This window comes from Gordonia shandongensis DSM 45094 (assembly GCF_000423025.1).
GTDB lineage: Bacteria > Actinomycetota > Actinomycetes > Mycobacteriales > Mycobacteriaceae > Gordonia > Gordonia shandongensis.
The window spans coordinates 1-57,267 of the sequence record NZ_AUHE01000016.1 but is presented as its reverse complement, the minus strand read 5'-3'; the positions used below and the strand labels follow the sequence as shown (position 1 = coordinate 57,267).

Annotated in this window: 56 protein-coding genes and 2 pseudogenes (1 of these 58 only partly in view); 16 read left to right on the top strand and 42 right to left on the bottom strand. The window is 70.6% G+C overall.

What is annotated here, in order from left to right; genetic code table 11:
- The 10 genes from G528_RS0112560 to hrcA form a co-directional block, all read right to left on the bottom strand.
- Window positions 1–400: the 5' portion of an isoprenyl transferase gene (locus G528_RS0112560; protein WP_026919279.1), read on the bottom strand. 398 nt of this gene lie to the left of the window's left edge; 400 of the gene's 798 nt are visible here — the first part of the coding sequence; the start codon lies at window positions 398–400; the stop codon falls past the left edge of the window.
- Between the two features lie 13 nt (window positions 401–413).
- Window positions 414–1,217, bottom strand: a complete 804-nt coding sequence (gene recO / locus G528_RS17445) for a DNA repair protein RecO (protein ID WP_051198792.1) — start codon at window positions 1,215–1,217, stop codon at window positions 414–416.
- Window positions 1,218–1,275: 58 nt separating this feature from the next.
- A complete protein-coding gene (gene era / locus G528_RS0112550) occupies window positions 1,276–2,172 on the bottom strand; it encodes a GTPase Era (protein ID WP_026919278.1) in 897 nt (298 codons plus the stop codon).
- A gap of 3 nt (window positions 2,173–2,175) precedes the next feature.
- The gene (locus G528_RS0112545; RefSeq protein WP_026919277.1) at window positions 2,176–3,507 is read right to left on the bottom strand and encodes a hemolysin family protein; all 1,332 of its coding nucleotides are present in this window, start codon (window positions 3,505–3,507) and stop codon (window positions 2,176–2,178) included.
- Window positions 3,508–4,050: an rRNA maturation RNase YbeY gene (gene ybeY / locus G528_RS0112540; RefSeq protein WP_026919276.1), complete on the bottom strand. Its 543-nt coding sequence runs from the start codon at window positions 4,048–4,050 to the stop codon at window positions 3,508–3,510. It lies immediately after the preceding gene.
- Complete coding sequence (locus G528_RS0112535) at window positions 4,047–5,093, bottom strand: PhoH family protein (protein WP_026919275.1); 1,047 nt, start codon at window positions 5,091–5,093, stop codon at window positions 4,047–4,049. Before G528_RS0112535 ends, ybeY begins: the two co-directional genes overlap by 4 nt.
- Before the next feature lie 126 nt (window positions 5,094–5,219).
- Window positions 5,220–5,993 (bottom strand): alpha/beta hydrolase family protein, encoded by a 774-nt coding sequence (locus tag G528_RS0112530; RefSeq protein ID WP_051198803.1) that lies wholly within the window; start codon window positions 5,991–5,993, stop codon window positions 5,220–5,222.
- Window positions 5,994–6,064: 71 nt separating this feature from the next.
- Entirely contained in the window at window positions 6,065–6,823 is a 759-nt protein-coding gene (locus G528_RS0112525) for a 16S rRNA (uracil(1498)-N(3))-methyltransferase (RefSeq protein ID WP_026919273.1), read from the bottom strand.
- Window positions 6,820–7,974, bottom strand: coding sequence for a molecular chaperone DnaJ (gene dnaJ, locus G528_RS0112520; protein ID WP_026919272.1), 1,155 nt, complete (start codon window positions 7,972–7,974; stop codon window positions 6,820–6,822). Before dnaJ ends, G528_RS0112525 begins: the two co-directional genes overlap by 4 nt.
- 29 nt (window positions 7,975–8,003) lie before the next feature.
- On the bottom strand, window positions 8,004–9,041 hold the full coding sequence (gene hrcA, locus G528_RS0112515) for a heat-inducible transcriptional repressor HrcA (RefSeq protein WP_026919271.1): 1,038 nt from the start codon (window positions 9,039–9,041) through the stop codon (window positions 8,004–8,006).
- 79 nt (window positions 9,042–9,120) lie between these two features.
- Here hrcA and G528_RS17440 point away from each other — a divergent pair, with 79 nt between their 5' ends.
- Complete coding sequence (locus tag G528_RS17440) at window positions 9,121–9,570, top strand: type II toxin-antitoxin system VapB family antitoxin (RefSeq protein ID WP_035719969.1); 450 nt, start codon at window positions 9,121–9,123, stop codon at window positions 9,568–9,570.
- Between the two features lie 19 nt (window positions 9,571–9,589).
- Here the strand turns inward: G528_RS17440 and hemW are convergent, their stop codons facing one another.
- Entirely contained in the window at window positions 9,590–10,813 is a 1,224-nt protein-coding gene (gene hemW / locus G528_RS0112505) for a radical SAM family heme chaperone HemW (protein ID WP_026919270.1), read from the bottom strand.
- 384 nt (window positions 10,814–11,197) lie between these two features.
- Here hemW and G528_RS0112500 point away from each other — a divergent pair, with 384 nt between their 5' ends.
- From G528_RS0112500 to G528_RS17435, 5 genes are read left to right on the top strand one after another with little or no spacing between them, the layout of a single operon-like run.
- Window positions 11,198–12,913: a nitrite/sulfite reductase gene (locus tag G528_RS0112500; RefSeq protein ID WP_026919269.1), complete on the top strand. Its 1,716-nt coding sequence runs from the start codon at window positions 11,198–11,200 to the stop codon at window positions 12,911–12,913.
- Window positions 12,914–12,922: 9 nt separating this feature from the next.
- Window positions 12,923–13,654 carry a phosphoadenylyl-sulfate reductase gene (locus G528_RS0112495; protein ID WP_026919268.1) on the top strand — a complete coding sequence of 244 codons (732 nt, stop codon included), beginning with the start codon at window positions 12,923–12,925 and terminating at the stop codon, window positions 13,652–13,654.
- Window positions 13,651–14,589, top strand: coding sequence for a sulfate adenylyltransferase subunit CysD (gene cysD, locus G528_RS0112490; RefSeq protein ID WP_026919267.1), 939 nt, complete (start codon window positions 13,651–13,653; stop codon window positions 14,587–14,589). Before G528_RS0112495 ends, cysD begins: the two co-directional genes overlap by 4 nt.
- On the top strand, window positions 14,589–15,938 hold the full coding sequence (locus G528_RS0112485; protein ID WP_084638199.1) for a sulfate adenylyltransferase subunit 1: 1,350 nt from the start codon (window positions 14,589–14,591) through the stop codon (window positions 15,936–15,938). Before cysD ends, G528_RS0112485 begins: the two co-directional genes overlap by 1 nt.
- Window positions 15,938–16,753 (top strand): sirohydrochlorin chelatase, encoded by an 816-nt coding sequence (locus G528_RS17435; protein ID WP_084638198.1) that lies wholly within the window; start codon window positions 15,938–15,940, stop codon window positions 16,751–16,753. The genes G528_RS0112485 and G528_RS17435 overlap by 1 nt, the downstream gene beginning before the upstream one ends.
- Here the strand turns inward: G528_RS17435 and G528_RS0112475 are convergent.
- The 9 genes from G528_RS0112475 to lepA form a co-directional block, all read right to left on the bottom strand.
- Window positions 16,747–18,327 (bottom strand): FMN-binding glutamate synthase family protein, encoded by a 1,581-nt coding sequence (locus G528_RS0112475; protein ID WP_026919265.1) that lies wholly within the window; start codon window positions 18,325–18,327, stop codon window positions 16,747–16,749. The genes G528_RS17435 and G528_RS0112475 overlap by 7 nt on opposite strands.
- 56 nt (window positions 18,328–18,383) lie before the next feature.
- On the bottom strand, window positions 18,384–19,760 hold the full coding sequence (locus G528_RS0112470; protein ID WP_026919264.1) for an amidase family protein: 1,377 nt from the start codon (window positions 19,758–19,760) through the stop codon (window positions 18,384–18,386).
- A 51-nt stretch (window positions 19,761–19,811) separates the two neighbouring features.
- On the bottom strand, window positions 19,812–20,810 hold the full coding sequence (locus G528_RS0112465) for a sulfate/molybdate ABC transporter ATP-binding protein (protein ID WP_026919263.1): 999 nt from the start codon (window positions 20,808–20,810) through the stop codon (window positions 19,812–19,814).
- A 1-nt stretch (window position 20,811) separates the two neighbouring features.
- Window positions 20,812–21,666, bottom strand: a complete 855-nt coding sequence (gene cysW, locus G528_RS17430) for a sulfate ABC transporter permease subunit CysW (RefSeq protein WP_051198790.1) — start codon at window positions 21,664–21,666, stop codon at window positions 20,812–20,814.
- A complete protein-coding gene (gene cysT / locus G528_RS17425; protein ID WP_035719967.1) occupies window positions 21,663–22,490 on the bottom strand; it encodes a sulfate ABC transporter permease subunit CysT in 828 nt (275 codons plus the stop codon). Before cysT ends, cysW begins: the two co-directional genes overlap by 4 nt.
- On the bottom strand, window positions 22,487–23,554 hold the full coding sequence (locus tag G528_RS0112450) for a sulfate ABC transporter substrate-binding protein (protein WP_026919262.1): 1,068 nt from the start codon (window positions 23,552–23,554) through the stop codon (window positions 22,487–22,489). Before G528_RS0112450 ends, cysT begins: the two co-directional genes overlap by 4 nt.
- 169 nt (window positions 23,555–23,723) lie before the next feature.
- On the bottom strand, window positions 23,724–23,924 hold the full coding sequence (locus tag G528_RS0112440; RefSeq protein WP_026919261.1) for a hypothetical protein: 201 nt from the start codon (window positions 23,922–23,924) through the stop codon (window positions 23,724–23,726).
- A gap of 122 nt (window positions 23,925–24,046) precedes the next feature.
- Entirely contained in the window at window positions 24,047–26,137 is a 2,091-nt protein-coding gene (locus G528_RS0112435; RefSeq protein WP_084638197.1) for a M3 family metallopeptidase, read from the bottom strand.
- 3 nt (window positions 26,138–26,140) lie between these two features.
- Entirely contained in the window at window positions 26,141–28,027 is a 1,887-nt protein-coding gene (gene lepA, locus G528_RS0112430; RefSeq protein ID WP_026919259.1) for a translation elongation factor 4, read from the bottom strand.
- 75 nt (window positions 28,028–28,102) lie between these two features.
- Here lepA and G528_RS17420 point away from each other — a divergent pair.
- Together G528_RS17420 and G528_RS18725 are read left to right on the top strand one after the other, a co-directional pair.
- Window positions 28,103–28,693 (top strand): annotated as a pseudogene (locus tag G528_RS17420) (alpha/beta hydrolase family protein); the annotation flags it as partial.
- A gap of 54 nt (window positions 28,694–28,747) precedes the next feature.
- On the top strand, window positions 28,748–29,239 hold the full coding sequence (locus tag G528_RS18725; protein ID WP_211220635.1) for a type II toxin-antitoxin system PemK/MazF family toxin: 492 nt from the start codon (window positions 28,748–28,750) through the stop codon (window positions 29,237–29,239).
- A gap of 30 nt (window positions 29,240–29,269) precedes the next feature.
- Here the strand turns inward: G528_RS18725 and G528_RS0112415 are convergent, their stop codons facing one another.
- Window positions 29,270–30,364, bottom strand: a complete 1,095-nt coding sequence (locus G528_RS0112415) for a hypothetical protein (protein WP_026919258.1) — start codon at window positions 30,362–30,364, stop codon at window positions 29,270–29,272.
- A 162-nt stretch (window positions 30,365–30,526) separates the two neighbouring features.
- On the opposite strand from G528_RS0112415, the gene rpsT reads away from it, so the two are divergent.
- Window positions 30,527–30,787: a 30S ribosomal protein S20 gene (gene rpsT, locus G528_RS0112410; protein WP_026919257.1), complete on the top strand. Its 261-nt coding sequence runs from the start codon at window positions 30,527–30,529 to the stop codon at window positions 30,785–30,787.
- A gap of 417 nt (window positions 30,788–31,204) precedes the next feature.
- Window positions 31,205–32,368, top strand: coding sequence for a Cmx/CmrA family chloramphenicol efflux MFS transporter (locus G528_RS0112405; protein ID WP_026919256.1), 1,164 nt, complete (start codon window positions 31,205–31,207; stop codon window positions 32,366–32,368).
- Window positions 32,369–32,440: 72 nt separating this feature from the next.
- Here G528_RS0112405 and holA read toward each other — a convergent pair whose 3' ends face one another.
- From holA to G528_RS0112340, 13 genes are all read right to left on the bottom strand, one after another.
- On the bottom strand, window positions 32,441–33,400 hold the full coding sequence (gene holA, locus G528_RS0112400; protein ID WP_026919255.1) for a DNA polymerase III subunit delta: 960 nt from the start codon (window positions 33,398–33,400) through the stop codon (window positions 32,441–32,443).
- Window positions 33,401–33,450: 50 nt separating this feature from the next.
- Window positions 33,451–34,968, bottom strand: a complete 1,518-nt coding sequence (locus tag G528_RS0112395; RefSeq protein WP_026919254.1) for a ComEC/Rec2 family competence protein — start codon at window positions 34,966–34,968, stop codon at window positions 33,451–33,453.
- Window positions 34,965–35,987: a ComEA family DNA-binding protein gene (locus tag G528_RS0112390; RefSeq protein ID WP_035719965.1), complete on the bottom strand. Its 1,023-nt coding sequence runs from the start codon at window positions 35,985–35,987 to the stop codon at window positions 34,965–34,967. The genes G528_RS0112395 and G528_RS0112390 overlap by 4 nt, the downstream gene beginning before the upstream one ends.
- A 162-nt stretch (window positions 35,988–36,149) precedes the next feature.
- A complete protein-coding gene (locus G528_RS0112385) occupies window positions 36,150–37,004 on the bottom strand; it encodes a DegV family protein (protein WP_026919252.1) in 855 nt (284 codons plus the stop codon).
- Window positions 37,005–37,065: 61 nt separating this feature from the next.
- A complete protein-coding gene (gene octT, locus G528_RS0112380) occupies window positions 37,066–37,788 on the bottom strand; it encodes a diglucosylglycerate octanoyltransferase (protein ID WP_026919251.1) in 723 nt (240 codons plus the stop codon).
- Window positions 37,789–37,801: 13 nt separating this feature from the next.
- Window positions 37,802–38,515, bottom strand: coding sequence for a histidine phosphatase family protein (locus G528_RS0112375; RefSeq protein WP_026919250.1), 714 nt, complete (start codon window positions 38,513–38,515; stop codon window positions 37,802–37,804).
- A 6-nt stretch (window positions 38,516–38,521) separates the two neighbouring features.
- On the bottom strand, window positions 38,522–38,908 hold the full coding sequence (gene rsfS / locus G528_RS0112370; RefSeq protein ID WP_026919249.1) for a ribosome silencing factor: 387 nt from the start codon (window positions 38,906–38,908) through the stop codon (window positions 38,522–38,524).
- Window positions 38,905–39,558 carry a nicotinate-nucleotide adenylyltransferase gene (gene nadD, locus G528_RS0112365; protein ID WP_026919248.1) on the bottom strand — a complete coding sequence of 218 codons (654 nt, stop codon included), beginning with the start codon at window positions 39,556–39,558 and terminating at the stop codon, window positions 38,905–38,907. Before nadD ends, rsfS begins: the two co-directional genes overlap by 4 nt.
- 52 nt (window positions 39,559–39,610) lie before the next feature.
- Entirely contained in the window at window positions 39,611–41,014 is a 1,404-nt protein-coding gene (locus G528_RS0112360) for a vWA domain-containing protein (RefSeq protein WP_026919247.1), read from the bottom strand.
- A 7-nt stretch (window positions 41,015–41,021) separates the two neighbouring features.
- On the bottom strand, window positions 41,022–41,939 hold the full coding sequence (locus G528_RS0112355) for an AAA family ATPase (protein ID WP_026919246.1): 918 nt from the start codon (window positions 41,937–41,939) through the stop codon (window positions 41,022–41,024).
- Entirely contained in the window at window positions 41,936–43,213 is a 1,278-nt protein-coding gene (locus G528_RS0112350) for a glutamate-5-semialdehyde dehydrogenase (protein WP_026919245.1), read from the bottom strand. The genes G528_RS0112355 and G528_RS0112350 overlap by 4 nt, the downstream gene beginning before the upstream one ends.
- Complete coding sequence (locus G528_RS0112345) at window positions 43,210–44,322, bottom strand: sensor histidine kinase (protein WP_035719962.1); 1,113 nt, start codon at window positions 44,320–44,322, stop codon at window positions 43,210–43,212. The genes G528_RS0112350 and G528_RS0112345 overlap by 4 nt, the downstream gene beginning before the upstream one ends.
- A gap of 26 nt (window positions 44,323–44,348) precedes the next feature.
- Window positions 44,349–45,053: a response regulator transcription factor gene (locus tag G528_RS0112340; protein ID WP_245569760.1), complete on the bottom strand. Its 705-nt coding sequence runs from the start codon at window positions 45,051–45,053 to the stop codon at window positions 44,349–44,351.
- 148 nt (window positions 45,054–45,201) lie between these two features.
- Between G528_RS0112340 and G528_RS0112335 the strand changes: the two genes are divergently transcribed.
- Both G528_RS0112335 and G528_RS0112330 read left to right on the top strand, forming a co-directional pair.
- A complete protein-coding gene (locus G528_RS0112335; RefSeq protein ID WP_026919242.1) occupies window positions 45,202–45,813 on the top strand; it encodes a DUF305 domain-containing protein in 612 nt (203 codons plus the stop codon).
- Window positions 45,814–45,881: 68 nt separating this feature from the next.
- Window positions 45,882–46,322, top strand: coding sequence for a GNAT family N-acetyltransferase (locus G528_RS0112330; protein ID WP_245569759.1), 441 nt, complete (start codon window positions 45,882–45,884; stop codon window positions 46,320–46,322).
- 81 nt (window positions 46,323–46,403) lie between these two features.
- On the opposite strand, the gene G528_RS0112325 is transcribed toward G528_RS0112330, so the two are convergent.
- The 4 genes from G528_RS0112325 to G528_RS0112310 form a co-directional block, all read right to left on the bottom strand.
- Window positions 46,404–46,811, bottom strand: a complete 408-nt coding sequence (locus G528_RS0112325; RefSeq protein ID WP_026919240.1) for an NUDIX hydrolase — start codon at window positions 46,809–46,811, stop codon at window positions 46,404–46,406.
- A gap of 13 nt (window positions 46,812–46,824) precedes the next feature.
- Complete coding sequence (locus tag G528_RS0112320; RefSeq protein ID WP_245569758.1) at window positions 46,825–47,541, bottom strand: HNH endonuclease family protein; 717 nt, start codon at window positions 47,539–47,541, stop codon at window positions 46,825–46,827.
- A gap of 167 nt (window positions 47,542–47,708) precedes the next feature.
- Window positions 47,709–49,961 carry an ATP-dependent DNA helicase RecG gene (recG, locus tag G528_RS0112315; protein ID WP_026919238.1) on the bottom strand — a complete coding sequence of 751 codons (2,253 nt, stop codon included), beginning with the start codon at window positions 49,959–49,961 and terminating at the stop codon, window positions 47,709–47,711.
- A 2-nt stretch (window positions 49,962–49,963) separates the two neighbouring features.
- On the bottom strand, window positions 49,964–51,634 hold the full coding sequence (locus G528_RS0112310) for a DAK2 domain-containing protein (protein WP_156890438.1): 1,671 nt from the start codon (window positions 51,632–51,634) through the stop codon (window positions 49,964–49,966).
- Between the two features lie 282 nt (window positions 51,635–51,916).
- On the opposite strand from G528_RS0112310, the gene rpmB reads away from it, so the two are divergent.
- Window positions 51,917–52,108 (top strand): 50S ribosomal protein L28, encoded by a 192-nt coding sequence (gene rpmB / locus G528_RS0112305; protein ID WP_026919236.1) that lies wholly within the window; start codon window positions 51,917–51,919, stop codon window positions 52,106–52,108.
- A 97-nt stretch (window positions 52,109–52,205) separates the two neighbouring features.
- Window positions 52,206–52,991, top strand: a complete 786-nt coding sequence (locus tag G528_RS0112300; RefSeq protein WP_026919235.1) for an enoyl-CoA hydratase/isomerase family protein — start codon at window positions 52,206–52,208, stop codon at window positions 52,989–52,991.
- 4 nt (window positions 52,992–52,995) lie between these two features.
- Here the strand turns inward: G528_RS0112300 and G528_RS0112295 are convergent, their stop codons facing one another.
- The 3 genes from G528_RS0112295 to thiL all read right to left on the bottom strand — a co-directional run bounded on the left by G528_RS0112295 (window position 52,996) and on the right by thiL (window position 55,292).
- On the bottom strand, window positions 52,996–53,670 hold the full coding sequence (locus G528_RS0112295; RefSeq protein ID WP_026919234.1) for a uracil-DNA glycosylase: 675 nt from the start codon (window positions 53,668–53,670) through the stop codon (window positions 52,996–52,998).
- Between the two features lie 32 nt (window positions 53,671–53,702).
- Window positions 53,703–54,224, bottom strand: coding sequence for a gamma carbonic anhydrase family protein (locus tag G528_RS0112290; RefSeq protein ID WP_026919233.1), 522 nt, complete (start codon window positions 54,222–54,224; stop codon window positions 53,703–53,705).
- A gap of 81 nt (window positions 54,225–54,305) precedes the next feature.
- Window positions 54,306–55,292 (bottom strand): thiamine-phosphate kinase, encoded by a 987-nt coding sequence (gene thiL, locus G528_RS17415; protein WP_035719961.1) that lies wholly within the window; start codon window positions 55,290–55,292, stop codon window positions 54,306–54,308.
- A gap of 69 nt (window positions 55,293–55,361) precedes the next feature.
- Between thiL and G528_RS0112280 the strand changes: the two genes are divergently transcribed.
- On the top strand, window positions 55,362–55,904 hold the full coding sequence (locus G528_RS0112280; RefSeq protein WP_035719958.1) for a DUF3515 domain-containing protein: 543 nt from the start codon (window positions 55,362–55,364) through the stop codon (window positions 55,902–55,904).
- A gap of 33 nt (window positions 55,905–55,937) precedes the next feature.
- Here the strand turns inward: G528_RS0112280 and G528_RS0112275 are convergent, their stop codons facing one another.
- On the bottom strand, window positions 55,938–56,948 hold the full coding sequence (locus G528_RS0112275) for an NAD(P)H-dependent glycerol-3-phosphate dehydrogenase (RefSeq protein WP_026919232.1): 1,011 nt from the start codon (window positions 56,946–56,948) through the stop codon (window positions 55,938–55,940).
- 127 nt (window positions 56,949–57,075) lie between these two features.
- Here G528_RS0112275 and G528_RS17410 point away from each other — a divergent pair.
- Window positions 57,076–57,267: pseudogene (locus G528_RS17410) on the top strand (hypothetical protein); the annotation flags it as partial.

Genomic DNA, 57,267 nt, shown 5'->3' with positions numbered 1-57,267 from the left:
TCGGCCTGCGGCCGGCCCACCGGACGCGGACCCCCATCTCGTTCATCTCGTCCCGGCGGCGGCGGATGACGTCGCGGTTGAAACCCATGAGGAATTTGACCTCCTCCGGACTGCGCGACCAGTTCTCGGTGGAGAAGGCATACGCCGACAGATGCGTCACGCCCATCTCGATGCAGCCGCACACGGCGTCCATCAGGACCGCCTCCCCGCGCTTGTGGCCCTCGGTGCGCGGCAGGCCGCGCTCCTGCGCCCACCGGCCGTTGCCGTCCATGACGAGCGCGACGTGCCTGGGGACCAGCTCGGCGGGGATCTCCGGCGGGACGGCGCCCGAGGGATGCGGGTCGGGCGGCCGCACGGCCGGCGTCGGCGCCGACTTCGCGCGGCGGGTCAGTCGAGCCATCGGCGGCAACCTTTCATGCGAGATCGGGAACTGCGGGATCGGGAACTGCGGGGCCGGGACGGGAGGCCTCGATCAGACTATGCGGCGACCGACGCTCGATCAGCGGCAAGGTCCGCAACTGCCGCTCCAGATGCCATTGCAGATGCGCCGCGGTGAGCCCCGTCGCCTGGCGCCGCTGCGAATCGGTGGCCGACGCGACCAGGTCCCACTCACCCAAGGCCAGGGACTCCATCAGATCGAGGACCCCCACCGACGGTGTCGCGGCGCCGGGCGGACGACAGTGGACGCATACGGCCCCGCCCGCGGCGACGTGGAACGCCCGGTGCGGACCGGGTTGCGCACAACGCGCGCACACGGCGAGAGCCGGCATCCACCCCGCCGACGACATGGCGCGCAGCAGGAAGGCGTCGAGGATCAGCTGTCGGTCGCGGCGGTCCTCCGCCAGGGCCGTCAACGCGCCGACGGTGAGCCGGTGCAGATGCGGTGCGGGCGCTCGCTCCTCACCGGCGAGGCGTTCGGCGGTCTCGAGGACCGCGCACGCGGTGGTGTACCGGCCGTAGTCGGCGGCGATCGCATCACTCAGCGGCTGCAGACTGTGCACCTGGGTGATGATGTCGAGATTGCGACCGGGATAGAAATGCACGTCGACGTGCGCGAACGGCTCGAGCCGCGCACCGAACTTCGATCGCGTGCGACGCACGCCCTTCGCGACGCCGCGCACCAGACCGTGCTCGGCGGTGAGGAAGGTGATGATGCGGTCGGCCTCGCCCAGCTTGTGCCGGCGAAGCACCACTGCCTCATCCCGATAGAACCTCACCGCGTCATTGTCTCACCGCGCCCCGACAATGCGGGTATCGACGCGGCGCCCGACCGGTCTAGAACCCGAGGCGCCCGAGCTGCTTCGGATCGCGCTGCCAGTCCTTGGCGACCTTCACGTGCAGATCCAGATACACCCTGGTCCCCAACAGCTTCTCGATCTGCGCGCGGGCGACGGTCCCGACCTGCTTGAGCCGCGAACCGCGGTGCCCGATGATGATGCCCTTCTGCGACTCACGCTCCACGTACAGCAGCGCGTGCACATCGAGCAGCTCGGAGTCCTCGCGCGGGATCACCTCCTCGATGACGACGGCCAGCGAATGCGGCAACTCCTCGCGCACCCCCTCCAGCGCGGCCTCGCGGATGAACTCGGCCATGAGAACCTGCTCGGGCTCGTCGGTGAGCTCACCGTCCGGATAGAACGCCGGCCCCTCCTCGCAGAGGGACACCAGGACGTCGGCGAGGATGTCGAGCTGCCTGCCCGACTTCGCCGAACACGGCACCACCTCGGCGTCCGGCCCCATCGCCGACGACAGTTCGATGAGCTGCTCGGCGACCTTCTCCGGGCCGACGCGGTCGATCTTGGTGACGATGCCGACCTTGCGAGTCCGCCGCGGGGTCGCCATGATCTCCTCGATGATCCGCCGGTCGCCGGGACCGATCGCCTCGTCGGCGGGAATGCACACACCGATGACGTCGACCTCGGAATAGGTTTCGCGGACCAGATCGTTGAGCCGCTGACCGAGGAGAGTCCGCGGCCGATGCAGGCCGGGCGTGTCGACGAGGATCAGCTGGGCGTCCGGCCGGTTCACGATGCCGCGGATGGTGTGCCGCGTGGTCTGCGGCCGGTTCGACGTGATCGCGATCTTGTCGCCCACCAGCGCATTGGTGAGGGTCGACTTGCCGGTATTGGGTCGGCCGACGAAACACACGAAGCCGGAACGGAATTCGGTCACAGGTCAGTTCTCCTTCGAAACGTCGTCCGGGTCGTCGGGGTCGGCGGGCTCCGCCGACCGTCGGACGACGACGGAGGTGATGCGTTGCCGCCCCAACCGGTTGGGTCCGCCCTCGGCGATCATGCTGAGCCCGGCCACCTTCACCTTCGCGCCCGGCAGCGGCACCCGACCGAGTCGCAGTGCGAGCAGTCCGCCCACCGTGTCGACGTCGTCGGCACCCTCCAGGTACGGACCGATGTCGACGGAGAACAACTCCTCGAGGTCCTCCACCGGAAGCCGGGACGACACCCGGAAGTGCCCCGGCTCCAGTTCGTCGACGGGGGCGATCTCGTCGACGTCGTACTCGTCGGAGATCTCCCCGACGATCTCCTCGAGAACGTCCTCGATGGTGACGAGTCCGGCGATGCCGCCGTATTCGTCGACCAGCAGCGCCATGTGGTTGCGTCCGGCCTGCATGTCGGCCAGGACGTCGTCGAGCGGTTTGGAGTCCGGGACGAACACCGGCTCGCGCATCACCTGCTCGACGCCGACGCCGCGCGCCGCGCTGCTCAGCTGCGGCAGCAGTCGCTCCACGAGGTCCTTGAGGTAGACGACGCCCTGCACGTCGTCGGAGTTCTCGCCGATCACCGGGATCCGCGAATGCCCCGACCGGACCGCGAGACTCATCGCCTGCGCCGCCGTCTTGTCGTGCTCGATCCAGATCATCTCCGGGCGCGGCACCATCACGGTGCGCGCATCGGTGTCGCCGAACTCGAAGACCGACTGGATCATCCGCCGCTCGTCGGCGTCCACCACACCGTGCTCCTGCGCCATGTCGACGACCTCGCGGACCTCCATCTCGGTGGCGAACGGCCCGTTGCGGTACCCGCCGCCCGGGGTGAGGGCGTTACCGATGAGGATGAGCAGGCGGGTGACCGGGCGCAGCAGCACGCCGATGGCGGCCAGGACGGGCGCCGCGATCAGCGAGATCGAGTACGCGTTCTGTCGGCCCAGCGTGCGCGGCCCCACACCGACCGCGATGTACGAGATCACCGTCATCGCCAGCACGGCGACGGTGATCCCCCACGGCACCCCGAGACCGTCGACGGCGACCACCGCGACGAGCGCGGTCGCCGACACCTCACAGGCGACGCGCAGCAGGACGGCCAGACCGACGTAGGTGCCGCGCTGGTCGATGGCGACGCGCAGCCGCCGGGCGCCGGCCCGGCCCTGCGCCAACAGGTCGTCGGCGCGGGCGACGGAGACCGTCGCGAGCGCGGTGTCGGTGGCCGCGAACACTCCGGCGAGGACCGTCAGGAGCGCCGCGGCGACGAGGAAGATCATGTCGCCGAGCAATCAGCGTCCTTCGCGGCCGGAGAAACCGATGTCGTCGAACAGGCGGGCGTCGCGCTTCGCCTGCGCGAGGTAGTCGGCCCGATCCTTGCGCGCCGAGTACCAGTCGGTGAGGATCCGTCCCTGCAGACCGAACATCTCGCGTTCCTGGTCGGGTTCCGCGTGGTCGAAGCCCAGCAGGTGCAGCACCCCGTGCACCGTGAGGACGGCCAGCTCGTGCTCGAAACTGTGCCGTTGGGACCGCGCCTGCTCGGCGGCGAACTCGGGGCACAGGACGATGTCGCCGAGCATCGACGGTCCGGGCTCGTCGGCGTCGGGCCGTCCGCCGGGGGTCAGCTCATCCATCGGGAAGCTCATCACGTCGGTCGGCCCCGGCAGATCCATCCACTGAACATGCAGTTCGGCCATCGTCTCGGTGTCGACGAGCTGGACCGACAGCTCGGCGCCCGGATGCACCTCCATGCGCCGGATCGCGAAGCGGGCGACCTCGATGATCAGCCATTCGGGAACCTCGACACCCGACTCGTTGAACAGTTCGACGCTCATCGGCGATGCCCCCCGCCGCTCTCGGCGCGCCGGGCGGCGCGGTTGCCTCCGCGCGCACCGGTCTCCTCGGCGCGCCCGTAGGCGTCGACGATGTCGGCGACGAGCCGGTGGCGCACGACGTCGGCGCTGGTGAGGTTCGCGAAGTGGATGTCGTCGATACCGTCGAGGATCCGCGCCGCGGCCCGCAGCCCCGACTGTGCACCGCCGGGGAGGTCCACCTGGCTGGTGTCGCCGGTGACGACGATCTTGGCGCCGAAGCCGAGCCGGGTGAGGAACATCTTCATCTGCTCGCCGGTGGTGTTCTGGGCCTCGTCGAGGATGATGAACGCGTCGTTGAGCGTCCGGCCGCGCATGTAGGCCAGCGGCGCCACCTCGATGACTCCGGCCTCCATCAGTTTGGGGATCGCCTCGGGATCCATCATGTCGTGCAGGGCGTCGTACAACGGCCGCAGATAGGGGTCGATCTTCTGGTGCAGCGTGCCGGGGAGGAAGCCGAGCCGCTCCCCCGCCTCGACCGCCGGTCGGGTCAGGATGATGCGGCTGACCTGCTTGGACTGCAGGGCTTGAACGGCCTTCGCCATCGCCAGATAGGTCTTGCCGGTGCCGGCCGGGCCGAGACCGAAGACGATGGTGTTGGCGTCGATCGCGTCGACGTACCGCTTCTGGTTGAGCGTCTTGGGGCGGATGGTCTTGCCGCGGCGCGACAGGATGTCGAGCGTCAGGACCTCCGCCGGGGTCTCCGACTCGGCGGCCGACAGGATCGACAGCGCCTGCCGGACGAGGTCGGGGGTCAGGGTGGTTCCGGTCGTCACCACCCGCACCAGCTCGGCGACGACCCGCTCGGAGGCCGCGATGTCGGCCGACGCCCCGCTGAGGGTGATCCGGTTGCCGCGCACGTGGATGTCGGCGGGCAGTTGCGCCTCGAGGGTGCGCAGGTTGACGTCGGCCGCCCCCAGGAGCGCCACGGCGAGATCCTGCGGCACATCGATGGTCGAACTCGTCACCGCGGCCGACAGTCGGTGGTCGCGGTCGTCGTCACTCACTGAGTTCGTCTCCAAGATTCGGGTTCGGGGTCGGGATGCCGGGGTGTGAATTCGTCTCATCCTATCGTCGCCGCCGGAGCGGGGCCATCGCGTATGTCCATCCGCGCACGCCTCTGACCGTCGACGTCACAGGCCCAGGACGCGGAGCGTCTGCCGGTGGGCGGCGCTGCGCGGGTCGACGAAGGCGCTGTGTCCCTCGCCGGGAACCTCGTAGAGCGCTGCGCGCTGGCCGCGCCGCGCGGCGTCGCGCACGTACCGCCGACTCATCTCGACGGGCACCGACTCGTCGTCGACCGTGTGGATCGCCGCCACCAGCGCGTCGAACGGCTCCTGGTGCGCCGGGGAGGCCTGTTCGTAACGCGCGGGCATCGCCGCCGACGGCGCACCCATGAGGGCGACCACCGACGGCCGGTCGCCGCCGACGGTGAAGTCGAGGACCGCCGACTGCGCCACCACGGTGTCGATGACGCATCCGCGGGTCCGGGCCCCGAGCTGCGCCGCCGCCCACACCGCCAGCTGGCCGCCGGCCGAGTGACCGATCACCGAGACGCGCGTCCTGTCGACCGTGACGTCGCGCAGGGCGAGCTCGTCGGCGACCGGGCCGTCGAGTGCGCGGAGCGCGGCGACGACGTCGCGGCCGGTCGTCGGCCATCCGCCGCCGGTCTCCCCGACCCGGCGGTACTCGACGTTCCAGACGACGGCGCCGCGGGCCGCCAGATCGCGCGCGATCGCGGTGTAGACGACCAGCGAGTAATCGGTGGACCAGTAGCCGCCGTGCACCAGGACCACCAGCGGGGCCCGCGCGGCGGCGGTCTGCTCGGGGAGATACAGGTGTCCGAACCGACTGTCGCCGGGCACCCTCCCACAGGACCCGTTCCCGCCGGACCCGTTCCCGCCGATCGCGGCCCCGCCGGTCGCATCGTCGGTCGGCCCGTAGACCAGGCGGGTGCGCCGCACTCGCGCTCCGGCCGTCACTGCGGCCGCGCCCAGCGATCCGTGAGGACGCCGAGGGCACCGAGCGCGACGGCCCCGGCCACCGCTGTGCGCAGCACCTCCGGCCCGAGGAGCACGGCCTGACCGCCCAGTGCGGTGAGGTCGGCGATCTCGTCGTCGGACAGACCGCCCTCGGGCCCCACGACGAGCACCACCTCGCGTGCCGCACCGAAGTCGAGGCCGCCGAACTCGCGGCCCCCGTCCTCGTGGAGCAGCGCAACCACCCCGCCCTCGGCGGCCACGCGGGCGCACAGGTCGCGGACGTCGGTGGTTCCGGCGAGGTCGGCGACCTCCGGAATCCACGAGCGACGAGCCTGCTTGGCCGCCGTGGCCGCCGCGGTCCGCCACTTCTCGACGCCCTTGACCGCTTTCGGCCCGGCCCACCGTGCGACGCTCCGCGACGCCTGCCACGGCACGATCGCGTCCACACCGGCCTCGGTCATCAGATCGACGGCCAGTTCCGCGCGTTCGGCCTTCGGCAGCGCCTGCACCACCGTCACGCGCGGCGCCCGGCGGGCGCGGAACTCGACGCGCCCCGCACGGACGGTCAGCCGGTCTTTGCCGTGGACGGCGACGACCTCGCAGTCGGCGACGGTGCCGCGGCCGTCGCCGAGGAGCACCGACTCACCAGCGGTGAGCCGCACCACGGTCACCGCGTGCCTGCCCTCCCGGCCCGACACCGTCGTCTCCGCGCCTGCGCGCGGGACGTCGTCGACCCAGAAGAGCGGCGGTGTCATCGGCCGGCGAAGGCGTTGCGCAGTTTGGAGAACAGTCCGCCGCCGGCGGCCGCCGTCGACGACGCGGTGACGAGTTCGACCGTGTCCTCGCCGGCGTCGCGCAGCGATTCGAGCAGTTCGGTCTGCCGCTGGTCGACCTTCTTCGGGACCACCACCTCCAGGTGGGCGTGGAGGTCGCCGCGGATGCCGGAGTTCAGGTGCGGGAGGCCCTGACCGCGCACCCGCACCACGGTTCCCGGCTGCGTGCCGGGTTCCACGGCGACGGTCGCCGTGCCGCCGAGCACCGTGTCGACGGTGATCTCGGTGCCCAGCGCGGCGTCGACCATCGGAACGCGGACGGTGCAGTGCAGGTCGTCGCGGTCACGGACGAAGACGTCGTCGGCGGCTTCGGAGACCTCGACGTAGAGGTCGCCGGCGGGGCCGCCGCCGGGACCGACCTCGCCCTGACCGGACAGCCGCACGCGCATGCCGTCCTGCACGCCCGCCGGGATCTTGACGGTCATGCTGCGACGCGAGCGAACGCGGCCGTCGCCCCCGCATTTGAGGCAGGGGTCGGGGATCGTCTCGCCGACGCCGCGGCACTCCGGGCATTCGCGGACGGTCATCACCTGACCGAGGAAGGATCGCTGCACGGCCTGGATCTCGCCGGCACCGTGGCAGGTGGCGCAGGTGACGGGCTTCGAGTTGTCGCGGGTGCCGGAGCCGGTGCACGTGTCGCAGAGGACGGCGGTGTCGACCGTGATCTCCTTGCGGGCACCGGCGGCGATCTCCTCGAGGTCGAGGGTGACGCCCACGAGGGCGGGTTCACCGGGGCGGACGCGCCCGCGGGGGCCGCGACCGCCGCCGAAACCTCCGCCACCGCCGCCGAAGAACGTCTGGAAGATGTCGCCGAGGCCGCCTGCGCCGAAAGGGTCGCCGCCGAAACCTCCGCCGCCCGGTCCGGCCAGCGGGTCGCCGCCGGCGTCGACGATGCGCCGCTTCTCGGGGTCGGTCAGCACCTCGTACGCCGTCGTGACCTCCTTGAACTCGTCCTCGGCGTCCGGATTGACGTCGGGATGCAGTTCGCGGGCCTTCTTGCGGTAGGCACGCTTGATCTCCTGGTCCGACGCGCCTGCGGCTACGCCCAGGATTCCGTAGTAATCACGAGCCACGGTGAGAATGGTCCTCCACTTGACGACTTCTATCGGTCGGCGAGCACTTCGCCGACATATCTCGCAACGGCCGCCACCGACGCGATTGTTCCCGGATAGTCCATCCGGGTGGGGCCGACCACCCCGACGCTGCCGAAGACGGTGCCCGAAGCACCGTACCCGGTCGACACCACCGAGGTGCTCCGCAGGTTCTCGGTGTTCGTCTCCTCACCGATCTGGACGGTCACCTGGCCCGTCCGCTGCGTGTGGGCCAGGAGCCGGAGGACCACCACCTGCTCTTCGAGGGCTTCGAGGACCGTGTCCATCCCGCCGAGGCCCGGCGCGAAGTCGGCGGCCGACCGCGCGAGGTTCGACGTCCCGCCCAGCACGAGCCGGTCGTCGCCGTCCTCGACGAGGGTCTCGACGAGCACCGTCGCGACGGTGACGACGGCCTCGCGCAGGTCGTCGGGGGCGTGGGTGGCCAGTTCGGCGACCGCGACCGACGCGTCCTCGAGTCGCTGACCGTCGAGCGCCGTGGAGAACATCGTCCGGACACGGACCAGGTTCTCCTCGTCGATCCCCTCCGCCAGCGTCACCATCCGCTGTTCGACGCGGCCGGTGTCGGTGATGACGACCAGCAGCAGCCGCTGCGGGGAGAGCTGCACGACCTCGAGGTGGCGGACCCGCGCCGTCGAGAGCACCGGGTACTGGATGATCGCGACCTGCCGGGTGAGCTGGGCGAGGAGCTTCACCGAGCGGCGCAGCACGTCGTCGAGGTCGACGCCGCGGTCGAGCACCGACAGGATGGCCCGGCGTTCGGCGCTCGAGAGCGGTTTGATCTCGCTGATGCGGTCGACGAACATCCGGTAGCCCTTGTCGGTGGGCACCCGCCCGGAACTCGTGTGGGGTTGGGCGATGTAGCCCTCGGCCTCCAGCACCGCCATGTCGTTGCGCACCGTGGCACTCGAAACACCCAGCGCATGACGTTCGACGAGCGCTTTGGAACCGATCGGCTCCTGGGTGTCGACGTAGTCGGTGACGATGGCGCGCAGGATCTCGAACCGTCGATCATCTGTCGACGCCGCCATTCCGGCACCTCCGTTCGCCGTCCCGTCTAATACTGTGGATGAGACCAGTCTACGAAACGGCGGAAAGACCAGAGCGACGATGATCTTCAAGGGGGTAATGGACGGGAAGCCCTATCCCGACCATGGTCTCACTCCGCGTGAGTGGGCGCAGATCCCGCCCCGGCAGATCCGACTCGACGAACTGATCACGGTCACGACGGTGCTGGCCCTCGACAAGCTCCTCTCGGAGGACTCGACGTTCTACGGCGACCTGTTCGCGCATGTGATCGCCTACGAGGGCGACCTCTATCTGGAGGACGGTCTGCACCGCGCGGTCCGCTCCGCGCTGCGGAATCGGACGATCATCCACGCGCGGCTGCTCGACCTCGATGCGCGGATCGCCGCGGGCTTCTCGCCCGCGCCGCGGCCCGCGGCCGAGCCGGTGGGGCCCACCGCCCCCGCGCCCGGCCGCACCGAGACGACGTCGCCGACCCCGCCGGTCGTGCATCCGCGCCGCCGTTCCGGCGGCGCCCACCGGCTGCCCGACTGACGTTCGCGGGGCGCACGGCTCAGTCGACGAGGATGTCGCGGACGACGCCGTCCGCGAGCAGCCGCCCGCGGTCGGTGAGCACGTACCCGTCGCCCGACCGGATGAGGAGTCCGTCGGTGACCGCGGCGTCGGCCCGGTCGCGTTCGGCGGCCCCCAGATCGCTCGTCGGAAGACCCGACCGCATCCGCATCCGCAGCATCACCGCCTCGGTGTGCCGATCCTCCTCGGTGAGGATCTCGGCCCCGCCGATCGGGAGTTCGCCGTCGGCCAGCGATGCGGAGTAGGTGGCCGGGTGCTTCTGGTTCCACCAGCGCACACCGCCCACGTGCGAGTGCGCGCCGGGACCGATGCCCCACCAGTCGTCACTGCGCCAATACGCCTCGTTGTGGCGGCACACGGACTCGGCCGCCGGGAGGCCGTCGGCCCCCGCGGTCGCCCAGTTCGACACCTCGTACCAGGTCATTCCAGCGGCGCCGAGGCGCTCGTCGATGAGCTCGTAGCGAGCCGCGAGCACGTCGTCGTCGGGCATGGGGACCTCGCCGCGCCGCACCTTGCGCGCGAACGCGGTCCCGTCCTCGACGATGAGCGCATACGCCGACACGTGATCCACGGGCACCGACAGGACCGCGTCGAGGGATGCCCGCAGGTCATCGTCGCGCTCGCCCGGGGTGCCGTAGATGAGGTCGAGGTTGAGGTGCGCGAAGCCGGCCGCGGCGGCCTCGCGGGCGGCGTCGAGCGCGCGCCCGGGCGTGTGCGTGCGCTCGAGGACCGCCAGCACGTGCGGCGCCGCCGACTGCATGCCCAGCGAGACGCGGGTGAATCCGCGGCGCGCGATGGTCTCGAAGAACTCCGGCGACGTCGACTCCGGATTCGACTCGGTGGTGATCTCGGCGTCGGGAGCCAGCGTGAAGGACGCCCGGACGGCGTCGAGGACGTCGCCGAGACCGTCGCCGCCGAGCAGCGAGGGCGTCCCGCCGCCGACGAAGACCGTCGACACGCTCCGTCCCGCGGACAGGGCGGCGGCCGCGGCGTCGAGTTCGGAGCGCACCCCCTCCAGCCACGACTGCGGTGAGGACGACGATCCGAGCTCACCGGCCGTATAGGTGTTGAAGTCGCAGTACCCGCACCGGGTCGCGCAGAACGGGACATGGATGTACAGGCTCAGCGGCCGGTCGGGTCCGGCGGTCTTCACCGCTGTCCGCGCGGCGGCGCTGAGGGCTTCGGGGGCCCGTCGATCACTCACTCATCCATCATCCCGCACTTCCTGTCAAGGGTATTACTCTCACAGTGATGAAAAATAACCCCAAGTAGACGGCTCGCCATTCGCATGCCACTATGAGTGACGTGACTTCTTCAGGAGTGTGGCTCGCCCAACGGCGACACATCGATCTCAAGCGCGTCTGCAGCGCCTTCTGTCGGCGCTAGCCGAGGCGCGCCCCGCCAGCGACCGGGCCGGGCACGCCGCGAAGTCCGTCACCGTTCGGTGACATCCCCCCAGGACGACATCCCCAGCAGTACCCGGCCCCCTGCGGAATCCCTCCGCAGTGCCCGCAGCGGTGCACGTCCCACCGCATCCAGCCCCATCGTCGCGCCGCGCGGATCAGCCGGCGCCCACAGGAGTTTCCGAATGACGCTCACACCACCCCAGACCACCGCGGACGGCGAGCCCGCACCGGCCCGGCGCGCGCGTCCCAAGAAGCGCAAGACCGAGGCCCAGTGGGCGCTCGGACTGCGCGAGCCGCAGAACCCCGTCGAGCAGTTCAAGAAGGACGACCACCCGCTGAACGTCCGTCAGCGGATCATCGACCTCTACGCCGAGCTCGGTCACGACGCCATCGACAAGAACGACCTCCGCGGCCGTTTCCGCTGGATGGGCCTCTACACGCAACGCGCCGAGGGATACGACGGGACCTACACCGGCGACGAGAACGGCGACCTCCTGGAATCCCCGTACTTCATGATGCGCGTGCGCGCCGACGGTCAGGTCCTCGACCTCGAACGGCTGCGGACCATCGCCGGCATCTCCAAGGATTTCGCCCGCGACACCCTCGACATCACCAACCGTCAGAACTTCCAGTACCACTGGATCGACATCGAGAACGTGCCCGAGATCTGGCGCAGGCTCGAAGCCGTCGGCATGCAGACCACCTCGGCCTGCGGCGACTGCCCCCGCGGCATGCTCGGCTCCCCGCTCGCCGGCCTGGCCGTCGACGAGGTCCTCGACGCGACGCCCGCACTCGACGAGATCGTCCGCCGCTACATCGGCGACCCCGAGTACGCCAACCTGCCGCGCAAGTACAAGACGTCGGTGTCGGGTCTGCAGGACCTCCCCCACGAGATCAACGACATCGCGTTCGTCGGCGTCGTCCATCCCGAGCACGGTCCCGGCCTCGACCTCTGGGTCGGCGGCGGACTGTCGACCGTGCCGCACTTCTCGCAGCGTCTCGGTGCCTGGGTGCCGCTCGACGAGGTGCCCGACGTGTGGGAGGCCGTCACCCGCCTGTTCCGCGACTACGGCTACCGGCGACTGCGGAGCAAGAACCGTTTCAAGTTCCTCGTCAAGGACTGGGGCCCGGAGAAGGTCCGCGAGGTCCTCGAGACCGAGTACCTGCACCGCAAGCTCATCGACGGTCCCGCGCCGGAACCGGTCACGAAGGTCCGCGACCACGTCGGCGTCCAGAAGCTGAAGAACGGTCTGTACGCCGTCGGCGCCGCCCCGGTGTCGGGCCGCGTGTCGGGCACCCTCCTCGAGCAGTTCGCGGACGCCGCGGAGCGGGCCGGCGCCACCGAGGTGCGCACCACCCCGTACCAGAAGCTCATCGTCCTCAACGTCGCCGAGGAGAACGTCGACCAGCTCGTCGCCGACCTCGACGCGATGGGGCTGCCGACCAATCCGACGCCGTGGCGGCGCGGGATCATGACGTGCACGGGGCTCGAATACTGCAAGCTCGCCTTCGTCGAGACCCGACGCCGCGCGATCGAGCTGCTGCCCGAGCTCGAGGAGCGGCTCGCGGACCTCAACTCCCAGCTCGACGTCCCGGTGACCGTGCACCTCAACGGCTGCCCCAACTCGTGCGCCCGCATCCAGACCGCCGACATCGGCTTCAAGGGTCAGCTCATCGAGCAGCCCGACGGCACCAAGGCCGAGGGCTTCCAGGTGCACCTGGGCGGCAGTCTGGGGGCCGACCTCGGTCTCGGCCGCAAGGTGCGGCAGCACAAGGTCCTGTCGTCGGAACTCGGCGACTACATCGAACGCGTCGTTCGGAACTACATCGCGGCACGCGAGGAGAACGAACGATTCGCACAGTGGGTGGCCCGCGCCGACGACGCGGACCTGCAGTGAGGAGTTGCGATGACCGTCATCACCCATGACACCGATCGGCTGCGAGCCGTCGCCGAGCAGGGCGCCGCGGATCTCGGGCCCGACGCCGGGGCGCGCGACCTGCTCCGGTGGACGGCCGAGACGTTCGGTCCGCATTTCGTGATCGCCGCCAACATGCAGGACGCGGTCCTCATCGACGTGGCCGACTCGGTGATCACCGACAAGGAGGCCGTGGGCGGCAAGCTCAAGGCGCTCTTCCTCGACACCGGATATCACTTCGCCGAGACCCTCGGCACCCGGGACGCGATCACCGACGTCTACGACCTCGAGCTGATCAACGTGACCCCGGAGCACAGCGTCGCCGATCAGGACCGGCTCCTGGGCAAGGACCTGTTCTCCCGCGAGCCCGGCGAATGCTGCCGACTCCGGAAGGTGGTCCCGCTGCGCGGTGCGCTGGCGCCCTTTCAGGCGTGGGTCACCGGGATCCGTCGCGTCGAGTCGCCGACCCGCGCCGACGCGCCGCTGATCTCGTTCGACGACGCGTTCGGGCTGGTGAAGATCAATCCCCTCGCGGCGTGGACCGACGAGGAGTTCAACGAGTACATCGACGCCCACGGCGTCCTGGTGAATCCGCTGGTCGACGAGGGATATCCCTCCATCGGGTGCGCACCCTGCACCGTCAAACCAGCTCCCGGAGCAGATCCGCGCAGCGGCCGTTGGGCCGGCAGCGCCAAGACAGAATGCGGGTTGCACGCCTCATGAGCATCACTAACACCACCCCGATCGCGACCGACCGCTCGGCGCGGGAGTTCACGACCCTCGACGCCCTCGAGTCGGAGGCCATCCACATCTTCCGCGAGGTCGCCGGCGAGTTCGAGCGTCCCGTCATCCTCTTCTCCGGCGGCAAGGACTCCACGCTCCTGCTGCACCTGGCGCTCAAGGCCTTCTGGCCCGCACCGCTGCCGTTCGCGCTCATGCACGTCGACACCGGACACAACCTGCCGGAGATCATCGCGTTCCGCGACGAGATCGTCGAACGGCACAACCTGCGCCTCCACGTGGCGAGCGTCGAGGAGTACCTGGCCGACGGACGCCTCACCGAGCGTCCCGACGGCATCCGGAATCCCCTGCAGACCATCCCGCTGCTCGACGGCATCGGCGAGAACCGCTTCGACGCCGTCTTCGGCGGCGCCCGCCGCGACGAGGAGCGAGCCCGCGCCAAGGAACGGATCTTCTCCCTGCGCAACGCCTTCGGCCAATGGGACCCCAAGCGTCAGCGGCCCGAACTGTGGAACCTCTACAACGGTCGGCACGCTCCCGGCGAGCATGTCCGGGTGTTCCCGCTGAGCAACTGGACCGAACTGGACGTGTGGCGCTACATCGCCCGCGAACAGGTCCTGCTGGCCCCCCTGTACTACGCCCACGAGCGCGAGGTGTACCAGCGCGACGGCATGTGGATGACCGCCGGACCGTGGGGCGGCCCCCGGGAGGACGAGACCGTCGAGACCCGGATGGTGCGGTACCGCACCGTCGGCGACGGCTCCACCACCGGCGCCGTCCTCTCCGAGGCCACCGACAACGAGGCGGTCCTGGCCGAGGTCGCCGCCTCCCGCCTCACCGAACGCGGCGCCACCCGCGGCGACGACCGCGTCTCGGAGGCCGCGATGGAAGACCGCAAACGCGAAGGATACTTCTGATGACCGCTCCCCTCCCCTCCGCAACCCCGGCAGACTCCGATCCCGCGGCGCCGGCGCTCGACACGGGATCCGACCTGTTGCGGATCGCGACCGCCGGGTCGGTCGACGACGGCAAGTCGACCCTCGTGGGCCGGCTGCTGTTCGACACCAAGTCGGTGCTCGCCGACCAGATCGACGCCGTCACCAAGGCGTCCGTCGACCGCGGTATGGACACGCCCGACCTGTCGCTGCTCGTCGACGGTCTGCGCGCCGAACGCGAACAGGGCATCACGATCGACGTCGCCTACCGTTATTTCGCGACGCCGAACCGCTCGTTCGTCCTCGCCGACACCCCGGGACACGTCCAGTACACGCGGAACACCGTCTCCGGCGCATCGACGGCGCAGCTGGTGATCCTGCTGGTCGACGCCCGCAACGGCGTCGTCGCACAGACCCGGCGCCACGCGGCCGTGATGGCGCTGCTCGGGGTCCCCCGCCTGGTGCTCGCCGTCAACAAGATCGACCTCGTCGACGATCCGGCCGACGTCTTCGCCCGCATCTCCACCGAGTTCCGCGGGATCACCGGGTCGCTGGGCTACGCCCCCGACCAGGTGCAGGAGATCCCGGTGTCGGCGCTGCACGGCGACAACGTCGCCACGCGGTCGCAGCACACGCCGTACTACGACGGCCCCACCCTCATCGAGCACCTCGAGAGCGTGCCGAACTCCGTCGACCGCACCGGCGTCGGACTGCGCTTCCCGGTGCAGTACGTGATCCGCCCGCGCACCCCCGAGTACCCGGACTATCGCGGATACGCCGGACTCGTGACCGCGGGCAGCGTCTCGGTGGGCGACGAGGTGGTCGTGGCGCCGTCCGGTCAGCGGTCCCGCATCGCCACGATCGACACCCCCGACGGTGAGCTGGCGACCGCGCACGCCGGACGCAGCGTGACCCTGCTGCTCGCCGACGACGTCGACGTCTCCCGCGGCGACCTCATCGCCGCGGCCGACGACGCCCCCGAACCGGCCCAGGAGTTCACCACCACGGTGTGCTGGCTGTCCGACAAACCGCTGCGCGCCGGCGCCCGACTGCTGTTCAAGCACGGCGCCAAGACCACCCAGACCATCATCGGCTCACTCGACGTGCTGTTCGACGACCAGGAACTGGCCCTGGTCGACGCCCCCGACACGCTGGAGCTCAACCAGATCGGTCGGCTGTCGCTCATGACGGCGGAACCGGTCGCCGCCGACGACTATTCGCGCAACCGCGAGTCGGGCAGCTTCCTGCTCATCGACCCGCAGAGCGGCAACACCCTCGGCGCCGGTCTGGTCGGCGACGCCCTGGCACCGCTGACGCCGGCGACGCTGTGATGAGCACCCTGCTCCTGGCGGCGCACGGCAGCCGCGATCCGCGGTTCGCCGAGACCGCGCGCCGGGTCGCCGACGCGGTCCGCCGCGAACTGCCCGCCGTGCGGGTGGAGGTGGCCTACCTCGACCTCACCGAGCCGTTGATCGCCGACGTGCTGGCCGACCTCGACGGCGACGTGGTCGTGGTCCCGCTGCTGTTCGGCGACGGCTTCCACTCCAAGGTCGACCTGCCCGCGCTGATCGACGCGGCGATCGCCGCGGCACCGTCGCTGACGGTGACGCAGACCCCGATCGTCGGCCGATACTCCCCGGTGCCCGCCCTCATCGACCGGCTCGCCGAAGCGGGGGCCGGACCCGGCGACGGGATCCTGATGACCGCGGTGGGATCGTCCGACCGCGGCTCGGACGCGTCGACGGCCGAACGCGGCCGGGAGCTGTCGGGGGCTCTCGGCCGCCCGGTCCGCACCCTGTTCGCCACGCGCCTCGGGCCGCGCGGTGCCGCCGTCCGCGCCGCGGTCGACGACCTCCTCGCCGCCGGCGCGCAGCGGATCGCGGTGAGCCCGCTGTTCCTGTCGGCGGGCCTGCTGTCCGACCGCGTCGAGGAGCACCTCGACGCCCTCGGGGTGCCGCTCGTGGTCGCCGGTCCCGTCGCCGATCATCCCGCCCTGGTGCGGGCCGTGGTCCGGCTCCACCGTGCTGAATCCATCAGGGCCGAAACCATCAGGGCTGAAACCATCAGGGCTGAAACCATCGGGGCTGAATCCATCGGGGCCGCGTCCATCAGGGCTGAATCCCCGCAGGCCGCGACCGCTCAGTGAAACGCGTCGGGGTGCGCGGCCGTCCAGTCGGCGACCCACGACTCCGGCGGGTCGACGGTCAACTCGCCCGGCTCGAGCCACTCGTACAGGTCGGCATACGACGACGTCCTCGTCGCATCGACGCGCTTGTACAGCATGTGCGGCCCGAGCGCGGCGGGTGACTCGGCCCCCAGGGACGCCATGATCTGGACCGCCTGGGCGACGGTCGCCTCCTGGTAGCGCTGCACCCGCACCGTCTTGTCGCCGACGTGCAACGCCCGCGCCCGCCGCGGATCCTGCGTGGCGACACCGGTCGGACAGGTGTTGGTGTGGCAACGCTGGGCCTGGATGCAGCCGACGGCCATCATCATCGCGCGCGCGGCATTGGTGTAGTCGGCACCCTGGGTGAGGCGTTTGACGATGTCGGCACCCCCGGCGACCTTCCCGCTCGCCCCCACCCGGATGCGGTCGCGCAGTCCCGTGCCGACCAGCGCATTGTGCACGATCATCAGACCGTCGGTGAGGGGTTTGCCCATGTGGTCCTCGTACTCGAGCGGCGCCGCCGCCGTCCCGCCCTCGGCACCGTCGACGATGATGAAATCGGGCGTGATCTGCTCGGCCAGCATCGCCTTGCAGACCGCGAGGACATCGCGCCGGGTGCCGACGCACAGTTTGAAACCGACGGGTTTGCCGCCCGCGAGCTCGCGGAGACGTCCGATGAACCGGATCAGCTCCCGCGGGGTGGAGAACTCCGCGTGGCTCGCCGGGCTCACACACTTCTGGTGCGCGGGGACCCCGCGGTACGTCGCGATCTCGTCACTGACCTTCGCCGCGGGCAGGACCCCGCCGATCCCCGGTTTGGCGCCCTGACTGAGTTTCAGCGAGATGCACTTGACGTTCGGGTGGGCCGCCTTCTCGGCGAACTGATCCGGATCGAACCGGCCGTCGGCCCTCCGCGCGCCGAAGTACCCCGACCCCAACTCCCACACGAGATCGCCCCCGCCCTCGAGGTGATACGGCGTCAGTCCGCCCTCCCCGGTGTCGTGAGCGAAACCGCCTGCCGCCGCACCCCGGTTGAGCGCCCGGATCGCATTGGCCGACAGCGCGCCGAAACTCATCGCCGAGACGTTCAGCAGCGACATCGAATACGGCTGGGTGCAGTCGGGTCCACCGATGAGCACACGCGGAACCTCATCGGGTTCGGGCACCGGAGCCAGCGAGTGGACCAGATACTCGTAGCCGATCTCCTCGATGTCGCGTTCGGTGCCGAACGCCTGCTCCCCGTGAATCCCCTTGGCGCGCTCGTAGATGATCGACCGCCGCTCGCGGTCGTACGGGCGGCCATCGTAGTCGCGTTCGATGAAGTACTGCTGCAGTTCGGGGCGCAGCTTCTCCATCAGGTACCGCAGATGCCCGATGACCGGATAGTTCCGCAGGATCGTGTGCCGCGTCTGCAGCAGGTCGTAGACGCCGACGACGCAGAGCGCGCCGACCAGAACGGCCCCGACGACCCAGTACACCGAGCCGCCCCCGGCGGCCACGGCGAAACCGAGCGCGACGACGCCCAGGAGGATCACGGCGAGTTGACGAACCATGCCTCCACTAGATCACTCTCGGTGGAGCGCCGCCGGAGAATGCGCGGCCGATGTCGTCAGTCGACCGGCGGCGTCTGCGCGGTCCAGTCGATCCGCTCCTGCAGCTGTGCGGCCAGCGCGACCAGCGTCGGTTCCCCGCCGTGCGCCGCCACCAGCTGGACGGCCAGCGGGAGGCCGTCGCGCGACAATCCGGCCGGCACCGACATCGCGGGATGGCCGGTGACGTTGAAGATCGACGTGTACGCGATCGACGGCATGGACCGCAGCCCGGCGCGCACCACCCCCGCGGCGCCCAGGCCGTCGGCCCGCCGCGGCAGTTCGGCCATCGTCGGGGTCACCAGGACGTCGACGTCGTCGAAGATCCGCGAGACGCGCCGATCGACCCGCCGCGAATAACGGTGCGCGCCCCGCAGGACGGGTCCGCCGAGCACCGCGCCGACGGCGCCGAGCTGCCGGGTGCGGCGCTCGGCGCGGCGCCGGTGATCGGCGGCGCCGAGCTCGGCTCGGACACCGCCCGCCATCCGCGGGAGGAAGCCGGGCGTCGGGTTCGGCAGCCGCACCGGTTCGCCGTCGACCCGGTGACCGAGATCGTCGAGAACCCCCGTCACCCGATCGAGGGCGCCGACGAGTTCGGCGTCCGGCCGGATCCCGGGGAGCGCCGAGGACGCCGACACCCGGATCCGCAGCGAGCCGCCGTCGCCGCCGGCCGCGGCGGAGGCGAGCGTGTCGGTCCAGCGGCGTCCCACCAGCACGTCGTACACCAGGGCCGCGTCCTGCACGGTCCGCGTCAGCACCCCGAGGGAGGCCAGTCCGTTCCACATCTCACCGTGGGGCGCGGTGTTCACCAGCCCCGGACCGACCTTGAGGCCCACCAGCCCGCAGCATGCGGCCGGGATGCGGATCGACCCGCCGCCGTCGCCGCCGGTGGCGACCGGGACGATGCCCGCCGCCACCGCGGCCGCACTGCCGCCGCTGGAACCGCCCGGCGTCCGGTCGCGATCCCACGGATTGCGGGTGACGCCGAGCGCCGTCGACGCCGTGAACGGCCACTGCGCGTACTCCGGCAGCGCGGTCGTGCCGATCACGATCGCGCCCGCTTCACGGAGACGCGCGACGATCGCCGCGTCGGCGGGGGCCTCCCGCGTATAGCTCCGACTGCCGTTACCGGTCACGACGCCCGCGATGTCGGTGTCGCCCTTCACCGCGATGGGGATCCCGAGCAGGGGCCGCCGGTCGCCGGTCGCTCGGGCGTCGTCGGCCGCATCCGCCTCGGCGCGGGCCCGATCGGCGAACACCTGCGTGAACGCGCCCAGCCCCGGATCGAGCCGTGCCAGCCGCTCCAACGCGCGGTCGACCAGCTCTCGGGCCGTCACCGTGCCGGTGTCGAGCATCCGGCTCGCGCCGACCACTCCCGCATACGCGATGTCGTCCATCGAACTCCCTCTCCCCGTGCGCAACCGACTCTCCCCACGAGTCTGGCGCTCTCAGGAGTCCGCGGCAAGACGCGGGACGCGGGTCGCCCGGGCGAAGATCGGCTCGCCGGCCCGCAACTGCAGGGCGTTCTGATCACCGCGGGTGATCTGCGCGAGGAACTCCTCCCCGGTCGGCGCCGCGATCAGCTCTACGCGCGTCTCGAAACCGAGGTTGACCACCCGCTTCACGGTCGCCCGGATCACACCGGTGTCGAGTTCGGCGTCCGCCGGCGGGTACACCATCTCCGGTGAGCGCCCGAGCCGGATGTCGTGCGGCCGCACGAGCTCGCCGTTGAGCTTCGACACCGACCCGAGGAACGACGCCACGAACACGTTGTCGGGTCGGTCGTACAGGTCGTCCGGGGTGCCGATCTGCTCGATGCGCCCGCGGTTGAGGACCGCGATGCGGTCGGAGACGTCGAGCGCCTCCTGCTGGTCATGGGTGACGAGGACGGTCGTCACATGCACCTCGTCGTGCAGTTGGCGGAGCCACTTGCGCAGGTCCTCGCGGACCTTCGCGTCGAGGGCGCCGAACGGCTCGTCGAGCAGCAGCACCTGCGGGTCCACGGCCAAGGCCCGGGCCAGCGCCATACGCTGGCGCTGCCCGCCGGACAGCTGCGCCGGATACCGCTTCTGGAACACGGTGAGCCCGACGATGTCGAGGAGTTCGTCGACCTTGGCGTCGATCTCCGCGCGCGGGCGTTTGCGGATCTTGAGGCCGAACGCGATGTTGTCGCGCACCGTGAGGTGTTTGAAGGCCGCATAGTGCTGGAAGACGAAGCCGATGTCGCGCTGCTGCGGCGACGCCCCCGACACGTCCCGACCGTTGATCCGCACGGTCCCCGAATCGAGGCGGTCGAGTCCGGCGATCGCGCGCAGCAGCGTCGACTTCCCCGACCCCGACGGGCCGAGGAGCGAGGTCAGCGACCCCTGCGGGATGTCGATGGAGACATCGTCGAGGGCCGCGAAGTCGCCATAGCGGCGATTGGCGCCGATCACTGAGATGGACATGTCAACTCTTCTCCTCGAGGAGACGCTCGGTCTCCTCACTCGCCTGTGCCACCCGGTTCTTCGCGCGCCGCTCGATGAGCGTCATGACGACCAGCACCAGGATCGCGACCAGCATCAACAGGGTGGCTGCGGCATACGCACCGTACTCGTTGTAGTCGTCGGTGTAGCGCGAATGCACCAGCAGGGTCAGGGTCTGCGAGACCCCCGGGAAGTTCGACGACACCATGGTCACCGCGCCGTACTCGCCCAGCGACCGCGCCACCGTCAGCACCACGCCGTAGGTCAGCCCCCAACGGATCGCCGGCAGGGTGATCCGGGAGAACGTCTGCCACCCCGACGCCCCCAGGGTCGCGGCCGCCTCCTCCTGTTCGGTCCCGATCTCGCGGAGCACCGGCTCCACCTCCCGCACCACGAAGGGCAGGGTCACGAAGACCGTCGCCAACACCATGCCGGGGATCCCGAAGATCACCCGGAAGCCCAGCGACTCGATGCCGCCGAACCAGCCGTCGGCCCCCCACAAGGCGATGAGCGCGACACCGACGACCACCGGTGACACCGCGAACGGCAGGTCGACGACGGCCTGCAGCAGCCGTTTGCCGGGAAAGGAGCCGCGGGCGAGAGCCAGGGCGGTGAGGATGCCGAAGACCACGTTCAGCGGCACCACGATCACCACGATCAGCAGCGACAGCTGCAGGGCGGAGATCGCCGCGGGTGTGGTGATCCACTCCCAGAACTGGCCGACACCGTGCTCGAAGGACCGCCAGAAGATCAGCGCGACGGGCACGATCAGCAGGACCGCGACGTACAGCAGCGCGACGGCGCGCAACCCGTAGCGGGTCAGCGGCGACAGGATCACTCCGACCCCTCCCGCCGCGTCTGGATCCGGCCGACGGCCCGCAGCACCAGCAGCACCACGAACGCCACGGCCAACAGCGCCACCGAGACCGCCGCGGCGTTCACCGGGTGGTCGACCTCGATCTGCTGCTGGATGTACTGGGAGGCCACCTGCGTCTCCCCCGGAATGTTGCCGCCGATGAGCACCACCGACCCGAACTCCCCGATCGCCCGCGTGAACGCCAGCCCCGCCCCGGTGAGGATCGACGGCAGCAGGGCGGGCAGCACGATCTTCGACCAGATGACGCGATTGCTCGCGCCGAGGACCGCGGCGGCCTCCTCCACCGAGGTGTCGAGTTCCATGAGCACCGGCTGCACCTGGCGGACGACGAACGGCAGGGTCACGAACGTCAGCGCCAACAGCACGCCGGGCCGGGTCGCCGCCAGGTGGATGCCCACCGGGCTGCTCGGCCCGTACAGCGACAGCAGCACGAGGCTCGCCACGATGGTCGGGAGCGCGAACGGCAGGTCGATCACCGCGTTCACGATCCCCTTGCCGGGGAAGTCGTCGCGGACCAGCACCCAGGCGATGATCGTGCCGAAGACCACGTTGATCGCCGCGACGAGCAGGGAGATCACCACGGTGATCCCGAGCGTCTGCAACGCGGCGGTGTCGGTGATCCCGGCCCACAGCCCCGACGGGCCGTCGTCGAAGGCCTGCGCGGCGATCGCCGCGAGCGGCAGCAGGACGATGACGCTGAGCCAGAGCCCGGTGACGCCGAGCGACAGTGGACCGTCGGGCCGCCAGCCCCGCCGCGGGGTCGACGACGCGTGCACCGCGGTCATCGGCCCGCCTCCGACTCGTACACCCGGGTGATGGCCCCGTCGGTGCCGAACAGCCGTTCGTCGACCGTCGGCCAGCCGCCGAGGTCGGCGACGGTCCACAGGCGGCTGATCCGGCCCGGGAAGTCACCGGCGGTGCGGGCCGCGACCGTCGGGTCCGACGGCCGGAAACCGGCCCGCGCCCACAGTTCCTGGCCCCGCGCCGAGAAGAGGAAGTCGCGGAAGTCGCGCGCCGCGGCCGGATCACCGCCGACTGTGGTGACGGCGACGGGGTTCTCGATCTTGAACGTCGTCTCCGGGACCACGTAATCGATCCGGTCGCCCGCCGGCGCGTCCCGGGTCTTGCGGGCCAACATCTTCGCCTCGTTCTCGTAGCTGATCAGCACGTCCCCCTGCCCCTGCTGGAACGCGGAGGTGGCTTCGCGACCCGACTTCGGGAGGATGCGCACGTGGTCGCGGACCAGTCGTCGCACGTAGCCGAGTCCGGCGTCGGGGTCACGGCCGCCGTCGGAGGCCGCGGCATACGGCGCCAGCAGATTCCACTTGGCCGAGCCGGAGCTGCCGGGGTTCGGCGTGACCACCTCCACCCCGGGGCGCAGGAGGTCGTCCCACCCCCGGATGCCGAGCGGATTGCCCGTGCGGACCACGAACACCACCACGGAGCCGAAGGGCACCGAACCGTGGGGGGCCTGCCGCTTCCAGTCGGGGGCGACGACCCCGGCGCTCACCAGTCGGGTCACATCGGGTTCCACCGAGAGGGCGACGAGGTCGGCGGGCAGGCCACGCGCCACCTTGCGGGACTGGTCGCTGGATGCGCCGAACGACGACGAGAAGCCGATGTCGGATCCCGCGCGGGTCTCGCGGAACGCCGGGATCAGGGCGTCGAAACCGTTCTTGGCGATGGCGTAGGCGACCACGTTCAGATGCCGGGATCCCGACGAGATGTCGACACCGTCGGGAGTGTCCGTGGATCCGCCGCCGCATCCGGCGACCGACAGGACCACCGCGAGGACCGCTGCGAGGCAGACGGCACCGCGCGCGGGACGACGGGCGACTGGCGTGTTCACGCGATGAACCTAACCGGGCCGACGGGGTGCCTTCAACGCACGCACCGCGGCCGGCCGACACCGGCGGGCGTCACCGCGGAGCTGTGCTAGAGGAGGCTGATGAGCCAGGCGATCAACACCAGGACCAGGAGGGCCGCCAGAGCCAGGGTCACCTTGGAACGGAACACGGTCACACTCCCCATCCGTGGTCGTCATCGGCCTCACTGCGACCGATCCGGGAGAACAGTCGTCCCACCAGGTAGTTGATGCCCGCCGCCACCAGGGTGCAGAGCGGGACCAGCACGAGCGCGGTGACCACCAGCTGCGGGATGAACGGCAGGCCCGTCAGCCACTCCTCCACGCCGTCCCACCAGGACAGGAGTCCGTCCACCGCGCCGTCACCTCGTCTCGCCGGTCCGGGCGCGTTTACGCCCACACTGATTTCAAACCCTACTCGCCGGGGCGCCTGCGACCCCGCTCACCCACCCGGTCGGCCGGCCTCGCGGGCGGCCGTCAGCCGGCCAGCCCGAGGCGCGCCAGCAACGGTTCGATCCTCGCCGGTCGGCCGAGCATCGCGGCGTGCGCCGCCACCGGATCGACGCTGTCGCCCCGCGACAGGACGGCGTCGGCGAACGCGGCCCCGAGATCCGCGCGGAGCCCGCCCCCGGCCAGGAACCACTGTTCGGTCTCCGCGTCGAGGATCTCGGCCCAGATGTACGAGTAGTAGGCCGACGAGTATCCGCCGGCGAAGACGTGGTTGAAGTAGGTGCTGCGGTAGCGCGGCGGGATGAGGTCGGACGCCAACCCCGCCGACTGGAGGGCCCGCGTCTCGAACTCGATCACAGCCTCCGGGCCGTCGGGCACCTCGTCCTCGGTGAGCCGGTGCCACGCCAGGTCGAGCGCGGCCGCCGCCAGGTACTCGACGGTCGAGTGGGCGCTGGGCGCGTCGCTCGCGGCACGCACGGCGTCGATGAGCGCGGTCGGCGCCGGCTCCCCCGTCCGGTGATGGCGGGCATAGCGGCCCACCACATCGGGGTGCAGGGCCCACATCTCGTTGACCTGCGACGGGAACTCGACGAAGTCACGGGGGACCGACGTTCCCGACTGGGAGGCGTACTCCACCGCCGAGAGCAGTCCGTGCACCGCGTGCCCGAACTCGTGGAACACCGTGTCGAGCTGGTCGAGCGTCAGCAGACACGGCTCACCGGGTTCGGGTTCGGTGAGGTTCAGGACGTTCACCACGATCGGCGCCGTCCCGAGCCGATGCGACTGGTCGACGATGGTGTTCATCCACGCGCCGCCCCGTTTGGCGGGCCGCGCGTAGAAGTCGCCGAGGAACAGGCCGATGCCCTCGCCGTGGCGACTCACCTCCCAGATCCGCACGTCCGGGTGGTAGCCGTGCAGGTCGGTGCGTTCGGCGAACGTCAGCCCGTACAGCGCTTCGGCGGCGGCGAACACGCCGTCGGTGAGGACCGTGTCGAGTTCGCAGTAGTCGGCGAACGCCGTCAGATCGACGTCGGCGGCGTCGGCGGCCGCGCGGTCGCGGCGGTCGGCCTCCAGGTGGAAGGTCACATCGGAGGCGGCCAACGGTGCACCGGCACGCTCGGCGAGGCGGTCGAGTTCGATGTGCGCGGCACCCATCGCCGCCGTGGCGAGTTCGCCGAGCAGTTCGGCCACCGCGTCGGGCCCGGGCGCGGTCTCCTCGGCGATCACATAGTCGGCGTGACTCTCATACCCGAGCAGTCGGGCGCGGGCGGCCCGCAGGCGCACGATCTCCAGGAGCAGCTCCCTCGTGTCGTGCTCGCCGCCGCGGGCGCACCGGTTCACCGAGGCCTCGAAGACGCGGCGTCGCGCCTCCGGGTCGGTGAGCGAGGCGACCGACTCCTGGCTGGTCGGCAGCTCGAGGGTCACCAGATAGCCGTCCCGTCCGGCGTCGACGGCGGCCCGGCGCGCCGCCGCGATCTGCCCGTCGGTCAACCCGTCGAGTCGGCCGACGTCGTCGAAGTGCACCGCCGAGGCGTTCGTGTCGTCGAGCAGATGCTGGCCGAAGGCGGTGGTGAGCGTCGCGAGGCGTTCGGAGATCTCGCGCATCTGCGTCTGCCCCGCCTCGTCGAGCGCGGCGCCGGCCCGGATCGCGTCCCGATGCCGCTGCGCGAGCAGGCGTTCCTCGTCGGTCCGCAGCCCGAGCGATTCGCGGCGCGCCGCGAGCTCGTCGATCCGCGCGAACAGTCCACGATGCATGGCGATCGCGTTGGCGTGTTCGGTGAGCCGCACCGCAAGCTCGCGCGCGATCTCCACGCGCCGCGGGTTGCTGTCGGCGCCCTCGAGATTGAAGAAGATGCCGTTGGCGCGAGCCAGTTCCCGTCCCGACAGCTCCAGTGCGGCGATCGTGTTCTCGAACGTCGGCGGCTCCTGCGACGACGCGATCGCCTCCACCTCGGCGAGATGTTCGGTGAGCGCGATCTCGTACGCGGGCAGGAAGTCGTCGTCGCTGATGGCCGCGAAGTCGGGCAGTCCGTACGGGAGACCCGACTCGGTCAGCACCGACTCCGGGCCGGTCCCGCTCCGGTCGTCGGTTCCGCTCCGGTCGTCGGCACGGCCCATCGTCTACTTCCCCTTCGGTTTGTCGCCGAGTTCGTCGGTCGAGAGCGCCGCCACGAACGCCTCCTGGGGCACCTCCACGCGACCGATGGTCTTCATGCGCTTCTTGCCCTCCTTCTGCTTCTCGATGAGCTTGCGCTTCCGGCTGATGTCGCCGCCGTAGCATTTGGCGAGCACGTCCTTGCGGATGGCGCGGATGTTCTCGCGCGCGATCACCTTGGAACCGATCGCCGCCTGGACCGGCACCTCGAACTGCTGGCGTGGGATCAGCTCCTTGAGCTTGAGCGCCATCTTGTTGCCGTAGGTGTAGGCGGCGTCCTTGTGGACGATCGCGCTGAAGGCGTCGACGGCCTCCCCCTGCAGCAGGATGTCGACCTTCACCAGGTCGGCGCGTGCCTCGCCCGCCTCCTCGTAGTCGAGGCTCGCGTATCCGCGGGTGCGGGACTTCAGCGAGTCGAAGAAGTCGAAGATGATCTCCGCCATCGGCAGCTTGTACCGCAGTTCCACCCGCGTCTCGGACAGGTAGTCCATGCCGCCGAGCTCACCGCGCCGCGACTGGCACAGCTCCATGATCGCGCCCACGAATTCGCTGGGCGCGATGATCGTGGTGCGGACCATCGGCTCGAAGATGTCGCGGGTCTTACCGGTCGGCCAGTCCGAGGGGTTGGTGACGGTGACCTCGCTGCCGTCGTCCATCACCACGTGGTAGACGACGTTCGGTGCGGTGGAGATGAGGTTGAGATTGAACTCCCGCTCCAGGCGTTCGCGCGTGATCTCCATGTGCAGCAGTCCGAGGAAGCCGCAGCGGAAACCGAATCCGAGGGCCACCGACGTCTCCGGCTCGTAGGTGAGCGCAGCATCGTTGAGCTGCAGTTTCTCGAGAGCTTCACGGAGCACCGGGTAGTCCGAGCCGTCCACCGGATACAGACCCGAATAGACCATCGGCTGCGGTTCGCGGTATCCCGTCAGCGGCTCCGGGGCACCGTCCTTGGCGGTGGTCACGGTGTCGCCGACCTTCGACAGGCGCACGTCCTTGACACCCGTGATCAGGTAGCCGACCTCACCGACGCCCAACCCGGCGGTCGCCTTGGCCTCCGGGGAGACGATGCCGACCTCGAGCAGTTCGTGGTTGGTGCCGCTGGACATCATCTGAATCTTCTCGCGCGGCAGGATGCGTCCGTCGACGACGCGCACATAGGTGACCACGCCCCGGTAGGTGTCGTACACCGAGTCGAAGATCATCGCCCGCGCCGGCCCGTCGCCGTCGCCGACGGGCGCCGGGATCTGGCGGACGGCCTCGTCGAGCAGCTCGGGTACGCCCACACCGGTCTTGCCGGAGACGCGGAGGACCTCGTCGGGTTCGCAGCCGACGATGTGCGCGATCTCCGCCGCGTACCGGTCGGGGTCGGCGGCGGGCAGGTCGATCTTGTTGAGCACCGGGATGATCGTGAGATCGTTCTCCATCGCCAGGTACAGGTTCGCCAGCGTCTGCGCCTCGATCCCCTGGGCGGCGTCGACCAGCAGGATCGCACCCTCGCACGCCTCCAGCGCACGCGACACCTCGTAGGTGAAGTCCACGTGACCGGGCGTGTCGATGAGGTGCAGGACGAACTCGTCGTCGCCGACCTTCCACGGCAGGCGAACGTTCTGCGCCTTGATGGTGATGCCGCGCTCACGCTCGATGTCCATCCGGTCGAGGTACTGCGCCCGCATCAGCCGGTCCTCGACGACGCCGGTCAACTGCAGCATCCGGTCGGCAAGCGTCGACTTTCCGTGGTCGATGTGCGCGATGATGCAGAAGTTACGGATCCGGGCGGGATCCGTGAACGTCGTGTCGGCGAAACTGGGAATCTCACTCACTCCTTGCGCGGGACCGTCGGCGGTCCGAGACAGATCATCGTCCAGTTTCGCACGACGGCGGCGTCGGCGGCGATTCCCGGGCGCGCTCCGGCTAGGCTCACCGGCATCATGGCAGCTTCATCCGGCCCGGAGTCCATCGAGGTCCGCACCGACGACGTGGTCGCGGACGCGACCGTCGTCGCCGACGCCCGCGCCACGGTCGTTCTCGCGCACGGCGCGGGCAGCGACCGCACCGCCGCCGTCCTGACGGCCGTCGGCGACGCCCTCGTCGATCGCGGACTGAGCGTCGCCCGCATCGACCTGCCCTACCGGCAGCGGCGTCCGAAGGGCCCGCCGTCGCCGTCGACGGCGGCCGCCGACCGCGCCGGGATCCGTGCCGCACTCGACGAACTCCGCGGCCTGTCGCGCGGACCGGTGATCGTCGGCGGCCATTCGTACGGCGGCCGCCAGGCGTCGATGGCCGTCGCCGAGGACCCCACGCTGGCCGACGCCCTGCTGCTGACGTCCTACCCCCTGCATCCGCCGGGCAGACCGGAACGGATGCGCACCGAGCACTTTCCGAAGATCCACGTCCCGACCGTGATCGTCCACGGACGCAGTGACACCTTCGGTACGTCCGCGGAGTTCGCGGACGCCCTCGCGCTCATCCCCGGCCCGGTCCGGCTGGTGGAGGTCGATCGTGCCGACCACAGCCTGCGACCCGATCGCAGCGGTGTCGACATCCTCACCGCCGATGCCGTCGAGGAGTGGCTGCTGCCGCTCGTCACCGCGGGCCCGCGCCCGTCCGCGCGACGGTCGCCGGGGCACCCGACCGGGGATTTCGCCCGCACCATCGTCTACGCGCCGGATCTCGACGGTGCCGCCGATCCGGGCGAGATCGTCTGGACGTGGGTGCCCTTCGAGGACGACCCCGACCAGGGCAAGGACCGTCCGGTGCTCGTCGTCGGACGCGACGGCGGCCCCGGGGACCACACGGCCGGTGACGGTATGGCTGGAGACGACAGGGCCGGGGGCGACATGCTGCTCGGGTTGATGCTGTCGAGCAGGGACTACCACCGCGACGACCCGGACTGGGTGTCGATCGGTTCGGGGCCTTGGGATCGCGACCGGCGCGAGAGCTTCGTGCGCCTCGACCGCGTCCTGCAGGTCGCCGAACACGGGATCCGCCGGGAGGGCGCCGTGTGCGAGCGGGCACGGTTCGACGCCGTCGCCGACCGGCTCAGAGCACGGTTCGGCTGGACGTGACCGTGCGGCCGGACGTGACCGTGCGGGCGGTCACCGGCCCAATCGGCGTTTGGCGCGGCGGGCCAGGTTTCCGGCGCGCGTCCGCAGGCCCGGACGCTGATCGGGCACCGGCGCGGTCCTGACCCAGTGCGCGAGCGCGTCGAGGGCGGCGTCGAGCGCCTCCTGCGTCCCCGCCGGTTCGGCGTCGGCGTCCGCGTCCCGACTCACCCGCAGGTCGTCGAGGCTCCCCGAGACGGGGTGGCCGGCGGCGGCGATCGCGTCGATCATCTCCTCCGACCGGGTCGCGGCCCACGACCGCTGGTCGGCGGTGAGCCCCAGCGGTGCGCCGGCCTCCGTCTGGAACAGGACCTTGCCGATGAACTCGCCTTTGAGCAGCCGCTCGTACCGGTGCCACGGCACGTCCGCGGGCTGCAGCCTGTCGTTGACCCGTCGAATCAGTTCGGCCTGGCCCGCCGACAGTGAACTGTTGGTGCTCGGCACCGTCTCGGTGAGGACGGTCGGGTCGACGCCGAGCACACGGACGAAGCGTTCCCACAGGCCGTCACCGGGTGCGGCCGTCCCCGGTGCGGGGACCGTCACGAGGTGGACGCGGTCGGCACCGACGACGGCCGACCAGTCGGCGGCGATCCGTCGGTAGTCCTGGAACTCCCAGAACGGCTCGTCGCCACCGTCGTCGGGTCGGGAGATGTCGGTGACGAACTCGTCGAGCGTCGCCCGGCGCTGGTTCTTCACATTCTCCTGCCACACCGACGGGATCTGGCGGGCGAGGTCGCGGACGGTGACCACGGCGTGGACCTCGTCGGCGAAGTCGAGGTCGGCCACCAGCGCGGCGATGTGGTCGGGGCCGGCGTTGGCGAACAGTTCGTGAGAGACCAGTGAGGTCCCCCGCCAGGCGCGCATCGCCGCCACCATCGACGGCCACGCACCGGAGTGCGCCGGGTCGGCCCAGTCCAGATAGCGTTCGGGCTGCAGGTGGGCGGCCGCGTGGAAGTGGTCGTCGATCCGATTGCCGGGGTAGAGCAGGTTCGCGCGGGTCGAGGCGAGGTCGCGGTTGCGCCACAGACGATCCTGCAGGTGGGTGGTCCCGGTCTTGGGGAGGCCGACGTGCACATAGACAACAGACATGATGCGCTCACCCTAGTGCGGTGTCGATTTTGGTGCTCACCGAGCCGCTGGTATCGTTGACCGCTGTTGCACGGGACGCCGGCCGCCTTCATCGACCGCGCCGTGCCGACCGAATCACACCAGCAGGCCGACGAGGCCGCACAAGACGCCGAAGGACATCGCGTGGCAAACATCAAGTCGCAGATCAAGCGGAACAAGACCAACGAGAAGCGCCGCCTGCGCAACCAGTCGACCAAGTCGGCTCTGCGCACCTCGATCCGTCAGTTCCGCGAGACCGTCGACGCCGGCGACAAGGACAAGGCTTCCGAACTGCTGGTCACCACGAGCCGGCAGCTCGACAAGGCCGCCTCGAAGGGTGTCATCCACAAGAACCAGGCCGCCAACAAGAAGTCGGCCATGGCTGTCGCCGTCAACAAGCTCTGATGCGGCGCGGCCCGTCGGCCGCCGCCCCGCACCGATCGCGGTGCGACAACAGAACATGCACTTCAGGCAGTCACCCCGATGACGTACCACGCGGTCATCGGGGTGACTGCTGTCGGCGTGGGTGGGACCTGAAGCGGCGCCGACGAAGGGCATGGTCGGTCGCGCCGTACCTGCCCGGCAACGATGGATGGCGCACCGCCGCCCCGCAACGGACCGTCGTTGCTTCCCGTGTAATGTCCGTTGCATGTCGAGTCCCGAATCAGACAGGCCAGGGGCTGCCGGTCACACCGCCAGCCCCGTGAACCGCTGAAGGGTCTCGCCCGCAGTTTGTGGGCGATGACTGACACGTCCGGGCCGTTGGCCGTGGTGACGAGAAGAGCCAGTTTCTGACCTCACGCTCTCGCCTCGGAGTACTCGATGCCCTTCGCTCTCTACCTGCTTTCCCTGGCGGTTTTCGTCATGGGAACCTCAGAATTCATGCTTTCAGGCCTCCTGCCTGCGATCGCCGCCGATCTCGACGTCACCGTCGGCACTGCGGGCCTGCTGACTTCCGCTTTCGCCGGCGGAATGGTGATCGGGGCGCCTCTGATGGCAGCCTTCGCGCGCCGTTGGCCGCCGCGGCGGGCACTTCTCGCCTGCCTCCTGACCTTCACCGGATGCCACGTACTGGCCGCCATCACCCCGGACTTCTCGGTCCTCCTCGCCACCCGTGTACTCAGTGCACTCGCGAATGCCGGTTTCCTCGCCGTCGCGCTGAGCACGGCCACCGCCCTGGCTCCCGTCGACGGCAAGGGACGCGCCCTGGCGATCCTCTTGTCCGGCACGACCATCGCCATGGTCGCCGGCGTGCCCGCCGGAGCTCTGATCGGCGCCGTGGCCGGCTGGCGCGCCACATTCTGGGCAGTTGTGTTCTTGTGCCTTCCCGCAGCGATCGGCATCTCTCAACCCGTCACCGGGTCCCCAGGTCGAGTCGAGAAGGACGCGGAGACACCGGGACTCCGCGCCGAAGTCGCCGAACTGCGCTCCCCACGGCTGTTGATCGCACTGTCTCTCGGCGCGCTGATCAACGGCGGCACATTCGCATCGTTCACGTATCTCGCCCCCGTAGTGACCGGTGTCGCCGGGCTGCCCGAGTTGTGGATCTCCGTGGCACTCGTCGTGTTCGGCGTCGGTTCATTCCTGGGAATCACGGTTGCCGGCAGAATGGCCGACCATCGACCAGGTCTCGTTCTCGCGGCCTCCGGACCATGTCTGCTTTTCGGGTGGATCGCGTTGGCACTGCTCGCATCACATCCCGTCCTCATGCTCATGTTGGTATGCCTCCAGGGCACCCTGGCCTTTTGCGTGGGCAGCACTCTCATTGCGAGAGTTCTCTACGCCGCCGCGGGAGCGCCGACGATGGGCGGTTCCTATGCGACCTCGGCCCTGAACATCGGTGCCGCAGCGGGGCCCCTTCTCGGTGCGTGGGGCCTCGCGGCGGGGCTGGGTCCACTGGCGGCGACGTGGGTCGCTGCAACACTGACCGCGGTCGCCCTTGTGGTGATGCTGCTGTCGAGACGCATCCTCTTGACTCCCGGGTGAGCGTGACTCCCGGGTGAGTGCGCCACACCGAGCCGTGACCGATCCTGAGGGCGCTGATCCCGGGGCCGGCCGTCAGCGGCGGCGCGGTCGGAGCCCGGCGACGGTCGCGACCGCATGCTCCAACGCCCAGTCGGGATCGGCGGCCTGTCCTTTGACGTCGCCGTTGAGCTGGGCGACGACGAGCAGCGCCTCGCCGATCGAGGCGGAGTCCCACGCTCGGGCCTGCGTCTGGATCTTGCCGACACGTCCCGGCGGCATCCCCAGTTCGGAGGCCAGCGCGTATTTGTCGGTGCGGTCCATCGACCGCACGCGCGCGATCGCATGCACGGCTTCGGCGAGCGCATCGGCCAGCAGGACGCGCGCCGTGCCGTGGTGCTGCGCCCACGCCAGCGACTCCATCGCGCCGGCGAGATCACCGGTGACCGCCTTGTCGGCGACCTCGAACCCGGTCACCTCGGCGCGACCCGTGTAGTAGGTCCGCACGGCCTCGGCCGTCACCCTGTTGCCCGTGTCGGCCACGAGTTGGCGGCAGGCCGCCGACAGCTCACGCAGGTCGGAGCCGATCATCTCGGTCACCAGCTCCACCACCTCGGCGTTCACCCGCGCACCGAGGTCGCGGAACTCCGAGCGCACGAAGTCCATCCGATCTGACGGCCACTTGGGTGCGGCGCACGGGATCTCCTGCGCGCCCGCCTTCCGCAGGTGACCGACCATCGCCTTCTGGCGGCCGCCACCGGTGTGGATGATGATGAGCGTGATGCCCTCGGGGATCGCCGTCGCCGTCGCGGTGATGAGCGCCGCCGGTTCCTTGCCTGCCTCGGCCGCCGACTGGACGACGACGATCCGCTCTTCGGCGAACAGGGACGGGCTGAGCAGTTCGGCCATCTCCGGGCCGGTGACCTCACCGGCCCGCACACGCGTGACCGGCACGTCCTCGCCGGCGTCTCGACTGCGTTCGGCGACCACCCGGGAGATGACGCGACCGGTCAGGAAGTCGTCGTCGCCGAGAAGGAGGTACAGGCGGTCGCTCACACCGAACATCGTGCCAGACGGCGCCGACACGCCCCGGCGCTCGGGTCCCCTCATCGATGCACCGCCCCCATCAGCCACCGCCCGAGCAGCAGCAGGGCGACCACCACGGCCGCCGCCACCGGCCCGGGCACACGCACCGACGACCACGCCGCCCCGCCGAGACGATCGGCCACCCCGATGAGCCACTGGGTCGGCGGACCGGCCCCACGCACCAGCAGCTCGGAGAGCACCGCGCCCGGACCGTACCGTGATCCGAGCGCGCCGATCACGGCCGCCGCCGTCCCCAGGATCCCGATGATCCCGACCACCGGGACGGCGAGCACGTTGGCAGGCAACGACATCACCGTGACCCGTCCGCTGAACACGATCAACAGCGGTGTGGTGATCACCTGTGCGGCAACCGTCATCGCCACCAGCACCGCCAACCACTCGGGAAACCTCCAGCGCATGAGGGTCGCACGGATCGGCGCGGCCCACAGCACCAAACCGAGCGTCGCCGCCACCGACAGCGCGAATCCCGGCGCCAACGCCATCTGCGGCCACACGAGAACCACCACGATCACCGCCGTCCCCAACGCGGGCAACGCCTGCGCACGCCGCGAGCCCAGTCCGGCCGCCAACCCCACCGCGCCCATCACCGCGGCCCGCAGCACACTGTCGGTGGGCCGCACCAGGATGACGAAACCGACGATCGCCACCGCCCCGACCGCGACCACGATCCGCGGCGACGCCCCCGTCATCCGAACACACAGGATCACCGCACCGCAGATCAGCGTGAAATTGCTTCCCGAGACGGCGACGAGGTGCGTGAGCCCCGCGGCGCGGAACCGATCGGACGTCTGCTGGTCGAGTCCGCTGGTGTCCCCCAGGATCAGCCCCGGCAACAGTCCGGCGGCCCGCTCGCCCAGCGCCCTGGTCGCCGTCTCCCGCAATCGCTCGCGCACCCGTCCCGCCGCCCGCTGCCACCACGGGGCGCTGCGAATCCGCACCGGCTCGGCGACCGCCGACAGCTGCGCAGCCTGCAATCGGTCGGCGACCCCCTCGCGCGGCGGCCGGCCGCGCACGCGGACGCGGAAACGCTCACCGGGCAACGGGTCGGCGGCGGTGGACGTCGCGATGAGCACCGCGTCCACCGGGCGCACGCCCGCCCCGTCCACTGCGTGAACCGAGACCGGAACCAGCATCCTGTCGTTGACCAGCCGGTACGGGTCCCCGGTCACCTCCACCTCGACGACCGGCCGACCGTCGACAGCCGCGACCGGCGACGACTCCACCACCGCGATCCGCAACACCACCGACAGCGTCGCCGCCGCAGCGATCCCGCACACCGCGGCCACGGTGACCCACCGGGCCGCCCACGTGCCCGCGCCCCGCGACGGCGCACGCCGCGCCCCCGTCGGAGGTCCGCCCGTCGTCCGGACCCCGGCGGCCGCCCCGGCCACGAGGGCGCCGAGCCCCAACACGATGATCACGCCGACACCCGCCGTGACCGGTACCGCCAGAGCGAACGCCACGGCGCCCCAGCAGGCGGCGGCGGGTGCGACCAGCCGCAGGTCCGTGGACCTCACCCCACGGTGACCTGCCCGCGAAGCCGGGCCAGCCGCGCCGGGCCGATGCCGTCGACCTCGGCCAGCTGGTCGACAGACGTGAACCCGCCGTGCGCATCACGCCACGCGATGATGGCCGCCGCCGTCACCGGTCCCACTCCCGGCAGGGTGTCGAGGGTCGCGGCGTCCGCGGAGTTCAGATCGACCAGCCCCTCGGTCCCGCGCGAACCACCGGGCGTCGTCGTCGCCGACGCCCCGGCGTCTCCCGACGCACCGACCACCGCGCTCTTGACGCCGCCCCGACCACCGGTGTCCCTGCCGACGAGGATCTGGTCGCCGTCGCGGACGGGTTGGGCCATGTTGAGGCTGAGCAGGTCGGCCCCGTCGCGTGCCCCGCCCGCGCGGGCGATCGCGTCGGCGACCCGCGGGGTCCCCGTCAACCGGACCAGCCCCGGCCGATGGACCAGGCCGACGACGCTCACCACGACCTCTCCGGCCGGGGCCGTGGAGTCGGCGGGAGCGGGCGGCCGCGCCTGGGTCGACGGTCGCGGTCCGGCACTCGATTCGAACGCCACCACCGGGGCCGCGGGATCGTTCTGGCGCCACAGCGAGTACCCGGCGATCAGACAGGCCACGACCCCGACGAGGACCAGGCCGATCGCCGCGGGCGGCAGCATCGTCAGCCGTCGTCGCGGCGGCTCCCACTCGTCGTCGTCCAACACCTCGAACGCCCGCCCGTCAGCCCCGCCGTCGCGATCGTCATCGGGCCAGTCCTGGTCCCAGCCGCCGTCCTGCTGCCGGCCGCCGCGCTCCCCGCCCTCCGCGCCGTCCGCCTCCCCCTCGTCGGTGTTCCCGGCGTCGGTGTTCCCGGCGTCGACATCCCCGCCGGACTCCCACACCTCACGGCCCTGCGGAGTGTCGAGCCACGTCGGCATTCCGGTGACGCCCCACGGACTCCGCTCGGCGGCCGGTGCCGCGGCCAGCCGTGCCAATGCATCGGGCCCGGTGTCGCGGCGACCCACCCGCTTGCTGCTCCCCATGGCCCGACGCTAAGCCGCGGAATCGCCCCTCACCAGGACCCATCGACCACATCGGGAGATCTGTGGATGACTTCGCCGTCACCCACAGCCGCGATCGTCCCGCCGGCGACATCCACCGCCCCCGGGACCGACGCACCGAGACGATCCCCCGGACCCGACCGGTCAGTCGGTGCCGAACGGCTCCAACCCGTGGGCGATCGCGACGCCCACGGCCCCCGGCCCCACATGAGTGCCCAGCACGGCGCCGAGCTCCACGACCGGCGACGCCGTGACCGACGGAACCCGCCGCGTCACCTCCGCGAGCACCTCGGCGGCCTGCTCCGGCGCCTGGCAGTGCTGAACGCCGACCGTCACCGGCTCATCGGCCGCCAACTCCTCGACGGCGTCGAGCATCTTGCCCACCGCCTTGGTGAACGTGCGGTGCCGTTCGCGCAACGTGAGGATCCCGTCGGCGACGTGCAGGATCGGTTTGATCGACAACGCCGACCCGAGCAGACGGCCGGCCGCACTGATCCGTCCACTGGCGCGCAGATTGTCGAGGGCCTGCACGCACAGCAGCGACTCCGCGGTCGCCGCGGACCTCACCGCCGCCTCGTACACCGCGTCGCGGTCGGCACCGGCCTCGGCCGCCTGGACCGCGGCCATCGCCGTGAGACCCACCGACAGTCCGACCGAACGCGAATCGACCACCCGCACGCGGCCCTCCATCTCGTCGGCCGCGAGCCGTGCCGCACTCCACGTCCCGGACAGTCGACGCGACATGTGGACGGCGACCACCCCGTCGCCGTCGCTCGCGTCCCACGCACGGGCGTACGCGTCGGCGAGATCCTTCAGATTGGCACCGGAGGTCGTGACCCGCGGATCGGCGACGACATCGGCCGGGACCTCGTCGACCCCCTCCGCGTACTCGACGCCCTCCTCGGTGGTCACATGCAGCGGGACCTGCAGGATCGCATGCTCATCGAGCAGTGACGCAGGCAACCGCGACGACGAATCGGTGACGATGACGACAGGCACACCTACACGGTAGCCGGTCGGCCGGCGAACGAACCCGGCAGTCCGGGCGCCGTCGTGCCGGTCAGCGGAGCGCGGCGCGGACCGCCGGCGTCACCGCGGCCGCGATCCGTCGATGGGCCTCCAGCCCCCAATGGATCCCGTCGGGATTCATCTCCACGGTCTCGTCGGCGAACGCCTCCGCCGTGATCGGATAGAAGTCGACCGTCGGGAGTCCGTGCTCGGCAGCCCACCGCTCGATCGCGACAGCGGTCGCGATCCGCCCCGGATGCGCGTGCCCGTAGTACGGACTGTCGTGCGTCGGCGGCAGACACACCACCACCGGCAGATCCGGTCGGAGATGGGCCAGGGCGCCGCGGATCTTCTCGAAGTACCCCGCCGTCTGCGCCGGGGGCAACGCCATCGGCCACCCCAGCGGCGACAGCCGCGGCTGCAGCGCTCCGTACGCGGCGCGCACCGTCTGCCGCAGGCGCGACGGCCGCAGGTAACGGATCTGTTCACGCAGCGCGGTCGGCAACGGCGACGGCAGCGAATCCATCCCGCCGAACGCCAACACGAGGACCTCGGCGGTCGGCACCGCCGCCCACACGCGCGGATCCTGGGTGATCGCCCACCAGATGTCGCGGCTGGTCCACCCGATCCGCGCGAACAACTCCACATCGCGACCGAGCTCGGAACCGACGAGATTCGGCCAGATCGCCGGGTCGTCGGCCGCCAGCCCGCCGGTCTCGCCGTAGAACGCCAGGGAGTCGCCCAGCACGAGGATCGAACCGTCGCCCACTGTCACCGTCCTCCCCGGCCTACGCCGTCGCACTCTCGGCGGACTCCGCCGAGGCGTTCCACACGTCCAGACGCCACACCGGCGACTCGCCGGGCAGTCCGTGCCCCGACAGCCGCACCCAACTCGTGTTCGCCAACCCGCCGAAGATCGGCCAGTTCTCCACCGGCAACGCCAACAGGCCGGCGGTCAGTGCGGCGATCACCCCGCCGTGCGCCACGAGCACCACGGGCGCCTCCGGGTCGTCGCCGCGCCCCCACTCGGGCACCCGGTCCACCAGGTCGTCGACGACGGGCATCGCCCGCGCGGCGACCTCCACCCGCGACTCCCCGTTCGGCGGCGCCCACCGCGAATCGTCCCGCCAACGCCTGCGGGCGCCCGGCGCCGCCGCGTCGACCTCCGCGTGCGTCATCCCCTGCCAGTCGCCCAGATGCGTCTCCCGCAGCCGAGCATCGGTCGTCACCTCCTGTCCGGTGACGGCGGCCAGCGCGAGCGCGGTGTCGTGTGCGCGCCGCAGATCCGAGGCACGGATCAACCGCGGCGAGAGGGTGGCCAGGGCGTGTGCCGCGACCCGCGCCTGCTCCACACCGGTCGCCGACAGGTCGGTGTCGAGCTGCCCCTGCATGCGGCGGCCGGCGTTGTACTCGGTCTGTCCGTGCCGCAGCAGGATCAGCCGGCGGACCACCGGGGTGAGTCGCTCCACGCTGGTGTCGCCGGCGTCGGCCTCAGTCCTCACCGGGCCTCAGTCCTCACCGGGGTGCGCCGTCGGCGGGGCGCCGTCGACCTCGATCACCGGGCAGTCCTTCCACAGGCGTTCGAGCCCGTAGAAATCACGCTCGTCGTCGTGCTGCACGTGGATCACGATCTCGCCGTAGTCGAGCAGCGCCCACCGCCCCTCGCGGGTCCCCTCGCGGCGCAGCGGCTTGTGGCCGGCGTCGCGCAACCGGTCCTCCACCTCTTCGACGATCGCATTGACCTGGCGTTCGTTGTCGGCCGACGCGATCAGGAAGATGTCGGTGATCACGAGTTGCTCGGAGACGTCGATGGCCGTCACGTCCTTCGCCACCAGGTCGGCGGCGGCGCGGGCGGCGATCGACGCCATCTCCTTGGATTCGGCGGAGGCGGTCACGCGGGGTCCTTTCGGTACAGGCCGTGCTTGGCGATGTACTGCACCACCCCGTCGGGCACCAGGTACCAGACGGGACGGCCTGCGGCGGCACGCACACGGCAGTCGGTGGAGGAGATCGCCAGCGCCGGGATCTCCAACATCTGCAGGGCTTCGGCGGGTTTGGTCGCCAGATGTTCCAGCAGATGGGTTGCGTTGAGCTCGTATCCGGGCCGGGAGACTCCGATGAAGTTCGCCAGCTCGAACAGGTCCTCCCAATCATGCCAGGACAGGATGGTCTCGAGGGCGTCCGCACCGGTGATGAAGTACAGCTCGTCGTCGGGGTACGCGCTGCGCAGATCGCGCAGCGTGTCGACGGTGTAGGTGACGCCGCCGCGCTCCACGTCGACCCTGCTGACGGTGAACTGCGGATTCGACGCCGTGGCGATCACCGTCATCAGATAGCGGTGCTCGGCCGGACTCACGGTCCGTTCCGGATCGTCGGCGAGCCGTCCCTCCTTCTGCCAGGGGCGGCCGGTCGGCACGAAGATCACCACATCGAGTCCGATCCGGTGGGCGACCTCGCTGGCCGCCACCAGGTGCCCGTTGTGGATCGGGTCGAACGTCCCGCCCATCACCCCGATGCGGCGCGGTTCGCGTGCGGCCTGTGACATGCCCGTTGATGTTACGCGGGACGACGCGCGCAGCCGTCCCGGGGATCGCCCGTCAGACGGGCAGGAGATCGGCGATCACCGTCGCCAGCTGGTCCGCATTGCGGCATTCGAACATCTCGACCACGTCGCCGTACTTGCTCGCATCGGAGTCGCCCGAGTCCCAGGCCGTCCGCCGCTCCGGGTTGAGCCAGTAGGCGTTGCGGACGCGATCGCGCATCTGCGCGAGGGCCTCGACGTGCGTCGGGCGGAAGTTGTTGCGGGCGTCGCCGAGGATCAACAGTGCGCTGCGATGCGTCAGGGAGTCGCCGTAACGGTCGTTGAACCCCTTGAGCATGTGCCCGTAGTCGGAGTGTCCGTCGCGGGTGCTGATCGCCGCCTCCCCGAGCATCCGGGTCATCCGCTCACCGAACTGCTCGTCGCTGTTGCCGCGGTCGAAGTAGTCGGTCACCTCGTCGACCGTGTCGACGAATGCGAACACCCGCACATGCGAGAACTGCTGACGCAGCGCGTACACGAGTTGGAGGGTGAACTGGCTGAACCCCGCGACCGACCCGGACACGTCGCAGATCACGATGAGTTCGGGTTTTCCGGGGCGCGGACGGCGGCGCCGCAGTTCCACCGGCACGCCGCCGGTCGACATCGATGCGCGGAGCGTGGCGCGCACATCGACTGCGCCCCGCGAATTGCGTCTCCTGCGGAACTCGAGCTTGGCCGCCAGCAGCCGGGCGATCGGGTCGATCGTGCGCCGCAGTTTGATCATGTCCTGCGGGTTCGCCGAGAAGAAGTCGATCATCTCCGGGAGCTTCGGCACCGCGTAGCCGGCGACGGCGTCGCGCCCGCGGATCTCCGCCATCCGACGCTGCGTCTCGGTCTCCACCGCGTCCCGCAGCCGCGACGTCGCGTCACGGGCGGCGCGCCGATGCAGCGGATCGGTGCCCGGCCGACCGCCCTCACCGGTCTCGCGGCCACCGGCCATCGCCGCCGCGATCCGGGCGATGAGCGTCTGCGGCGACAGCGAGGACATCGCCTGGTACACCGAATACGATTCGCCCCGCGCCGACTCGTACTGTCCCATCTCGCCGACGATCATCGCCACCAGCTGGTCGAACCGACCGTCGCTCATCGCCTCGTCGTCGGCCAGCACGTCGACGGCCAGATCCCGCAACGCCTCGGCGTCGACGGTGCCGTCCTCGTCGCGCGGAAGCTCGACGGCCGACCGCCTGGCGGCCGACCCCAGCGGAAACCACAGTTCGAAACACAGGTCGAAGGTGTCTCGGTGGGTGTGGTCGTCGAGCAGCGTCGCCGCCAACCCCTCCCGCAACGACTCCCGGTCGAGGAGGTCGAGGACGCTCATCGCCTGACCGGCGTCGATCAACCCCGACGGGCCGACGGTGATGCCGCGGCCGCGGAGATCGTCCACGAGCCCGGTGAGGTTGTCGACGAGCTGGTCGGTCATCGGCCGGTTACGCCTTGCCGGTCAACGCCGCCGGACCGAGTTTGAGCTCCCGCAGCGCCGTCTTCACGTCGGGACGATGCTTGAGCACCACCCCCAGGGTCCGCGCGACCAGCGAATCGTCCAGCCCACCGGCCTTCGCCTGCTCGCCGGCGGTCATCGCCAGCAGCGTGTGCCCCCAGTCGATCGTCTCGGCCACCGACGGCTTCTTCCGGATGTCGAGAGTGCGCAGCACCCCGACGATCCGCACGATCTCCTCGGCGAGCCGGTCGGGCAGCTCCGGCACCCGCGACGCGAGGATCTCGCGTTCGAGCGCCGCATCCGGAAAGTCGATGTAGAGGTACAGGCAGCGCCGTTTGAGCGCCTCGGACAGCTCGCGGTTGGCGTTCGACGTCAGCAGGACGATCGGCCGACGCACCGCGGTGACGGTGCCCATCTCCGGAATCGTGATCGCGAAATCGCTGAGGACCTCCAGCAGGAGCCCCTCGATGTCGACGTCGGCCTTGTCGATCTCGTCGATGAGCAGCACCGTCGGCTCGGTCCGCGAGATCGCCGTCAGCAGTGGCCGGGCGAGGAGGAACTCCTCGGAGAAGATGTCGCCCTTCGTCGCATCCCAGTCGCGCTGTCCGGCCGACTGGATCGCCAGGATCTGCTTGGCGTGGTTCCACTCGTACAGGGCGCGCGCCTCGTCGATGCCCTCGTAGCACTGCAAACGCACCAGATCGGCCCCGGTGGCCTGCGCCAACGCCCGCGCGAGCTCCGTCTTCCCGACACCCGCCGGCCCTTCGACCAGCAGCGGCTTCCCCAACCGGTCGGCGAGGAACGCGGTGGTCGCGGTGGCCTCGTCGGCGAGATACCCGGTCCCGCGCAGCCGGTCGCGGACGTCGTCGACGTCGGCGAACTGCGGTTCGATGTTCGCCGCCGTCATGCCGGCCTGACCTGTCCGTCGCCCCACACGATCCACTTGGTCGACGTGAGTTCCGGCAGACCCATCGGGCCGCGGGCATGCAGCTTCTGCGTCGAGATGCCGATCTCGGCGCCGAAACCGAACTGCTCACCGTCGGTGAACGCGGTCGACGCGTTGACCATGACGGCCGCGGCGTCGACGCGGGCGGTGAACTCGCGCGCCGCCGCCAGGTCACCGGTGACGATGGCCTCCGTGTGGCCGGTACCGTACGCGGCGATGTGATCGATGGCGGCGTCCAAGCCGTCGACCACCTTGAGCGCGACGTCGAGCGACAGGTATTCGCGATGCCAGTCGTCCTCGGTGGCCGGTTCCATGCCGGGTTCCTCACCGTGGATCACGACGCCCTGCGACTGCAGCGCCGACACGATCGACGGGAGCGCGGTGTCGGCGACCGCCGCGTCGATGAGGACGGTCTCGACGGTGTTGCACACGCTCGGCCGGCGGGTCTTCGCGTTGAGCACGATCCGCGTGGCGACGTCGACGTCGGCGGCGCCGTGCACGTACACGTGGCAGTTGCCGGTCCCGGTCTCGATCGTCGGCACCGTCGCGTCGGCGACCACGGCCGCGATGAGTCCGGCACCGCCGCGCGGGACGACCACGTCCACCAGTCCGCGAGCCCGGATGAGGGCCGTGACGCTCTCGCGGCTCTCACTGGGCAGCAGGGCCACCGCGTCGGCGTCCACGCCGTGCGCCGACAGCACGTCGCGGAGCACCGCGACCAGCGCCGCGTTGGAGCTCGCCGCCGACGACGATCCGCGCAGCAGCACGGCGTTACCCGACTTGAACGAGATGCCGAAGCCGTCGACGGTCACATTGGGCCGGGCCTCGTACACGAAGCCGACGACGCCGAGCGGTACACGCAGCCGACGCAACTCGAGCCCGTTCGGCAGCGTCTTGCCCTCCATGACCTCGCCGATCGGGTCGGGCAGCGCCGCCACCTGGCGCAGGCCGCCGGTGATGCCCGCGACGCGGTCGGCCGTCAACCGCAGTCGGTCGACGAGGGCCGGTTCGGTGCCCGAGGCCTCGGCTCGGGCGACGTCCTCGGCGTTGGCCGCCAGAACGTCGTCCGACGCGGCGTCGATGGCGTCGGCGGCCGCGAGCAGCACGGTGTTCTTCTGCGCCGTGGTGAGCTGGCCGAGTGTTCGGGACGCCGCCTTGGCGGCGGTCGCGAGATCGGTGACGACGGCCGACACGTCGGCGGCCGCCCCGACCGGTTCAGCGGTGGGTGCACTCATGCATTCAGGGTAGCCGCGGCGGGAAGCAGGACCCGGAACCGGGCGCCGCGCCCCGGGCCGTCGCTCTCGGCGACGACGCCGCCGCCGTGCGCTTCGACGAGCGCCGCCACGATCGTCAGGCCGATCCCGCTGCCGCCGTGGTCGCGGTCGCGGGCCGTGTCCGCACGGTAGAACCGGTCGAACACATGCGGGAGGTGGTCGGCGGCGATCCCCTCGCCGGTGTCGACGACCGCGATCACCCGCCGGTCGCCCTCCATCCGCGACGACAGGGTCACGGTGCCGCCGGACGGCGTGTGCCGAAGCGCGTTGGTGAGCAGGTTCCCCATCACCTGGCGCATCCGAGCGGGGTCGACGCACACCTCGGCGTCCACCGGGCCCGCCGCCGCGTCGACGGTGACGACGAGGTCGACGCCCTTCTCGGCGTAGGCCGCCCGCACCTCTGCGGCCGCCGACTCGAGCAGGTCGCCGATCCCGATCGGTTCCGGGATCACCGAGAGGACCCGCTCCTGCGCCTGCGACACCGCGGTCACGTCCTCGGCGAGACGTCGGAGCCGGTCGGTCCCCGCATGCAGGATCGCCATCGTCTCGGCGTCGGGGTCGCGGACACCGTCGTCGATGGCCTCCAGATAGGAGTCGATGGTCGCCAGCGGCGTCCGCATCTCGTGCGCCAGGTCCGACAGCATCCGCCGACGGGTCTCCTCGGTGCTGCCCAGGCGTCCGGCGAGCCGGTTGACGGCGTCGGCGAGCTCGGTGAACTCCCGCCCCATCCCGCCGCCGTCGACCCGGGTGTCGTATCGGCCGTCGGCGATGAGGGCGGCCGACGCCGCCACGGCGGTCACCGTGCGCTGGACGCGGCGTGCCAGATACCAGCTGATCGCCAACGCCAGCAGCGTCGAGACGGCTGCGGCCAACCCCCACGAGAGTCCCACCGAGTCGGCGAACGCCCGCTCCACGTGCATGGCCTCGTCGGAGTCCTGGTCGATGCCCGCCTGGTGGAGGTGATCGTGGAAGATCCCGGGGGCCAGCGCCCACGCCACGACGAGGGCGCTGACGGCGCAGCCGATGACGACGATCGACATGGCGATCATCAACCCGGTCCCGACCGTCATCGGTCGGCGCACCCGCCGAGCCCCGATCACCGGCCGGTGCCCATCCGGTAGCCGACGCCGCGCACGGTCCGCACGTAGCGCGGATTCGACGCGTCGTCGCCGAGTTTGCGGCGAACGTGGGCGATGTGGACGTCCACCAGGTGGTCGTCGCCCACCCATTCCGGGCCCCACACGGTCTCGATGAGCAGCGCGCGGGAGAACACCGTCCCGGGCGCCGACGACAGCGCTTCGAGCACGTCGAACTCGGTGCGGGTGAGGTGCACCGGTTCGCCGCCGACCGTGACCTCACGGCCGGGGACGTCGATCGTCAGGTCGCCGATCACGCGGCCGCGTGTCTCCCGGCTCGGGTCGTCGCCGGTGAAACCGCTGCGGGGACGCCGCATCCGCGCGCCGATCCGCGCCGACAACTCCCGCGGGCTGAACGGTTTGGTCATGTAGTCGTCGGCGCCCACCGACAGCCCCACCAGGGTGTCGACCTCGTCGGCGCGCGCCGTCAACATCACCACGTAGGCGTCGGAGAAGGTCCGCAGCCGTCGGCAGACCTCGACGCCGTCGAGCCGCGGGAGACCGAGGTCGAGGACCACGACGTCGGGGTCGACGCTGCGGGCGAGGTCGACGGCTTCCAGTCCGTCGCCGCTCACCGTCACCTCGAATCCGTCGCGTTCCAGATACGACGCGACGAGCGACGCGAGCGCCGTCTCGTCCTCCACCACCATGGCCCGTGCAGACATTCCCCCATCATGGCCGGACGGGGTGGCCGACCGCCGTCGGGCCGTGTTCTCGGGGCCGCGATCTTGAGCAAACCTTCACACAACGACAACCGAATCCGGCGACCGCGTCGGGCAGACTGGCGGCGAATCGATCGGAAAGGGAGATCTGTTGAGAACTCGTACCGCGGCGGCCGCCGTCGCAGCAGCCGCCATCGCCGTCAGCGTCGCCGCCTGCAGCCCGTCGGAGGAGGCGTCGACCGAGACGCACGACATGTCGTCCATGTCGTCGTCGCAGCACGCGTCGGAGTCGGCGTCGCAGGACGCCGGTGAGCACAATGCGGCCGACGTGATGTTCGCGCAGATGATGCTGCCGCACCACGAGCAGGCGCTTGTGATGAGCGACATCATCTTGGGCAAGAAGGACATCCCCGAATCGGTGACGACGCTGGCCACGCAGATCAAGGACGCTCAGGGCCCCGAGATCGCGCAGTTGAAGGCCTGGTTGAAGGGCTGGGGCGAGCCGGAGCACCAGGAGATGGACCACGAGATGGACGGCATGCTGTCCGAGGAGGAGCTCGATGAGCTCCGCGCCGCCGAGGGCACCGAGGCCGCCAAGATGTTCCTGACCCAGATGATCGAGCATCACGAGGGCGCCGTGACCATGGCCGAGGACGAGATCGAGGACGGCCGCCACGCCGACTCGATCACCATGTCGAAGGCCATCGTCGAGTCCCAGCAGAAGGAGATCGACCAGATGAAGGCACTCCTCAAGGAGCTGTGACCCGAGTGGACCGTTTCCACATCCGAGCTGCACGGGCGTCTGATCTCCACGCTTTGCCGGAGATCGAGGTGGCCGCTGGGCGCGCATTCTCCGCTCTGGGGATGGACCTGGTCGCCGGCGACGACCCACTCGGCATCGACGACCTCCGCGCATACCTCGATGACGGTCGCGCGTGGGTCGTCGATGCTGATGCCCGTCCCGTCGGCTACCTACTCGTCGACGTCGTCGACGGGTGCGCGCACATCGAGCAGGTGTCCGTGAGGCCCGAGTACCGCGGACTCCGTCTCGGTCGCGCGCTCGTCGACCAGGCCGCCGACTGGGCTCGCGGCGAACGACTCGACGGGCTCACCCTGACGACGTACCGCGAGGTGCCGTGGAACGGGCCGTATTACGAGTCGTTGGGCTTCGTATACGTGACACCGTCACCCGGCCTCGCCCGGATTCGGTCCGACGAGGCGGCCGCGGGACTCGACGCGTGGCCCCGGGGATGCATGCGCCGCGCTCTCTGACGCCCCCCATTGCACATCGTCGTCGTGGGGTCATCGTCGTCGTGGGGTCATCGTCGTCGTGGGGTCACCGCCGTCGTGGGGTCACCGTCGGTCGGCGACGAGTGCGGGGAAGACGGCGTCGCGCAGCAGCGGGGCGAGATCGAGGTCGCTCGGGTCCGCCGGATCGACCCACGCGAGCTCGACGATCTCCGACCGTGGGGCCGGAGAACCGACGAGGGCGTGGGAGAACACCGTGGCGCGCACCGACCTGCCCGGTTCGTTGGCGGCGGGCGTGTGGAAGTCCCCGAGCCACGTCAAGCCGTCACGCTCCAGGTCCACGCCGAGTTCTTCGCGCACCTCGCGCACCGCGGCATCGGCGGCCGACTCGCCGGCATCGATCTTCCCGCCCGGGAACATGAACGACGAGGTCCCCCGCTTACGGACCGTCACCACCCGGCCGCGCTCGTCGCGCAGAACGACGGCGCTCACCACGATCGGTCCGGTCACCACGGGACTCCCCTCATCAACAGCCGGCCAAGACCCCGTCGAGGATAGTCCGCGACGGCGCGTCGACCGGCAACCCGTACGCTGCGAGGACCACGACGATCTGTACCGCGTACTGGCAGTGGAAGCCACGCAGCGGAGGCATCCACCGCGCCGGCTCCAGATCTGACTTCGCCTGATTGCTCGCCGCATCGACCGCGACGAGGTTCGCCGGATCGTTCGCGAACGACCACCGGCGGTCCGGCGACCACTCCCACGCACCCAGATCCCAGGCGTATGCGAGCGGAACGATGTGGTCGATCTGCACGGCCGCCGACTCGCGGCCACGCCGAAAACTCATCGAGCGCCCCGTGTACGGACTGGTGAGCGTGCCCGCCGCCACCGCTTCCGGACACGACGCGACCGCCGTCCGCGCCGTCACGGAGACATCCCGCTCCAAGATGTCGTTCCGCGTATCGCACCCGTTGCCACCACCGGCCACCGCCGCCGCATCGGTCCACGCCGGCCCGAACGCATCGCGCTCATAGTCCCGTCCCGCCGCGGGCCGCCGGTCGACGACCGTCAGAGCGCCGAGCCGGTCACGTGCCACAGCCACCACCTCGGCGGGCAGCGACGACCGCTCGCGCGGCCACCCGACACCCACCGCGACCGTCACCGTCAACGCCGCGAACACCACGAGTGCGACCCACTGGGTCGCGGTGATCCGGATACGGCCCGGAGCGCGATGCGAACGCATCCACCGCCACCGCATCGCGATGACCCGCCACCCGGTCGCCGTCCGCCCGAACCTCCGACGCCACTGCACTGTGTCCCACACACCGTTGGAGTCCCACACACCGTTGGACGCACCGCGGCGCCGCCCGGTTCCCGGACACGCCGACCCGTCCGGTCGCGTCCGGTCCGTCAGGTCTTATCGAGGTACTCCGCACGCGACGGGAGCAGGATCGAATGCACCAGATCCGCCAGCGGGCGGTGACCCGCGAGCTCCGGATCGTCGGCGACGATCGACGCCGCCAAGCCGCGGGCATCGGCGATCACCTCCGCATCGTCGAGCAACGACAGGAAGTGCAGCGACGACCTGCCGCCCGACTGCAGCGCCCCGAGGATGTCGCCCTCCCGCCGTTGCATGAGGTCGACGCGGGCCAGCGCGAAACCGTCGGTGCTGCCCTCGACGGCGCGCAACCGCTCCATCGACTGCCCCATCTCGCTCGCAGCGGTCATCAACAGGCACAGTCCCGCATGCTCGCCGCGACCGACGCGGCCGCGCAGCTGGTGGAGCTGGCTGACGCCGAACCGCTCGGCGTTGACGATCACCATCATCGTCGCGTTCGGGACGTCCACCCCCACCTCGATGACGGTGGTCGCGACGAGGACCTCCACGTCGCCGCGCGCGAAGGCGTCCATCACCTCGTTCTTCTCGTCGGCGGGCAGCCGCCCGTGCAGGATGCCGATGCTGCGGCCCGCGAGCGGGCCGGCGGCCAGCTGCTCCGCGAGATCGAGGACCGAGATCGTGTCGTCCTCCTCGGCGTTCTTCGCCGACGACTTGCGCCCGGCGGGCTCGTCGCCGATCCGCGTGCACACCACGTAGACCTGCCGTCCGGCGTCGATCTCCTCGCCGGCCCGCTGCCACGCGCGATCGACCCACGAACGCCTGCCCATCGGGACCACCGACGTCGTGATGGGCTGCCGACCACGCGGCAGTTCGGTCATCACCGACGTCTCGAGGTCGCCGAACGTGATCATCGCGACCGTCCGGGGAATCGGCGTCGCCGTCATCACCAGGAAGTGGGGGCGCAGGACCCGTCCCTTCGAGCGGAGGGTGTCGCGCTGCTCCACACCGAACCGGTGCTGCTCGTCGACGACGACCATCCCGAGATCGAAGAACTCCACGTGCTCCTCGAGGAGCGCGTGGGTGCCGATGATGATCCCGGCGTCGCCGGTGACGGCGTCGAGCAGCGTCTGACGTTTGGCCGCGGTCCCCATCGATCCGGTCAGCAGCCCCACCCGCGTGGCTCCGTCGGCGGCCCCCAACTCCCCGGCGCGGGCGAGGTCGCCGAGCATCGTCATCACGGTCCGGTGGTGCTGCGCGGCGAGCACCTCGGTGGGTGCCAGGATGGCGCACTGGTGGCCGTTGTCGACCACGCGGAGCATCGCCAGCAGTGAGACGAGGGTCTTACCGGAACCCACCTCGCCCTGGAGCAGTCGGTTCATCGGGTGCTCGTCGGCCAGGTCCTCGCCGATCTCGGCGAGCGCGTCCCGCTGCCCGCCGGTGAGTTCGAACGGCAACCGGGCCGTCAGCCGGTCCTCCAGTCCCCCGTCGACGTGTCGGCACGGGGCGGCGTGCTCGGCGACGGCCGTCGCCCGCCGCTGCGCCAAGGCCGTCTGGACCGCGAACGCCTCGTCGAACGTCAGCCGTGCCCGTGCCCGCTCGACGTCGTCGAGCGTGTCGGGCAGGTGGATCAGTCTGATCGCCTCGTCGGACGTGATCAGACCGCGGTCGGCACGCTGCTCATCGCTGAGCGGGTCGTCCGCGGGGGCGACGGCGGCCAGGACCTGCCGCACGGCCCGCCAGATCTCCCAGGTCTGCACCGTCTTGACGGCCGGGTAGATCGGGATGATGTCACGCGAGAAGCTCGCGACGTCCTCCGACGACGCCGTGGAGTCGCCGGTCGACGGAGCCGACTGGCGACCGGTGGTGGCGGCGAGTTCGTCGAACATCGCCGAGTTCCCGACCACGTCGACCCCGTCGTCGGGCAGCACGATCCAGCTCGGGTGGGTCAGTTGGATCTGGTCCTTGTAGAGCTTCACCGTTCCCGCCATCGCCACCCGCGTCCCGGGGACCATCGTGGTCTTGAGCCAGCGGGCGTTGAAGAAGGCGACCTCGTAGGTCACCCGACCGTCGTCGACGACGACTTTCAGGAACTGACCGTGTCGGCGCTTCATCGTGACCATCTGGGCCTTGTCGATGCGCCCGACGACCGTGATCCAGTCCCCCGGCTCCGGCCGCTCCGACTCCGACACCTGCCCCTGTCGGAGATAGCGGCGCGGTACGTACCGCAGGAGTTCGCCGACTGTCGTCAGCTCCAGCGACGCCAGTTTCGTCACGAGTGCGGCGTCGAGGGGCGCGTCGGTCAGCGGTGACGCCGAGGTCAACATCACTACTCCACGCCGATCTGGAGGAGGTGACTGGACTGGCCGGCCTCGTAGATCGCCAACTCGATGCCCTGGTGGCGGGTGCGGATGTGCTCGCTGACGGCCGTCCGCACCTCGTCGTCGAGATCGCGACCGGCGAGGACCGTCACCATCTCGCCGCCCGTCGCGAGCATCAGGTCGAGAAGGGCCGTCGCCGCCAGCGTCTGTTCGGGCCCGATCACCAGAACGTCGGACCCGATGAGGCCGAGGGTGTCGCCGACCTCGCAGGTGCCGGCGAGGGTCATCATCCGGTTATCGGAGAGGACGAGCGATCCCCACCGGGTGCCGGCCGCGGCCTCGGCCATCGCGAAGGCGTCGACGTCGGGGTCCTCACCCGGATCGTGGACCGCCAGCGCCGAGAGGCACTGCACCATCGAGAGCGTCGGGAGGAAGACCACCGAGCGTCTCGTCGACCGCGCCTGCGCACCGACCTGGACGAGATCCTGCGAGGACATCATGCCGTTGCCCATCACGATGACGTGAGCACTGTCGGTGGCCCGGATCGCCTCGGCGAGCGCGACCGGGTCGGCGCCGTCGTCGGCCCGGACCACGGTGGCGCCGGCGTCGCCGAAGAGCTCCTGGGCACCGTCGCCGGTCACCAGGGCGACGATGGCCCGTTTGAACCGCGGCGGCGGTTCGGTGGCGCCGGGGGCGGCGCGGATCGCGTCGAGCGCGAAGCAGCTGATCCGGATGTCCGACAGCGTCCCGAGCGCCACGCCGGCCTCGACCGCGGCGCCCGGCTCGTCGGTGTGCACGTGCACGGAGAAGCGCTCGGATCCCGCCGAGCTGTCGCCCACGATCACGATGGAGTCGCCGAGGTCGCCGAGACGGTCCCGCAGGGCGCCGATCTGCGAGCCGTCGGCCCCCTCCAGCAGGTACATCACCTCGAAGTCGGTGTCGCCGGCACCATCGCACTCGCCGTCGTCGGCCCCGCCGCCCGAGGGGCCGGCGGTGAGGATCCCCCGGTAGGCGCGCCGCTTGTTCGACACCCCCGTCACCACGAGGACCAGGGCGTCGGCCATCACGAGGAATCCGCGGGCCCCGGCGTCGACGACTCCCGCGCTGGCCAGTTCGGGCATCTGCTCCGGGGTGCGTTCCAGCGCCTCGGCGCAGTCGTCCGCGACGGCGCGAGCCAGGTCGGCGGGTGATCCGGTCACCGCCGCCGACGCCGTTTCGGCGGCGACCCGCAACAAGGTGAGCACCGTGCCCTCACGCGGTTCGCTGACGGCGCGCATCGCCGCCAGCGCGGCGAGTCGCAGTCCGTTCTTGCACAGACGGTTGAAGCTGGGGTCGTTCTCCGCGACCGCCAGGTCGGCGGCGTCGGCGATGCCGACGAGGATCTGCGAGAGGATCACCCCGGAGTTTCCGCGGGCACCGGCGACGGCCGCATCGGCCAGAGCGCGGGTGACCACCGGCAGGGATTCCGCGTCGTCGACCGCGCGGAGGGCGTCGGCCGCACTCCGCATGGTGGCGGCCATGTTGCTGCCGGTGTCGGAGTCGGGGATCGGGAAGACGTTGAGGTCGTTGATCTCCGACCGCATGGCTTCCAGACCGTCGGCGCAGGCGTTCGCCCAATCCCGGATGAGCTGGGGATTGATCGCCGTGCTGCTGTCACCGGTCGCCAACCGCACGACCACCCACCTTCCTGCCCCCTCGGACTGTCGGCCGCTATGCTTCCGTCGGACTCCCGAAGTCGTCGACGGATTCGGCGATGTCGACTGTGGTCGAGGTTACCGTCCCCGACCGACATGCGAGACGCGGCGTGCGGCAGAGCCCGAGCGCGGCCGGTGACGGGTGATCCGATTTGGACTGACCACGTCGACGCGGTTATCCTTGTCGGGTTGCCAGTCGACAGGCGGTGCCCCGCACAGCATCGATCGGCGTGACCACCACCAGATTTCTATCAAGGGAGTTCGATCATGGCTGCCGTCTGTGACGTTTGCGGCAAGGGCCCCGGCTTCGGCAAGTCGGTCTCGCACTCGCACCGCCGCACCAACCGCCGCTGGAATCCGAACATCCAGTCCGTGCGCGTCGAGGTCGCTCCGGGCAACCGGAAGCGCAAGAACGTGTGCACCTCGTGCCTCAAGGCCGGCAAGACCGTCCAGGCCTGAGCCTCTCCTCGTTTCGACATCGCCGTCCGGCATCGCCGGGCGGCGATGTCGTCGTCTGCCCGGTCGGTCTCCCGAGGGACTCAGTAGAGTACCCGGCATGGCTTCGGATCTGATCACCGTCGACGACGGCGTCCTGACCCTCACGATCTCGACCGGCGCCGCCGGGACGGCACTCGATCACGATCTCGTGATCGCCGCCCGCGACGCGCTGCGTTCCGTGGTGAACGGCGACCTCACCGCCGATGCGGTGCTGCTCCGCGGTGACGGCCGAAACTTCTGCGCGGGCGGGAACGTCGCGGCATTCGCCGCCGCCGACGACCGCTCCGCCTACCTTCGCGGACTCGCCGATGACCTGCACGCGATGATCGCCGCGCTCTATGCGAGCCGCCTGCCGGTGGTGACCGCGGCCAAGGGGTGGGCCGCGGGCGCCGGGATGAGTCTGGTCCTGCACTCCGACGTCGCCGTCGGCGGCGCCGCCACCCGCATGCGTCCGGCGTACCCGGGCATCGGGCTGTCGCCCGACGGCGGGATGTCGTGGATGCTGCCGCGCGTGGTCGGCGCGGCGCGCGCCCGCTACCTGGTGATGACCGACCAGATCCTCGACGCGCAGGCCGCCCTCGATGCGGGGATCCTCTCGCAGATCGTCGACGACGACGCCGTCGATGCGGTCGCTCTCGACACGGCGCGCACCCTCGCCGCCGGTCCCCGCGGATCGCACACCGCGATCCGGGAGCTGATGCACCGGGGCGCGACCGCCGACCTCGTCGACCAGCTCGACGCCGAGGCCGCGTCGATCGCGCACCTCGGCGGCACCGCCGAGGGCGTGGAGGGTGTGGACGCCTTCCTCGCGAAGCGCTCCCCCGACTTCCGCGGAGTCCGCTGAGCGGTCAGGGCAGCCGCCAGTCGACCTCGTCGCCGCCGAGGTCGAGGAGTTCGGAGTTGGCGCGGGAGAACGGCTTGGAGCCGAAGAATCCGCGGGAGGCGGACAACGGCGACGGATGCGGCGAGGTGATCACCGGGACGTCGGGCAGCCACTCGGCGAGTTGACGGGCGTCGTTGCCCCACAGGATCGCGACCAACGGCTCATCGCGGGCCGCGAGCGCTTTGATGGCGCACTCGGTGACCTCCTCCCAGCCTTTGCGGCGGTGCGATGCGGGTTCGCCGGGCATCACAGTCAGCACCCTGTTGAGCAGCAGGACCCCCTGTCGCGTCCACGGTGTCAGGTCGCCGGTCGACGGCGTCGGATAGCCGAGGTCGTCGCAGTATTCGCGGTAGATGTTCTGCAGTGAACGCGGGATCGGCCGCACGTCGGGCGCTACCGAGAAGCTCAGGCCGACGGCGTGCCCGGGCGTCGGATACGGGTCCTGGCCGACGATGAGCACGCGGACGTCGTCGAAGGGCTGGGCGAAGGCGCGCAGCACGTTCTCACCGGAGGGCAGGTAGCGGCGTCCGGCGGCGAGCTCGGCGCGGAGGAACTCCCCCATCTGCGCCACGCGCGGCGCGACGGGTTCCAGGGCGTGCGCCCACCCGGGGTCGACGAGATCGGCGAGTGGTCTGGCCATCGGGTACCGAGTCCTTTCGGTCGCGGGCGGGGTCAGTCGAGGCGTCGCAGGCCGGTGCGGTAGTACTGCGCGTTCTGGAAGTACAGCTCGCAGTTGGCGTCCACGTGCCCCTCGGGAACCTGGTGGCCCTCGCGGATCTTGGCGGGCACGCCCAGTGCCATCGAGCGGGCGGGCATCTCGAAACCGTACGGCACGACCGCTCCGGCACCGACGACCGAACCGGCGCCGATCACCGACCCGTTGAGCACGACCGATCCGGACGCGATGAGGCACTCGTCCCCGATGTCGGCGCCCTCGATGTGCGCATTGTGGCCGACCACGCAGCGTTCGCCGATGACCGTCGCGTCGACGAAGGTGCAGTGGATGACGGTGCCGTCCTGGATGTTGGTCCGGGCCCCGACCGTGATGGTCCCGTAGTCGCCGCGGAGTACCGCGCCGGGCCACACCGAGACTCCGTCGCCGAGGGTCACCGCCCCGATGACGGTCGCGTCGGGATGGACGAAGACGTCCTCGCCGAGGGTCGGTTCACGATCTCCGAGTGCATAGAGCGCCATGGCGTCGATCTAATCAGACGTCGATCTGATCAGAGGTCCGCGCCCACGCCGAGCGCCGGTGCGTCCGGGCCGCGTCCGGTGTCAGCGGTCGCCCACGTCGGTGAACGACTGCCATCCGCGGATGTCGCCGACCGGTTCGCCGTCGATGTACGCTCCCGCCACGTGCCCGGCTTCGGCGACGTCGCCGATCACCGTCCACCCCGGGGGGACGGCGTCCGGCGCGAAGGCGGCGAGCAGCTCGTGCTCCTCACCGCCGACGAGGGCCCAGCGGATCGGGTCGACGCCCAGGTCGGCGGCGAGTTCGCCGAGCCGCGCGGCGTGCGGCACCGCCGAGGAGCGGACGTCGATCCGCACATCGGAGGCGGCGGCCATCGTCACCAGCTCCTCGACGAGGCCGTCGGAGACGTCGGTCATCGCACGGGCACCGCACCGCGCCGCTATCGGCCCCTGGGCGGGGTCCGGCTGCGGCAGGCGGTAGTCGTCGACCAGCGTCCGGTACCGATCGACGGCGGCCCGGTCGTCTGCGGCCAGCGCCGCCAGTCCGGCCGCCGGCCCCCCCATCGGGCCGCTGAGGGCCAGCACGTCGCCGGGGCGGGCGCCGCTGAGCGTCACCGCCGCGGTCCCGTCCAGGACGCCCAGCGAGGTGACGGTGATGACCACCGTCGGCGCGGCCACCAGATCGCCGCCGAGGAGGCGTGCCCCGTACCGGTGCGTCTGCGCGACGATGCCCGCGTTGATCTCCAACAGACGCTCCACCGGCGTCTGTGTCGGGCATCCGATGGAGACGACGACCCCGGTCAATGTGCCGCCCATCGCCGAGATGTCGGCCGCACTCTGCACCACGGCGCGCGCCCCGATCTGACGCGGGCTCGAATAGTCGAAACGGAAGTGCCGGTCCGCGACGGCGGTGTCGGTGCTCACCACGACCGGCCCCGACGGGCTGAACACCGCGGCGTCGTCCCCCGAGCCGATGACCACATCGTCACGCCCGCCGCTCGGCGCGGCCTGCGCCGCTCGGGCGAACAGTGCGATGAGTGCGCGTTCACCGACGTCGCCGACTGTCTCCACGGGCTCGATGCTACTGGCCGGCCGCGATCGGATTTCGCTGCGACGCCGGTCATCGACCACACTGGTCGCATGAGCGAGCCCACGGACGGCCCCGGCTCCACCGGCGAGCCCTTTCAGTTGCACCCCGCGTTCCTCGCGACGCTGGTCGCCGTCCCGGTCGCGGTGATCATCGGGTTCATCGCCTACGCGGCGATCCACTTCTCGGGGTCGTCGGACGAGCCGACGCCGATCGACTCGTACGGGACGGGTCCGGAAGCCGACCGCTGTGCGGCGTTCATCGCCGCGCTCCCCGACCAGCTCGGCGAGTTCGGCGACAAGTCCGTCGACGGCACCACCGTCCGATGGTCGAAGGACGAGTCGGAACCCGTCGTGCTGCGCTGCGGTACCGCGCGTCCCGACAAGCTCGCCCCCACCAGCGGTCTGCAGGTGATCAACCCGGTGCAGTGGTTTCTGACCGACTCGATCGAGGATCGCGGGCAGGCGTATGTGAGCGTCGACCACCGCCCGTACGTCGCCGTCTGGGTGCCGGTGGGTGCGGGCAACGCCCCGATCACCGACATCTCGGCGTTGATCGCCGAGAACCTCCCGCGCTCGCCGCTCGACTTCGGCTGACCGGACCGCCCCGCCGCGGTGTGCGACCGCAGTTCAGTCCGTCCCGTACACCTCGGGTTTGGTGCTGCGGCCCAGCAGGGAACTCACCATCGACTCCACCGACATGCCCTCGTGGCACACCTGGTGGACGGCCTCGGTGAGCGGCATCTCCACGCCGTGAGCGCGAGCGAGCGCCCGCACCGACGAACACGATTTGACCCCCTCGGCGACCTGACCGTTCGTGGCCTCCTGCGCCTCGACGAGGGTCGCTCCCTCCCCGAGCCTGGCGCCGAAGGTCCGGTTCCGCGACAGCGGGGACGAGCACGTGGCCACCAGATCGCCGATGCCCGCGAGACCGGCGAGGGTGGTGATGTCGGCGCCCAACGCCATCCCGAGGCGGATGGTCTCGGCCAGACCGCGCGTGATGATGGTGGCCAGCGTGTTCTCGCCGAAGCCCATTCCCGATGCCATCCCGCAGGCCAGGGCGATGACGTTCTTCGCGGCACCGCCGATCTCGCACCCCACCACATCGGTGTTGGTGTACGGCCGGAAGTACCCGGTGGCGAAGGCGGCCTGGACGCGCTCGGCCTGCTGCTCGTCGGTGCAGGCGATCACGGTGGCCGCGGGCTGTCCCTGCGCGACCTCCTTGGCCAGGTTCGGCCCCGAGAGCACCGCGATCTGGCGTGCCGGGAAGTCGGTCACCTCCGCGATCACCTCGCTCATCCGCTTCCCGGTGCTGATCTCGACGCCCTTGGCCAGCGACAGCAGGATCGCGTCGGCCGGAAGGTGATCGCGCCACTGCTCGAGGTTGCCGCGCAGCGACTGCGAGGGCACGGCGCACACCACCAGCTCGGCCCCGTCGAGAGCCGCCGGCATCGACGTCTCGCCGCGCAGATCGTCCGGGAGCGTGATCCCCGGCAGGTAGTCGGGGTTCTCGTGGCCGGACGCGATCTGTTCGACGAGTTCGGGGCGGCGCGCCCAGATCGTGACGTCGTTCCCGGCGTCGGCGAGGACCTTCGCCACGGCGGTGCCCCACGATCCGGCCCCCATCACCACTGCACGCAACAGACTCTCCTCGCACCCGAACGGTCAGAACTGCGCCCAGCCTATCCGGTGCGGGCCCGGCCCCTGGAGCAAACGACTGCGGGGCCCGCGAGGGACGGCCGTCGACCGCATGCTGCACGATGGACCCATGCCAGCCACGTCCCCGACGCGCGACGGCGGCCCCAGCCGGTCCGGGGTCGCGGCGGTGCTCGCGGTGAAGCGTCTCGACGACGCGAAGAGTCGTCTGGCGACCGCGGTGCCGGCGACCGACCGACGCGATCTGGTGGCCGCGATGCTCCTCGACACCATCGCGGCCTGTCGGGCGGCCGGCGCGGACCCC

Bases quoted from the DNA above. Each gene is read 5' to 3' on its own strand.
- G528_RS0112405 (WP_026919256.1), top strand. From the start codon at position 31,205: ATGCCCTTCGCTCTCTACCTGCTTTCCCTGGCGGTTTTCGTCATGGGA.
- G528_RS0112500 (WP_026919269.1), top strand. From the start codon at position 11,198: ATGACGCTCACACCACCCCAGACCACCGCGGACGGCGAGCCCGCACCG.
- G528_RS0112355 (WP_026919246.1), bottom strand. From the start codon at position 41,939: ATGACGGCGGCGAACATCGAACCGCAGTTCGCCGACGTCGACGACGTC.
- G528_RS0112485 (WP_084638199.1), top strand. From the start codon at position 14,589: ATGACCGCTCCCCTCCCCTCCGCAACCCCGGCAGACTCCGATCCCGCG.
- G528_RS0112470 (WP_026919264.1), bottom strand. From the start codon at position 19,760: ATGGACGACATCGCGTATGCGGGAGTGGTCGGCGCGAGCCGGATGCTC.
- cysT (WP_035719967.1), bottom strand. From the start codon at position 22,490: ATGACCGCGGTGCACGCGTCGTCGACCCCGCGGCGGGGCTGGCGGCCC.
- G528_RS17435 (WP_084638198.1), top strand. From the start codon at position 15,938: ATGAGCACCCTGCTCCTGGCGGCGCACGGCAGCCGCGATCCGCGGTTC.
- G528_RS0112495 (WP_026919268.1), top strand. From the start codon at position 12,923: ATGACCGTCATCACCCATGACACCGATCGGCTGCGAGCCGTCGCCGAG.
- G528_RS0112360 (WP_026919247.1), bottom strand. From the start codon at position 41,014: ATGACCGACCAGCTCGTCGACAACCTCACCGGGCTCGTGGACGATCTC.
- nadD (WP_026919248.1), bottom strand. From the start codon at position 39,558: ATGTCACAGGCCGCACGCGAACCGCGCCGCATCGGGGTGATGGGCGGG.
- G528_RS0112290 (WP_026919233.1), bottom strand. From the start codon at position 54,224: ATGGCGCTCTATGCACTCGGAGATCGTGAACCGACCCTCGGCGAGGAC.
- G528_RS0112340 (WP_245569760.1), bottom strand. From the start codon at position 45,053: ATGTCTGCACGGGCCATGGTGGTGGAGGACGAGACGGCGCTCGCGTCG.
- G528_RS0112465 (WP_026919263.1), bottom strand. From the start codon at position 20,810: ATGTCCATCTCAGTGATCGGCGCCAATCGCCGCTATGGCGACTTCGCG.
- hrcA (WP_026919271.1), bottom strand. From the start codon at position 9,041: ATGGCGGCGTCGACAGATGATCGACGGTTCGAGATCCTGCGCGCCATC.
- G528_RS0112525 (WP_026919273.1), bottom strand. From the start codon at position 6,823: ATGACACCGCCGCTCTTCTGGGTCGACGACGTCCCGCGCGCAGGCGCG.
- G528_RS0112435 (WP_084638197.1), bottom strand. From the start codon at position 26,137: ATGGGCCGTGCCGACGACCGGAGCGGAACCGACGACCGGAGCGGGACC.
- G528_RS0112350 (WP_026919245.1), bottom strand. From the start codon at position 43,213: ATGAGTGCACCCACCGCTGAACCGGTCGGGGCGGCCGCCGACGTGTCG.
- G528_RS0112415 (WP_026919258.1), bottom strand. From the start codon at position 30,364: ATGTCTGTTGTCTATGTGCACGTCGGCCTCCCCAAGACCGGGACCACC.
- G528_RS0112320 (WP_245569758.1), bottom strand. From the start codon at position 47,541: ATGCGTTCGCATCGCGCTCCGGGCCGTATCCGGATCACCGCGACCCAG.
- G528_RS17440 (WP_035719969.1), top strand. From the start codon at position 9,121: ATGATCTTCAAGGGGGTAATGGACGGGAAGCCCTATCCCGACCATGGT.
- ybeY (WP_026919276.1), bottom strand. From the start codon at position 4,050: ATGAGCGTCGAACTGTTCAACGAGTCGGGTGTCGAGGTTCCCGAATGG.
- G528_RS0112345 (WP_035719962.1), bottom strand. From the start codon at position 44,322: ATGACGGTCGGGACCGGGTTGATGATCGCCATGTCGATCGTCGTCATC.
- G528_RS0112280 (WP_035719958.1), top strand. From the start codon at position 55,362: ATGAGCGAGCCCACGGACGGCCCCGGCTCCACCGGCGAGCCCTTTCAG.
- G528_RS0112300 (WP_026919235.1), top strand. From the start codon at position 52,206: ATGGCTTCGGATCTGATCACCGTCGACGACGGCGTCCTGACCCTCACG.
- G528_RS0112295 (WP_026919234.1), bottom strand. From the start codon at position 53,670: ATGGCCAGACCACTCGCCGATCTCGTCGACCCCGGGTGGGCGCACGCC.
- G528_RS0112390 (WP_035719965.1), bottom strand. From the start codon at position 35,987: ATGGGGAGCAGCAAGCGGGTGGGTCGCCGCGACACCGGGCCCGATGCA.
- recG (WP_026919238.1), bottom strand. From the start codon at position 49,961: ATGTTGACCTCGGCGTCACCGCTGACCGACGCGCCCCTCGACGCCGCA.
- G528_RS0112475 (WP_026919265.1), bottom strand. From the start codon at position 18,327: ATGGTTCGTCAACTCGCCGTGATCCTCCTGGGCGTCGTCGCGCTCGGT.
- cysD (WP_026919267.1), top strand. From the start codon at position 13,651: ATGAGCATCACTAACACCACCCCGATCGCGACCGACCGCTCGGCGCGG.
- rpmB (WP_026919236.1), top strand. From the start codon at position 51,917: ATGGCTGCCGTCTGTGACGTTTGCGGCAAGGGCCCCGGCTTCGGCAAG.